Annotated in this window: 51 protein-coding genes (2 of these 51 running past the window's edge); 19 read left to right on the top strand and 32 right to left on the bottom strand. The window is 62.0% G+C overall.

The features are described 5' to 3' along the window. The 5 genes from M5B44_RS15610 to M5B44_RS15590 form a co-directional block, all read right to left on the bottom strand. Nucleotides 1–185 carry the beginning of a membrane integrity-associated transporter subunit PqiC gene (locus tag M5B44_RS15610; RefSeq protein WP_248739781.1) on the bottom strand. 364 nt of this gene lie to the left of the window's left edge, so only the first 185 of its 549 coding nucleotides appear in the window; its start codon is at nucleotides 183–185; the stop codon falls past the left edge of the window. 16 nt (nucleotides 186–201) lie between these two features. Next, nucleotides 202–1,857 carry an intermembrane transport protein PqiB gene (locus M5B44_RS15605; protein ID WP_248739780.1) on the bottom strand — a complete coding sequence of 552 codons (1,656 nt, stop codon included), beginning with the start codon at nucleotides 1,855–1,857 and terminating at the stop codon, nucleotides 202–204. 96 nt (nucleotides 1,858–1,953) lie between these two features. Next, nucleotides 1,954–3,255, bottom strand: a complete 1,302-nt coding sequence (locus M5B44_RS15600; RefSeq protein ID WP_248739779.1) for an NAD(P)/FAD-dependent oxidoreductase — start codon at nucleotides 3,253–3,255, stop codon at nucleotides 1,954–1,956. Then, nucleotides 3,252–4,340, bottom strand: a complete 1,089-nt coding sequence (locus M5B44_RS15595; RefSeq protein WP_248739778.1) for a polyamine ABC transporter substrate-binding protein — start codon at nucleotides 4,338–4,340, stop codon at nucleotides 3,252–3,254. Before M5B44_RS15595 ends, M5B44_RS15600 begins: the two co-directional genes overlap by 4 nt. Before the next feature lie 154 nt (nucleotides 4,341–4,494). Continuing rightward, entirely contained in the window at nucleotides 4,495–5,853 is a 1,359-nt protein-coding gene (locus tag M5B44_RS15590) for a glutamine synthetase family protein (RefSeq protein WP_248739777.1), read from the bottom strand. A 162-nt stretch (nucleotides 5,854–6,015) separates the two neighbouring features. Between M5B44_RS15590 and M5B44_RS15585 the strand changes: the two genes are divergently transcribed. Then, on the top strand, nucleotides 6,016–6,921 hold the full coding sequence (locus tag M5B44_RS15585) for a helix-turn-helix domain-containing protein (RefSeq protein WP_248739776.1): 906 nt from the start codon (nucleotides 6,016–6,018) through the stop codon (nucleotides 6,919–6,921). 82 nt (nucleotides 6,922–7,003) lie between these two features. Further along, the gene (locus M5B44_RS15580) at nucleotides 7,004–8,188 is read left to right on the top strand and encodes a DUF2252 family protein (RefSeq protein ID WP_248739775.1); all 1,185 of its coding nucleotides are present in this window, start codon (nucleotides 7,004–7,006) and stop codon (nucleotides 8,186–8,188) included. A gap of 7 nt (nucleotides 8,189–8,195) precedes the next feature. Here the strand turns inward: M5B44_RS15580 and M5B44_RS15575 are convergent, their stop codons facing one another. Together M5B44_RS15575 and M5B44_RS15570 are read right to left on the bottom strand one after the other, a co-directional pair. Next, complete coding sequence (locus M5B44_RS15575) at nucleotides 8,196–8,942, bottom strand: anti-sigma factor family protein (RefSeq protein ID WP_248739774.1); 747 nt, start codon at nucleotides 8,940–8,942, stop codon at nucleotides 8,196–8,198. After that, the gene (locus M5B44_RS15570; RefSeq protein WP_248739773.1) at nucleotides 8,935–9,447 is read right to left on the bottom strand and encodes a sigma-70 family RNA polymerase sigma factor; all 513 of its coding nucleotides are present in this window, start codon (nucleotides 9,445–9,447) and stop codon (nucleotides 8,935–8,937) included. Before M5B44_RS15570 ends, M5B44_RS15575 begins: the two co-directional genes overlap by 8 nt. A gap of 154 nt (nucleotides 9,448–9,601) precedes the next feature. Between M5B44_RS15570 and M5B44_RS15565 the strand changes: the two genes are divergently transcribed. Both M5B44_RS15565 and M5B44_RS15560 read left to right on the top strand, forming a co-directional pair. Continuing rightward, nucleotides 9,602–10,573 carry a metallophosphoesterase family protein gene (locus M5B44_RS15565; RefSeq protein ID WP_248739772.1) on the top strand — a complete coding sequence of 324 codons (972 nt, stop codon included), beginning with the start codon at nucleotides 9,602–9,604 and terminating at the stop codon, nucleotides 10,571–10,573. 14 nt (nucleotides 10,574–10,587) lie between these two features. Beyond that, nucleotides 10,588–10,896: a cupredoxin family copper-binding protein gene (locus M5B44_RS15560; protein WP_248739771.1), complete on the top strand. Its 309-nt coding sequence runs from the start codon at nucleotides 10,588–10,590 to the stop codon at nucleotides 10,894–10,896. Between the two features lie 44 nt (nucleotides 10,897–10,940). Here M5B44_RS15560 and M5B44_RS15555 read toward each other — a convergent pair whose 3' ends face one another. The 12 genes from M5B44_RS15555 to M5B44_RS15500 form a co-directional block, all read right to left on the bottom strand. Then, complete coding sequence (locus M5B44_RS15555; protein ID WP_248739770.1) at nucleotides 10,941–11,990, bottom strand: hypothetical protein; 1,050 nt, start codon at nucleotides 11,988–11,990, stop codon at nucleotides 10,941–10,943. 30 nt (nucleotides 11,991–12,020) lie between these two features. After that, complete coding sequence (locus tag M5B44_RS15550) at nucleotides 12,021–13,838, bottom strand: hypothetical protein (protein WP_248739769.1); 1,818 nt, start codon at nucleotides 13,836–13,838, stop codon at nucleotides 12,021–12,023. Between the two features lie 3 nt (nucleotides 13,839–13,841). After that, on the bottom strand, nucleotides 13,842–15,134 hold the full coding sequence (locus M5B44_RS15545; protein ID WP_248739768.1) for a hypothetical protein: 1,293 nt from the start codon (nucleotides 15,132–15,134) through the stop codon (nucleotides 13,842–13,844). A 19-nt stretch (nucleotides 15,135–15,153) separates the two neighbouring features. Then, the gene (locus M5B44_RS15540; RefSeq protein WP_114883187.1) at nucleotides 15,154–16,074 is read right to left on the bottom strand and encodes a hypothetical protein; all 921 of its coding nucleotides are present in this window, start codon (nucleotides 16,072–16,074) and stop codon (nucleotides 15,154–15,156) included. A gap of 66 nt (nucleotides 16,075–16,140) precedes the next feature. After that, nucleotides 16,141–18,510: a hypothetical protein gene (locus M5B44_RS15535; protein ID WP_248739767.1), complete on the bottom strand. Its 2,370-nt coding sequence runs from the start codon at nucleotides 18,508–18,510 to the stop codon at nucleotides 16,141–16,143. Nucleotides 18,511–18,520: 10 nt separating this feature from the next. Further along, nucleotides 18,521–19,660: a hypothetical protein gene (locus tag M5B44_RS15530; protein WP_248739766.1), complete on the bottom strand. Its 1,140-nt coding sequence runs from the start codon at nucleotides 19,658–19,660 to the stop codon at nucleotides 18,521–18,523. Next, the gene (locus M5B44_RS15525) at nucleotides 19,639–21,084 is read right to left on the bottom strand and encodes an alkaline phosphatase family protein (RefSeq protein ID WP_248739765.1); all 1,446 of its coding nucleotides are present in this window, start codon (nucleotides 21,082–21,084) and stop codon (nucleotides 19,639–19,641) included. The genes M5B44_RS15530 and M5B44_RS15525 overlap by 22 nt, the downstream gene beginning before the upstream one ends. Next, nucleotides 21,074–22,306, bottom strand: a complete 1,233-nt coding sequence (gene eboE / locus M5B44_RS15520; protein ID WP_248739764.1) for a metabolite traffic protein EboE — start codon at nucleotides 22,304–22,306, stop codon at nucleotides 21,074–21,076. The genes M5B44_RS15525 and eboE overlap by 11 nt, the downstream gene beginning before the upstream one ends. Further along, complete coding sequence (locus tag M5B44_RS15515; protein ID WP_134826994.1) at nucleotides 22,303–23,187, bottom strand: TatD family hydrolase; 885 nt, start codon at nucleotides 23,185–23,187, stop codon at nucleotides 22,303–22,305. The genes eboE and M5B44_RS15515 overlap by 4 nt, the downstream gene beginning before the upstream one ends. A gap of 36 nt (nucleotides 23,188–23,223) precedes the next feature. Beyond that, nucleotides 23,224–23,979: an EboA domain-containing protein gene (locus M5B44_RS15510; protein WP_248739763.1), complete on the bottom strand. Its 756-nt coding sequence runs from the start codon at nucleotides 23,977–23,979 to the stop codon at nucleotides 23,224–23,226. Continuing rightward, a complete protein-coding gene (locus tag M5B44_RS15505; protein ID WP_134826992.1) occupies nucleotides 23,976–24,866 on the bottom strand; it encodes a UbiA family prenyltransferase in 891 nt (296 codons plus the stop codon). The genes M5B44_RS15510 and M5B44_RS15505 overlap by 4 nt, the downstream gene beginning before the upstream one ends. Beyond that, nucleotides 24,863–26,737 carry a 3-dehydroquinate synthase gene (locus tag M5B44_RS15500; protein ID WP_248739762.1) on the bottom strand — a complete coding sequence of 625 codons (1,875 nt, stop codon included), beginning with the start codon at nucleotides 26,735–26,737 and terminating at the stop codon, nucleotides 24,863–24,865. The genes M5B44_RS15505 and M5B44_RS15500 overlap by 4 nt, the downstream gene beginning before the upstream one ends. Nucleotides 26,738–27,373: 636 nt before the next feature. On the opposite strand from M5B44_RS15500, the gene M5B44_RS15495 reads away from it, so the two are divergent. From M5B44_RS15495 to M5B44_RS15470, 6 genes are read left to right on the top strand one after another with little or no spacing between them, the layout of a single operon-like run. Beyond that, entirely contained in the window at nucleotides 27,374–28,546 is a 1,173-nt protein-coding gene (locus M5B44_RS15495; protein ID WP_248739761.1) for an acyl-CoA dehydrogenase family protein, read from the top strand. Continuing rightward, entirely contained in the window at nucleotides 28,543–29,736 is a 1,194-nt protein-coding gene (locus M5B44_RS15490; RefSeq protein ID WP_248739760.1) for an acyl-CoA dehydrogenase family protein, read from the top strand. Before M5B44_RS15495 ends, M5B44_RS15490 begins: the two co-directional genes overlap by 4 nt. A 14-nt stretch (nucleotides 29,737–29,750) precedes the next feature. Continuing rightward, nucleotides 29,751–30,533 carry an SDR family oxidoreductase gene (locus M5B44_RS15485; protein WP_248739759.1) on the top strand — a complete coding sequence of 261 codons (783 nt, stop codon included), beginning with the start codon at nucleotides 29,751–29,753 and terminating at the stop codon, nucleotides 30,531–30,533. Between the two features lies 1 nt (nucleotide 30,534). Beyond that, complete coding sequence (locus M5B44_RS15480) at nucleotides 30,535–31,023, top strand: MaoC family dehydratase (RefSeq protein WP_248739758.1); 489 nt, start codon at nucleotides 30,535–30,537, stop codon at nucleotides 31,021–31,023. Continuing rightward, on the top strand, nucleotides 31,020–32,222 hold the full coding sequence (locus M5B44_RS15475) for an acetyl-CoA C-acyltransferase (RefSeq protein WP_134826986.1): 1,203 nt from the start codon (nucleotides 31,020–31,022) through the stop codon (nucleotides 32,220–32,222). The genes M5B44_RS15480 and M5B44_RS15475 overlap by 4 nt, the downstream gene beginning before the upstream one ends. Beyond that, the gene (locus M5B44_RS15470) at nucleotides 32,223–32,606 is read left to right on the top strand and encodes a steroid Delta-isomerase (RefSeq protein ID WP_248739757.1); all 384 of its coding nucleotides are present in this window, start codon (nucleotides 32,223–32,225) and stop codon (nucleotides 32,604–32,606) included. 42 nt (nucleotides 32,607–32,648) lie between these two features. On the opposite strand, the gene M5B44_RS15465 is transcribed toward M5B44_RS15470, so the two are convergent. Both M5B44_RS15465 and M5B44_RS15460 read right to left on the bottom strand, forming a co-directional pair. Beyond that, a complete protein-coding gene (locus tag M5B44_RS15465) occupies nucleotides 32,649–33,104 on the bottom strand; it encodes an SRPBCC family protein (protein WP_248739756.1) in 456 nt (151 codons plus the stop codon). Nucleotides 33,105–33,127: 23 nt separating this feature from the next. After that, entirely contained in the window at nucleotides 33,128–33,901 is a 774-nt protein-coding gene (locus M5B44_RS15460) for an SDR family oxidoreductase (protein ID WP_248739755.1), read from the bottom strand. A 162-nt stretch (nucleotides 33,902–34,063) separates the two neighbouring features. Here M5B44_RS15460 and M5B44_RS15455 point away from each other — a divergent pair, with 162 nt between their 5' ends. The 4 genes from M5B44_RS15455 to dmpG are packed head-to-tail and all read left to right on the top strand — an operon-like array spanning nucleotide 34,064 to nucleotide 37,669. Further along, nucleotides 34,064–34,906 (top strand): alpha/beta fold hydrolase, encoded by an 843-nt coding sequence (locus M5B44_RS15455; RefSeq protein ID WP_248739754.1) that lies wholly within the window; start codon nucleotides 34,064–34,066, stop codon nucleotides 34,904–34,906. After that, nucleotides 34,903–35,694 carry a fumarylacetoacetate hydrolase family protein gene (locus M5B44_RS15450; protein WP_248739753.1) on the top strand — a complete coding sequence of 264 codons (792 nt, stop codon included), beginning with the start codon at nucleotides 34,903–34,905 and terminating at the stop codon, nucleotides 35,692–35,694. Before M5B44_RS15455 ends, M5B44_RS15450 begins: the two co-directional genes overlap by 4 nt. 18 nt (nucleotides 35,695–35,712) lie before the next feature. Next, a complete protein-coding gene (locus tag M5B44_RS15445) occupies nucleotides 35,713–36,621 on the top strand; it encodes an acetaldehyde dehydrogenase (acetylating) (RefSeq protein WP_248739752.1) in 909 nt (302 codons plus the stop codon). Nucleotides 36,622–36,634: 13 nt separating this feature from the next. Next, nucleotides 36,635–37,669, top strand: coding sequence for a 4-hydroxy-2-oxovalerate aldolase (gene dmpG / locus M5B44_RS15440; protein WP_248739751.1), 1,035 nt, complete (start codon nucleotides 36,635–36,637; stop codon nucleotides 37,667–37,669). Nucleotides 37,670–37,735: 66 nt separating this feature from the next. Here the strand turns inward: dmpG and M5B44_RS15435 are convergent, their stop codons facing one another. The 3 genes from M5B44_RS15435 to M5B44_RS15425 all read right to left on the bottom strand — a co-directional run bounded on the left by M5B44_RS15435 (nucleotide 37,736) and on the right by M5B44_RS15425 (nucleotide 40,339). Further along, on the bottom strand, nucleotides 37,736–37,903 hold the full coding sequence (locus tag M5B44_RS15435; protein ID WP_248739750.1) for a hypothetical protein: 168 nt from the start codon (nucleotides 37,901–37,903) through the stop codon (nucleotides 37,736–37,738). Nucleotides 37,904–38,032: 129 nt separating this feature from the next. Then, nucleotides 38,033–39,163, bottom strand: coding sequence for a helix-turn-helix transcriptional regulator (locus M5B44_RS15430; protein ID WP_114883150.1), 1,131 nt, complete (start codon nucleotides 39,161–39,163; stop codon nucleotides 38,033–38,035). 132 nt (nucleotides 39,164–39,295) lie between these two features. Continuing rightward, nucleotides 39,296–40,339: a Rieske 2Fe-2S domain-containing protein gene (locus M5B44_RS15425; protein WP_248739749.1), complete on the bottom strand. Its 1,044-nt coding sequence runs from the start codon at nucleotides 40,337–40,339 to the stop codon at nucleotides 39,296–39,298. Between the two features lie 144 nt (nucleotides 40,340–40,483). Between M5B44_RS15425 and M5B44_RS15420 the strand changes: the two genes are divergently transcribed. From M5B44_RS15420 to M5B44_RS15410, 3 genes are read left to right on the top strand one after another with little or no spacing between them, the layout of a single operon-like run. Further along, a complete protein-coding gene (locus M5B44_RS15420) occupies nucleotides 40,484–41,323 on the top strand; it encodes an SDR family NAD(P)-dependent oxidoreductase (RefSeq protein WP_248739748.1) in 840 nt (279 codons plus the stop codon). Continuing rightward, nucleotides 41,310–42,236, top strand: coding sequence for an alpha/beta hydrolase (locus tag M5B44_RS15415; RefSeq protein ID WP_248739747.1), 927 nt, complete (start codon nucleotides 41,310–41,312; stop codon nucleotides 42,234–42,236). Before M5B44_RS15420 ends, M5B44_RS15415 begins: the two co-directional genes overlap by 14 nt. Further along, the gene (locus tag M5B44_RS15410) at nucleotides 42,233–43,345 is read left to right on the top strand and encodes a 3,4-dihydroxy-2-butanone-4-phosphate synthase (RefSeq protein WP_248739746.1); all 1,113 of its coding nucleotides are present in this window, start codon (nucleotides 42,233–42,235) and stop codon (nucleotides 43,343–43,345) included. Before M5B44_RS15415 ends, M5B44_RS15410 begins: the two co-directional genes overlap by 4 nt. 46 nt (nucleotides 43,346–43,391) lie before the next feature. Here M5B44_RS15410 and surE read toward each other — a convergent pair whose 3' ends face one another. The 3 genes from surE to M5B44_RS15395 form a co-directional block, all read right to left on the bottom strand. Further along, a complete protein-coding gene (gene surE, locus M5B44_RS15405; protein ID WP_248739745.1) occupies nucleotides 43,392–44,342 on the bottom strand; it encodes a 5'/3'-nucleotidase SurE in 951 nt (316 codons plus the stop codon). Between the two features lie 76 nt (nucleotides 44,343–44,418). Continuing rightward, nucleotides 44,419–45,798, bottom strand: coding sequence for a DUF1329 domain-containing protein (locus M5B44_RS15400; protein WP_085709917.1), 1,380 nt, complete (start codon nucleotides 45,796–45,798; stop codon nucleotides 44,419–44,421). A gap of 23 nt (nucleotides 45,799–45,821) precedes the next feature. Next, the gene (locus tag M5B44_RS15395; RefSeq protein WP_085709916.1) at nucleotides 45,822–47,399 is read right to left on the bottom strand and encodes a DUF1302 domain-containing protein; all 1,578 of its coding nucleotides are present in this window, start codon (nucleotides 47,397–47,399) and stop codon (nucleotides 45,822–45,824) included. 274 nt (nucleotides 47,400–47,673) lie between these two features. Here M5B44_RS15395 and M5B44_RS15390 point away from each other — a divergent pair, with 274 nt between their 5' ends. Both M5B44_RS15390 and M5B44_RS15385 read left to right on the top strand, forming a co-directional pair. Beyond that, nucleotides 47,674–49,419 (top strand): FAD-dependent oxidoreductase, encoded by a 1,746-nt coding sequence (locus tag M5B44_RS15390; protein WP_248739744.1) that lies wholly within the window; start codon nucleotides 47,674–47,676, stop codon nucleotides 49,417–49,419. Continuing rightward, the gene (locus M5B44_RS15385) at nucleotides 49,416–50,285 is read left to right on the top strand and encodes an SDR family NAD(P)-dependent oxidoreductase (protein ID WP_248739743.1); all 870 of its coding nucleotides are present in this window, start codon (nucleotides 49,416–49,418) and stop codon (nucleotides 50,283–50,285) included. The genes M5B44_RS15390 and M5B44_RS15385 overlap by 4 nt, the downstream gene beginning before the upstream one ends. 39 nt (nucleotides 50,286–50,324) lie before the next feature. On the opposite strand, the gene M5B44_RS15380 is transcribed toward M5B44_RS15385, so the two are convergent. From M5B44_RS15380 to M5B44_RS15360, 5 genes are all read right to left on the bottom strand, one after another. Beyond that, nucleotides 50,325–51,881, bottom strand: a complete 1,557-nt coding sequence (locus M5B44_RS15380; RefSeq protein ID WP_248739742.1) for a FadD3 family acyl-CoA ligase — start codon at nucleotides 51,879–51,881, stop codon at nucleotides 50,325–50,327. A gap of 69 nt (nucleotides 51,882–51,950) precedes the next feature. After that, nucleotides 51,951–52,697: an SDR family NAD(P)-dependent oxidoreductase gene (locus M5B44_RS15375; protein ID WP_085709913.1), complete on the bottom strand. Its 747-nt coding sequence runs from the start codon at nucleotides 52,695–52,697 to the stop codon at nucleotides 51,951–51,953. Between the two features lie 100 nt (nucleotides 52,698–52,797). Further along, on the bottom strand, nucleotides 52,798–53,883 hold the full coding sequence (locus tag M5B44_RS15370; RefSeq protein WP_248739741.1) for a ferredoxin--NADP reductase: 1,086 nt from the start codon (nucleotides 53,881–53,883) through the stop codon (nucleotides 52,798–52,800). A 13-nt stretch (nucleotides 53,884–53,896) separates the two neighbouring features. Beyond that, on the bottom strand, nucleotides 53,897–54,652 hold the full coding sequence (locus tag M5B44_RS15365; RefSeq protein ID WP_248739740.1) for a glucose 1-dehydrogenase: 756 nt from the start codon (nucleotides 54,650–54,652) through the stop codon (nucleotides 53,897–53,899). Continuing rightward, nucleotides 54,640–55,861 carry the 3' portion of an FAD-binding protein gene (locus M5B44_RS15360; protein WP_248739739.1) on the bottom strand. The gene runs 458 nt beyond the window's last position, so the window shows 1,222 of its 1,680 coding nt (coding positions 459–1,680); its start codon lies beyond the right edge, outside the window; the stop codon is at nucleotides 54,640–54,642. Before M5B44_RS15360 ends, M5B44_RS15365 begins: the two co-directional genes overlap by 13 nt.

The raw sequence follows: 55,861 nt of genomic DNA, 5'->3' as shown, positions 1-55,861 counted from the left end.
CGAATGACGATTTGCGGGCGGTCGACCTGGGGCGGCACGCTGATGCTTTCAATTGCGATGTCCTGCCCTGATCGGCCAGGCATCGGCTGTGCCGGGGTCAGGGTGTGGAAGCTGATCGGGTCGCTGCGACAGGCACCCAGCAGCAGGCACGCGGCGAGCACGGTGAACTTCAGCGGTAAAGCCATGGCAAGGCTCCTGTGCTCAATTGCGCGGCGGTCCCTTGAGATCCAGTGGCGCAGCGTTGTCGGGGCGCCCGCGAATCAGCGATTCCGGATGGCGACCGAGGTAATCCGACAGTTCACGCAGCGAACGCGACATGCGCCCGAGTTCGTCGAGGGTCTGGGTGAGTTTTTCGCGTTGCGGCGAATCTTCGGCCAGCGTCGAATTGGCCGATTGCAGGGTCTTGCTCACGTCCGCCAAAGTGTTCTGGACACCGGGCAAAGTCTTCGCGTTGAACTGGGTCAGGCTTTTGCGCAGTTCGACGAGGTTGCCGTCGAGATTGCCGGCAATGCGTTCCACCGGCAGTTTGTTGAGCTTGTCGACCATCGCCTCGAGTTTTTCCTGCAGTTGTTCGAGGCTGCCGGGAATGGTTGGAATGACGATGGGACGCGCCGTCGCGTCAAACGCGACTTTTTCGGCTTTCGGGAAGAAGTCCAGAGCGATGTACAGCTGACCGGTCAGCAGGTTGCCGCTGCGGGCCTGGGCGCGCAGTCCGTTGTCGACAAAGGTGCCGATCAGGCGCACGGCGGCGGCTTCGTCTTCCGGGTTGTGGTTGAGCACCTTGAGCATTTTTTCGTGGGCCCGTCCGAGGCGTTGCGGGTAGATCACGATGCCGACGTTGACCGGGAAGCTGCGTTTCTTCTCGTCGTAGTCCAGGTTGATGCTCACCACACGACCGATTTCCATGCCGAGGAATTCGACCGGCGCATCGACCTTGAGGCCACGCATGGCCTGATCGAAACGCAGGCTCAGGTACTGCGGTTTGCCGGCGGGCGGGGCGAGGGCGGTCTGCTGGTCTTCGAACAGGTCGAAGGATTTTTCATCCGCTGCCGCCACATCGTTGGGGCTGTAATCCGGCGCGCGGAAGGCAATGCCACCGACCAGCAGGGTCGAGAGCGATTCGGTCTTCACCGCAAAACCATTGGCGCCGACGTTCACGTCGATACCGCTGGCGTTCCAGAACCGGGTGTTCTCGGTGACGAAGGCATCGTTCGGCGCGTGGATGAACACTTCGATATTCACCCCTTTGCCATCGGGATCGAGTGCGTAGGCCACGACCTGGCCAACCGGAATCTTGCGGTAATAGACCGGGGAGCCGATGTCCAGCGAGCCCAGATCCGAGGAGTGCAGGTTGAAGCGTCTGCCCGGTTCGCCATAGGTGATCGGCGGCGGGTTTTCCAGGCCCTTGAAGTATTTGCCGCGGGAGTCGGACTGGCCGATATCGGCCCCGATGTAGTCGCCGGACAGCAGGGTATCGATGCCCGACACGCCGCCAGCACCGATACGGGGGCGTACCACCCAGAATTTGGAGTCTTCGCGGGTAAAGGTTTCGGCCTGCTTGGCCAGTTTGATCGTGGCGTTGACGCTCTTCTGGTCATCGGCCAGCTCGACGTCCGAGACCTGACCGACCACCACGTTGCGGTATTTGACTTCGGTCTTGTTGGCGGTCAGACCGCTGCCGGTCTTGAAGGTGACGACGATGGTCGGGCCTTCCTGCATCAGGTTGTGCACCACCAGCGAAATGCCCACCAGCACCGCGACGATCGGCACGATCCACACCAGCGAAATGCTGAAGCGCCGGGTCTTGACCGGTGCCTGGCCGGGTGCTCGCGGTTGATCGGCGGCTGACGACTCCATCCATGACCTCCAGAGTGTGTTGGGCACTGAGCGTCAGGAACGCAAAAGCACTTCATCAATATAGAAGTGCTTTGCGATAGAGCAAATCGGCGAGCCTCAGCCCAGCATTTCCCGCAGGCGATACCAGAACATGCCCAGTGCCAGCAGCGGCGAACGCAATGCCGGGCCGCCGGGGAAGGTCATGTGCGGTACGCCGCTGAACACGTCCATGCCCTGACTGTGGCCGGCATGAATCGCTTCGCCCAACAGTTTGGCGCACCAATGGGTGACGTTCAGGCCATGGCCGGAATAGCCCTGAGCGTAGAACACGTTCGGGTGCTGCTTGAGCCGCCCGACCTGCGGGAAGCGATTGGCGGTGATGCCGATCTTGCCGCCCCACTGAAACTCGATGCCCACGTCCGCCAGTTGCGGGAACACCTTGAGCATCTTCGGTCGCATGTAGGCAGCGATGTCCGCCGGATCCCGCCCGGAATAGTGGCAGGCACCACCGAACAGCAAGCGCCGGTCCGCCGAGAGCCGGTAATAGTCGAGGCCGACTTTCTGGTCGCAGAGCGCCAGGTTCTGCGGGATCAGTTCGGCGGCGCGTTCCTTGGACAAGGGTTCGGTGGCGATGATGTAGCTGCCGGCGGGGAGGACTTTACCGCTGAGCTGTTGCTCGAGTTCATCCAGATGCGCGTTGCAACCGAGCACCAGACTGCCGGCGCGCACCGTGCCTGAAGCGCAGCGCACTTGCACCGTCGCGCCATGGACGATTTCCAGCACCGGGCTCTGCTCGAAGATCCGCACCCCGAGCGACGCCGCCAGACGTGCTTCGCCCTGCACCAGATCGAGCGGGTGCAGATGGCCCGAACCCATGTCGATCAGGCCTCCTTTATAGGCATCCGAATTGACGACTTGCCGGCGCATGCCCTCAGGGCTGACCAGTCGCGTTTCATGGGCATAACCCGAGGCCGCGAGACTGTCCTGTTCAGCCTTGAACGCCTCGAACTGCGCCGGGGTATTGGCCAGTTCGCAGAAGCCCCAGCGCAGGTCGCACTCGATCGTGTTGTCTTCGATGCGTCGGCGCACCAGCTCCACCGAATCGACGCCGGCCTGTTGCAGGTAGCGCACGCCTTCGGCGCCGACATGACGGGCGAAGCCCTCGACTTCATGGCCGATGCCACGGATCAACTGGCCGCCGTTGCGCCCGCTGGCGCCCCAACCGATGCGCCGGCCTTCGAGCAGCACCACCGAGAGACCGCGTTGGGCCAGCTCGATGGCAGTGTTGACGCCGGTGAAGCCGCCGCCGATCACGCAGACATCGGCGATCAGGTCGGCTTCAAGTGCAGGGTATCGCGTGCTCGCCCGGGCCGATGCGGCGTAGTAGGAGCGGGCGTGTTCCTGGGTGTACTGATTCATTTGTTCGACTTCACTTTGCTCCAGGAGCGGGTCATCAGACGCATGATCGACTGGGGCGGGGTGGTGGAAATGTAGAGTTTGTCGAGCACTTCCTGAGGCGGATACACCTCGGGGTTGCTGACCAGTGCCACGTCCATGTATTGCTTGGCCGCCGGGTTCGGGTTGGCGTAGCCGACCGAGGCGCTGACCTTGGCGATCACTTGCGGGTCGAGCAGGTAATTGATGAAGGCGTGGGCCTCTTTGGTGTTGCCGGCATCAGCGGGGATCGCCAGCAGGTCGAACCACAGGTTGGCGCCTTCCTTGGGAATCGCGTAGGCGATGTTCACGCCGTTCTTCGCTTCCTTGGCACGGTTGGCTGCCTGGAACACGTCGCCGGAGTAACCGAAGGCCACGCAGATATCGCCGTTGGCCAGGTCCGACACGTATTTCGACGAGTGGAAGTAGGTGATGTACGGGCGGATGCTCAGCAGTTTGGCTTCGGCTTTCTTGAAGTCTTCAGGGTTCTCACTGCGCGGGTCCATGCCCATGTAGTTGAGGACCGCCGGGAACACTTCGTCCGCCGAGTCCATCATCGACACGCCGCACTGGGTGAGTTTTTTCAGGTTCTCTGGTTCGAACAGCACGGCCCAGGAATCGATGTGATCGACGCCCAGCACCTGCTTGACCTTGTCGACGTTGTAGCCGATGCCATTGGTGCCCCACAGGTACGGCACCGAGTGTTCGTTGCCCGGATCGTTCTTCTCGAGCAGGGCCAGCAGTTTCGGGTCGAGGTTCTTCCAGTTCGGCAGTTGCGAGCGGTCCAGTTTGAGGAACGCACCGGCCTTCACCTGACGGGCGAGAAAGTGGTTGGAAGGCACGACTACGTCGTAACCGGTGCGACCGGCGAGGAGTTTGCCTTCCAGGGTTTCGTTGGAGTCGAAGACGTCGTAGATCACCTTGATGCCACTGCCGGCCTGAAAGTCGGCGAGGGTGGTCGGGCCGATGTAATCGGTCCAGTTATAGATGCTGACCTGGGGTTCGGCCTGGGCAACTGCACTGCAAGCCAGGGTCAGAGCGGCGGGGATCAGGGATTTCAACAGACGCATATCGACACCTCTTCGAATTATTGGATTTTTCAGGTGGGCACGGCCCTTGTGGGAGCTGGCTTGCCAGCGATAGCGGTGGGTCAGTAGACAGAGAGGCTGACCGTGCCGACGCCATCGCTGGCAAGCCAGCTCCCACAGGGTTCGTGTGTGTTGGTTAAACGCTCAGCAACAGGAACTCACGCTCCCAGGAGCTGATCACGCGCTTGAAGTTTTCATGCTCGGCACGTTTCACCGCCACGTAGCCACGCACGAACTTGCTGCCCAGGTACTCGGCGACGGTGTCGCACTCTTCCATCTGGGTCAGGGCTTCTTCGATGGTGATCGGCAGGCGCAGGTTGCGGCGCTCATAGGCGCGGCCTTCAACGGCAGCGCTTGGCTCGATGCCGTCGACCATGCCGATGTAGCCGCACAGCAGGCTCGCGGCAATGGCCAGGTACGGGTTGGCGTCGGCGCCGGGCAAACGGTTTTCCACGCGCATCGCCTCAGGCCCGGAGGTCGGAACCCGCAAGCCGACAGTGCGGTTTTCTTCGCCCCACTCGACGTTGACCGGCGCCGAAGTGTCCGGCAGGAAGCGGCGGAACGAGTTCACGTTCGGCGCAAACATCGGCAGCACTTTTGGGATGAGTTTCTGCAGACCACCGATGTGATGGCGGAACAGGTCGCTCATGCTGCCGTCGGAATTGGCGAAAATCGGCTTGCCGGTGGCGATTTCCACCACGCTCTGGTGCAGGTGCATGGCGCTGCCGGGTTCATCGCCAATCGGCTTGGCCATGAAGGTTGCGGTGACGTTGTGCTTGAGTGCGGCTTCACGCAGGGTGCGCTTGAACACAGTGATCTGGTCGGCCAGATCCAGCGCGTCGCCGTGGCGGAAGTTGATCTCCATCTGCGCCGGGCCGTCTTCGTGAATCAGCGTGTCCAGGTCCAGGCCTTGCAGTTCGCACCAATCGTAGACGTCTTCGAACAGCGGATCGAATTCGTTGGCGGCATCGATGGAGAACGACTGACGACCGCTTTCGGCGCGACCGGAACGGCCCAGCGGTGCCTTCAAAGGCAAGTCCGGATCTTCGCAGCGCTGGGTCAGGTAGAACTCCATTTCCGGCGCAACGATCGGCTTCCAGCCCTTGTCGGTGTACAGCTGCAGGACTTTCTTCAGCACATTGCGCGGCGACAGTTCGATCGGGTTGCCGAACTTGTCGAAGGTGTCGTGGATCACGATGGCCGTCGGCTCGATGGCCCATGGCACCACATACACCGCGTCGCTCACCGGTTTGCAGACCATGTCGATGTCGGCCGGGTCGAGCAGGTCGTAGTAGATGTCGTCGTCGACAAAATCCCCGGTTACCGTTTGCAGCAGCACACTTTCCGGCAGGCGCATGCCTCGCTCATGCAGGAACTTGTTGGTCGGTGCAATTTTGCCGCGGGCGATGCCGGTCAGGTCGCTGACCACGCATTCCACTTCGGTAATCTTGTGATCTTTCAGCCATGTGAACAGCTGATCGAAAGGGGCATTCATAAAGACCTCGTCGTTGGTTTTATTGACGCGGGGGAAGTGCGATTTCATCTTTCGCAGGCTTCCCCTGTGGCGCGTTGACGACTATCTTGGGCGGGCCTTGCCGTTCCATCTATCCACTTTCAGCAGCACCAAAGCGCACCAAAAGAGTGCGCAAGGTCTCCCATGACAACGTGTAATCCGCTACAGGTTCAAGCTTTCAACACCGCCGATGTCGCCGAGCAGATCCGCGCGACACCGGGCTGGGTCCAGCATTACCAGCAGATGTCGCCGGGGCATTTCGCCGGGCGAATCCGCTATCTGGACCTGGAAGGCGTGGAGGTCTACGAAGAACAGATGAACACCCGGGTGGAGCAGAATTTCAGTGCGCCCTCGGGGGCTCTGGCGTTCTGTTTCGATCGCAGTGACAACGCGCTCTATCTGCTGAACGAAGAGAGCCGCAACATCTGGATCACCCCGGAGAACTACCAGGAAATCGCCGTGGTGTTCGGTCCGGAATTCGTCCGCCGCAATGGCCTGGACGTGGCCCGGCTGGAAGGCCTGTTCATGGCGCCACTCAACGGCGCGCAGAACGCGCTGTTCAGCCGCTGGTTGAGCTCGACTCTCACGAAGTTGTCGCAAACCCTTGATCAGCCAAGCAAAGAAGCACTGACCCAGCAGTTGCTGGAGGACTGCCTGTTCATCCTCGACAACGCCCGGGTGTGCCTGGACAGCGGTGGTTTACAGCGTCGCACCGAAGAGCGGCAAACCATGAAGCGCGTGGGTGAATGGGCGGCGGACTCGCCGGAGGAAACCCTCAATCTGCTGGAGCTGGCCCAGGTGGCCGGGGTGTCGTTGCGACAATTGCAACAGACGTTCAAGGCCTATACCGGGATGTCACCGACTCAATGGTTGCGTTTGCGCCGGCTCAACAGTGCCCGCCGGGAACTGCTCAAGGGTGCCGCTTCGGGCACCACGGTGGCCGAAGTGGCGATGAACTGGTCGTTCTGGCATCTGGGGCGGTTTTCCAACAGCTATCGGGCGCTGTTCAATGAGTTACCGAGTGAAACCTTGAAGCGAACAAGTCGCTGAAGAGACAGTTATTGCTCTGAAACAAATTGAAACATTCGCGCACGCGAAGGGTCGATGGAATACACCCACTCAAGTATTTTCCATGAAGACCCCTCGACCCTCCCAGCGTCTGGAAACACTCAGCGAACTCAGAAATCTCAAGATGGCCAGGTCTGCCCATGCTTATGTTCGGGGCAGTACCGTTCAGTTCTACGAATGGCTGCACAGCCAGCCCGGCAGACGTCTGCCACGGGGGCCTGCGGTGTGGATCTGTGGCGATTGCCATGCAGGGAATCTGGGCCCGACGGGGGATTCGAAGGGCCGGATCGATATCCATATTCGCGATCTCGACCAGACCGTCATCGGCAACCCGGCGCATGACCTCGTGCGGCTCGCGTTATCCCTGGCGACGGCTGCCAGAGGCTCGGATCTGCCAGGTGTAACCACCGCCAGAATGCTCGAAGGCATGATGCGTGGTTACGAAAGCGCCTTTGAAGGCAACGTCGATGAAGACCCGACGCGCCCGCCTCAGGTCAAGGCCAGCATGCGCAGCGCCGTGCGGCGCACCTGGAAACACCTGGCCTATGAGCGTATCGAAAACACCAAGCCTTCCATTCCTCTGGGCAAGCACTTCTGGGCACTTTCGCGAGCGGAACGCGCCGCGCTGAAAACGCTGTGCGCGACCGATGATGTCCATACGCTGGTGACGTCGCTCAAAGGCAGATCGAAGGACGACAAAGTCCAATTGCTCGACTCCGCCTACTGGGTCAAAGGTTGCAGTTCATTGGGGCTGAAACGCTATGCGCTGTTGCTGGGTGTGGGGGCCGGAGACGATCAGGAGTTTTGCCTGCTCGATCTCAAGCAAGCCGTCGCCGCTGCAGCGCCACGTGTGCCGAAAGCCTCCATGCCGCGTGACAATGGCCGGCGGGTGGTGGAAGGGGCCCGACATCTGTCACCCGGTCTGGGCAATCGAATGATTGCAACACGCGTACTGGACGAGGGTTTTTTCCTGCGCGAACTGTTGCCGCAAGACATGAAACTGGAACTGAATCAGTTGAGCCAGTCCGAAGCGTTGCTCGCCGCCGCTTATCTGGCCAACGTCGTCGGCCTTGCTCATGCGCGGCAAATGGACCTTGCGACGCGAGCGGCCTGGATCCGCGACCTGAACAGTTGCCACACCAAGACGCTGGATGCACCGTCGTGGCTTTGGTCCAGTGTCGTGCAATTGGTGGGGCAGCATGAGCGCGGTTATCTGGAGCATTGTCGTCTGTACGCGCTGCACCATTGAGGGACTCTCAAACACCATCCCTGAGTAACTTGCCGAACGTTTCCAGTTCGCCTTTTTCAACATCGGAAACCAGCACAAAACGCATATGGCCTGCCTGCCAGGAAACCACGTTGAAACCACGAATCGATTGACTCTGCGTCGGCTTGTCGGCGTCCGTCGTCGGCAGGATAAACACATTGATGATGTGTTTGGCCCGGCCGTAACTCAGTGCTGCGGTGGTCTGGTGTTGCAGGTAATCCAGCCGCCCGCCGAGCAGTGGAAAACCCTGTGCCGAGTAGTCGACGACGGGCGGCGAAAAGTCGAGTTTGCCGGTGAACCAGGGTTTTACGGTGTGCCGGTCGGACGACACCACATCGTTAAGGTGCTGGCCCATTAACGAGCGCACGTGGCTGGAGACGGCTTCATCCATCAACGGCTGTTCGCTGCCCGGTGTTGCCACGTAAAGCACCATCGCCAGAGCCAGGGCCGCTGCGGAGAATGCCGGGGCGAACCATTTTCGCCAGCGTTCGAGCGGGCTCGGCGAAGCCGGCGCAACGGCGGCAAACACGCTGGCCGTCAGTGATGCCGGCGCGGAGTAATACTGCGCATGGCGCTTCACGCTGACCTTCAGCCGTTTCGCCTCATCATGCAGCCGCGCGCAGTCAGCGCATCTGGCCAGATGCGCAGCGACATCCTCCGCCATCGCCGGATCGAGTTCCTGATCCAGATAGCCATGCAGTTGTGTCTGGCAAACCGTGCAGTGGAGTTCATTCATGATCGTGCGACTTCAGTAATTCGAGCTTGAGCATGGCGCGGGCCCGGGCCAGTCTCGACATGACGGTGCCGATGGGAATATCGACCACCAGGGCGATGTCCTTGTAGGGCATGTCTTCGAGTTCCTTGAGCACAATGACCTCGCGAAACGCTGGCGGCAAGGCACTCAGGGCTTGCTGGAGCAACGCCGCGTTTTCCGTGTGAATGGCCAACAGTTCCGGGCTCTGGCCGTGGCTCAGTGCGCCGTCGATATCACCCGTCTCGTCATCAATGGCGACCCAGTGGCGCCCGGCCGTAGCCTTGAGCCAGGTGTAGCTTTCGTTGCGCACGATGGTCAGAAACCAGGCCTTGGCGTTGCCATCGGCAAAACGCTGCAAAAACCTGAAGGCGCGCAAGGCGCTTTCCTGCACGACATCCCGTGCCGCGCTGTCGTTGCCCGTGATCCAGCGCGCGAGGTTGTAAGCCGCGTCCAGGTGCGGCGCAATCAGTTCCTCGAATCGATTCATAGTGGCTTCCGCACCGTCACACCCCTATAACTGTGATGCGTCGTGTTTTATTCCCTGAAAAGAATTTGTTTTGCGGCGTGGAATAAACGTTCGTCCCGCAAGGTTCTTGCTGGTGTCAGCAACATCACTGTAGTCCGCCAGCGAGGACATACCGATGGACAATCAAACAAAACATCCACTGCGCACCGACGGCTTGCTGAGCAACCCGGACCGGCGAACGCTGCTCAAATGCTCGGCGTGGGCCGGGGCCGGGGTCCTCTGGGCCCTGAGCGGCGGCATTCCGAGAGCCTTTGCGATGGATGAGGCGGGCAACGTCAGCGATCCCAAGGCGTTGGCCAGCACTTTCCATTTCGTGCAGATCAGCGACTCGCACATCGGCTTCAACAAGGAAGCCAATCCGGAGCCGGTGAAAACCCTGCAAGTGGCGATCGACAAGGTCATTGCGCTGCCGAAACGGCCGTCGCTGATCCTGCACACCGGCGACATCACCCACCTGTCCAAGGCCGAGGAATTCGACACGGCGGCGCAAGTGCTCAAAGGCTTGCCGTCCACGGTGCATTACATCCCCGGTGAACACGACACCCTCGACGAGGGCGGCGGCAAGCTCTATCTGGAGCGTTACGGCAAGGGCACCAAAGGCAATGGCTGGTACAGCTTCGATGACCATGGCGTGCATTTCATCGCGCTGGTCAATGTCTTCAACTTCCAGGCCGGCCATGAAGCCACCCTCGGCGCCGATCAACTGGCGTGGCTGGCCGATGATCTGCGCGCGGTGACTACCAGCACGCCCATCGTCGTGTTCACCCACATTCCGCTGTGGACGATCTATCAGCCCTGGGGCTGGGGCACCGAGGATGGCGATCAGGCGATTGCGATGTTGCGCAAGTACGGCTCGGTGACGGTATTGAACGGGCATATCCATCAGGTCATCCAGAAGGTCGAAGGCAACATCACCTTCCACACCGCACGTGGCACAGCGTATCCGCAACCGGCACCGGGCGCGGCGCCGTCGCCGGGACCGATGACCGTGGCGGCCGATCAATTGCGCAATTATCTGGGGATCACCGATGTGCGTGCGACACAGGGCGATCATCCGCTGGCGCTGATCGATTCGACACTGGTCTAGGGGAGGGCAGCCAGATGAAATCGCGACTGTTGGTTGTGCTGTGCCTGATGCTGTCGATGCCGGCGTGGGCGCAGGAGGTGAAGGTCGATATCAAGGAGTTCATGTTCGGCCCCAAGGACCTGACCGTGGCCGTGGGCACCAAGGTGACATGGGTGAACGACGATCAGATCCCGCACACGGTGGCCGAGACCCACAAGGTGTTCCGCTCGGGGGCGCTGGACACCAATGACAGTTTTTCCTGGGTGTTCAACACGCCGGGCGAGTTCGAGTATTTCTGCGTGCTGCATCCGCAGATGATCGGGAAGATTGTGGTGACTCAGTAAACAGAGGGCGCGGCTTCAATGAGGCAGCGCCCTTTTTTCTGTTTTCAGAGCTGCACCCGACGCAGCCTGCCGCTCAACGCAACCACCTTGTTATCCGGCGTGGGCAAGGGGCGCCCGGTCAAACCCATGCCTTCGCTCACCAGCACTGCATCCTGTACCAGACACAGGTTGGACGGGGTATCCAGGTCACGGGCGAGCACGGTCACTTCTCCGGTTTGCAGATTGCAGCTCAACAGTCGCCCGCTGAACCGGGTGAAGCCGCCATGCAGGGTTTCGCCATTCCAGTCAGGCGGCAGCGGTTGTTGCAGACGGCTGCAGAGCTCCAGCACCAACACATTTCCTTGCGGACACAGCGCGAGCCCGGTGGGCAATTGCAGGCCGCGAATCAGCACTTCGATCCGGCCGGTGTCGGGCCAGACCCGGATCACCTGGCCGGCCTGATCGTCAAAGTCGATACCTTTGCGGGCCGGGTCGCTTTGCAGCTCCCCGGAGAACAGGCTGATCAGCACCGCGTCTGTCGTCGGTTCGTACACTAGCGTGACGGGCACGGCTTCCTGGCCCATGTCCAGATCCGGCAACTGCACCAATACCTGTTCATCCTCGCCAGTGCTGAACTCCACCAGTTGATTGGTATCGGGTTTGACCGCCAGCCAGCTGCGGCGGGTCGGGTGATAACACAGCGCATTCAGATTGCCCCGGCTGTGAAACACAGGCTCCGGCGGGGTGTATTGCAGGTCCAGCAGTTTCGAGCCCGCGACGTAGTCGGTCTGGCTGACCAGACAGCGCCCGTCACCGCAGGCGATGTCCGACAGCCCCATGATTTCATCGCGCAGCATGCGGGCCTGCATGTTCATCGAGCGAAAGCCCTGCGCCAGGGTTTCCCGGGCGAGCCAGGCGCCGGGGTGCAGTGGGTCGGGTTGCAGGCGGCTGATGCAGCCGCTGAATGTCTGGTCCGGCAGGCCTGAACCGGCTTCGACCATCAGCAGGCTGCCATCGGCTTGCAGGCAGGCGCCACGCGGGTTCAGCAGGCCTTCGGCGATGAGGGTGCTGGGGCGCAGCGTCTCGCGGGGGCGCGCAGGAATATGAACAGTCATAGGTTTTTCTCCATGGGCTGAGGGGCGCGATTACTGCGGTGGTTGCCACGGCTCGCCCGTGAGATAGGCCCGCAACAGTGCCCGCTGACAGGGCGACATCGATCTCACCACAGGCATGAACAGCGTGGTGCCTTTGTAGGCATCCGAGGTTCGGGCGAGGATCGGGTTCTTCGCGCCCATGATCGCGTCCGGCTGGTTCAGCGGGATGTAGCGGGACATGGCCGGGAAGGCCAGATAGTGAAAACGCAGGACGTTCGGGTACATCTGTTCCCAGGTGATGGTGGTGCCTCTGGGGATGCCGAAGTCGGTCTCGGCGTATTTGCGGAAGTTGGTGAAATACGTGCCGCTGTCCTGACCGTTGACGGTGTAGGTCAGGGCAACGAAACCGGCGAGGGGAGCCGCTGCGGGTTTTACGTTGACGGAGAAGGTGACGGACAACTGACCGGGGCTCAGCGTCAACGCAGGGGGAAAATAAAGGAAGTCGCAGTAGCGCTGTTGCGTGTAATACGGTCCCGAAGGCGCGGCAGTGAGATCGATTTCGGTTGTGCTGGGCACCGCAGCCCCCAGATACCGGACCTGCAGCGTAATCGACAGGCCCTGCGGGTAGTCCTCGGTATAGACACTGCGTTGATCGGCGTAGATCCGGTAGACGGACTCCGAGGCCTGCAACGTAGTCTCTGCGACCTTGCCGGGGGCGCTGATGGCCAGCGCCGAGGATCTGACCGCTGACTGTTGGGCTGTATTGAGCGGCAGATCGACAATGCCGCCATACACGTAATAGTCGAACAGGGGACTGCTGGTCGGATCGAGTGTGCCCAGGGTGGTCTCGCCGGCTGCCACGGTGACAGTGCCGTAATTGCCGTTAGGTCCGATAGGGCTGGTGATGTCATCCCGGACGGCCCTGAACGTCTGTTTCGGAATGATATTGACCATGTCGACGCTCAGCATGGCCGGGTTGCTCAGGTCTGCGTAGCCGGTGCCGCCCGTGCCCTGATTGACGATCTGACGGCCCGCCTGACAGTCCCGCGGCTCATTGGCGAACGCCGGCGCCAATGTACCGATGACCCGGCCGATGCTCGGGTTCGGGGTGTCTCTGCCGGCGGCATAATCGGCTTGCAACTGGGGCGTGGTCATCGTCGGGCACATTTCGAACATCACGAAGCGCAGGACGATCCCGGTGGCGCCCGGTGCCTGGATGATCGATCGCAAGCCGGCGCTGTTCTGGTTCCAGCTGACAATGCTGCGCAGCGGGAAGGTCAACTGGAAGGTGCCACTGATACGGCAGGAACCGGGTGCATCCAGCTCCTTCGGCGTTGGCTGCAGCACCCGCTTGCCGAGATCCAGGCTGCTGCAGACTGCATTGTCGTGAATCAGCAACTGGATGTTGCTGCTGCCACCGATTTGCAGGCCACCGACAAATATCTGGGTGGTGGTGGTCGAGGTGGGGTCGAGGTCCACCATCATCGGGCCCGATACCGGCCCTTGTCCGGTTACCGGGTCCACAGAACCCAGCAGATAGACCGGCTGGCCCACCATATCCCCAGTGGTACTGACGCTGCCCGGGCTGCCCTGAGAACTGATCAGCGCATTCTGCATGTCGACGACATGTTGCCCGTAATGATTCCAGCCACCGGCGGTGTAGTAGTCGCCCGTAGGCGCATTGATCATGCTGTTCAACTGATCGTCGGTATAAGACCGGGCCCCCGATGCCAGGGTCGAAGTGGTCAGGTCAAAGATCGGCCAGTTGTCATCGCCGTCATAAGGAATGGTCGGTGAATTGTTCGGCAGGCTGACATCCGTGCGGATGCCTCCCCAGAAATTCAGTCGCGGGCCGTTGAGGATGCTCATGATTTATTTCCCGTCCTTGATGGTTTTGCCGAGCGGCGAATTGGCGAATTTGAACAGGTAGGAGTAATCGGACTTGTACGGGCTCTTGACCGGCGTTGCCATGGAATGGCAGTTCATGCAGCTGCTGTTGGGCTGGATGTAGCTTTCCATGGTCACGTTGGCCGAGAGTGCCGGCGTCGGCTGGCCAAGCGGGTTGCCGGGGTTGTCCGGCATCAGCGGGCGCTGGGTGGTGATGAGCTGGTAGTACTTCAACACGCTGTTTTGCAGGCCCGGGTCGGCCTGGTAACTGGCGTTGATCTGGTTGGTGATGTCGGCGATCGGCGTGACCCGGTTCAGCGGGTTCGGGGTCTGGAACGTGGTGCCGGGTTTGGGCACGCAGACCTGATGCGGGCCCTGGGTCTGCCAGTCGCACGGCGACTGGTTGAGGGACGCGGCGGGCGCGGCGGCGTTGAAGTAGGAATAGGCCGTGCCCGCGACCGGCTGATCGACCCATTGGCCGTTCACCAGTGCCTTGGGCGGAACGTTGTCGACCTGTTCGAACGTCGACCAGATCCACTGCGGATAGCCGTTGGCCTTGGTGATGATGTGCAGGCCGACCAGCCCCAGAAACGCTTCGGTGACACCGTTCTTCCGGCCCTGCTCATCGAAGGTCGCCACCCGGGCAAGCATGGTCAGATAACGGCTGGCGTTGTCATGGGCGGTGAGGATGCGCCAGCTCGACTTGATCTCGATAACACCCCACGGGAACGTGATGTTGTTGGCTTTGGAGACGACATCGGCGTTGTAGAAGTTATTGTTGACGATGTAGTTGTATGAAGTCTCGTTGGCCGAAATGTCGTAGTAGGTCGGGTTTTTCGCCTGATCGATCAACCAGCCGCCAACCGCTTGATCGACGGCGTTCACCTGCGCGCTGTTTTTCAAAGAGGCGATGTTGATGATGTTGAAGCTTTTTGCGATCTGCGGGGAATTCCACGGCCCCGGATTGGCGGCGTTCGGCAGAAAGATTTCCCCCACGGTCTTGTAGGTCTGCCAGACGGTGTAGCCGGCCGCACCGGGCTGTTTGGTGCAGTCGGGATTGCCGCGCTGCCCGCTTTTTGCCGGCCAGCTCAAGGCAATGAACATCTGCCAGCTGTATTGATCGAACTGATCCTGACCGGCCGTGGCGGCCGGTGCGGTGCTCGGCGGCTGGCAGTTCAACTGGCTGGCCTGCATCGACGGCATGGCTTGTTCCCTGGCCAGCACCGGGAGGCTGGCCAGACCCAGCAACATCACGGAAAAACAGAGTGTGGTTTTCATGGCGATCCTTCGTCGTTGATCACGGTTTACGCTGCATGAGCTTGTTCCACTGCGCCTTCTGGCCGTTGCTCTGCGAAGCAGGCGGCTCGAACAACTGGCAGGGCGGCGGGTTCGACGGGCACATGGCGGCAACTTGCGCCCAGGTCTGTTTCGGGTCCGGTTTGGCGATGCGGAAGTCGGTGTAGTTCTGGCTCACGATCGGTGCGTTGGCGACACTGGTATCGCCGGAAAAGAAGAATGACTGCGGCGGCCGGTAGGGTGGTTGCCCCGACATCTTTTTGTAGAAGGCGTAGCCGAACAGGATCGGGCCTTGTGGCGAGTCGAGATCCAGGGCGTAGGCCTGCACGCTGCCATCGAGATTCTTGCTGCGCTCGGCGCTGTAGGGCAGGTGTTCGATGAAGTCCTGCCGTGGCGGATGATTCATCGGCGAAAACATGCAGCAGGCCGGCATGTCTTTCGGACGATCCTGCGGGTAGGTCAGGAAGTACGCCTTGTTGCCCAGGGACACGAACGAGCAGGTGTAGTTGTTGTTCTTGATCGGGAAGATCGGCAGGCAGTATTTCTCGTAGTGCTCCATCATCGCGCCGAAACCGTCGCCGTCCGGCGGGATGTACGTCGTGTCGTAGTAGCTGGTGCCGCGAGAGACGGTGTAGTCCGCAGGTTTCAGGGTCGTTGGCGGGTTGCTGTAGGGCGGCGGGTTGTTTTCGTAGTTGTGCATCACCCGGTACATGGTCCAGTTACTGATCCAGAACGCCGGAAAAAACGGGTCGGAAGGCTCACCCGGATTGCGTTTGGCGATGCAGTTGCCGTTCTGTTCATTGCACCCCAGCGTGTTGTGTACGCCATTGGTGAAGTAGACGGCGCCGCTGTCCTGGGCGAATGCAGACGGGCAAAACAGCAGGATCAACAGCAACAGACGGTTCAAGAGGCTGACGTTCATGGGTCACTCCCTGGCAAGGCGCACTGCGGGCCTGAGCGCCCGCAGCGGCTCATCTTTCCTGATGGATCAGAGGTCGTCGTAATCGCTCATCTTGAGTTGCATGGGCGGGAAGTTGCGCTTGACCAGTTTCTGCGCCCACAACTCCAGCACCGCGCGCCGGCTTTGCGACAGGTCACGGGTGATGGGCATCGCGAGGGTGCTTTCTTCCTGGTACTCCTTGCTGATCAGCCGGATCAACTGATCGACAGCGCCTTCCACCCGCGTGCGGGAGTTGAGCGGCATGAACTTGTTCATGATCGGGTACAGGTAGTAGAAGGTCTTGAGAACTCGTGGGTAGATGAAGTCATCCCAGATCGCCTCGGGCGCATTCTTGTTCTTGTAGATCTCGTTCCAGTAGTTGACGAAGTCCTGTTGCAACGGCATGTCCAGAGGCAGGACGCGTAGCGGGGCGAGGAAGTCGATCTGGGCCTGGTTGAACGCGAAGCTGAATGGGATGGCCGGGTCGCTGGTGCCTTCCTTGACGATGAAGCGCAGCGTAGGGAAACCCGGGGCCACAGCCTTGAAACTCACCTGGGCGATGCCTTCGGCGTTGGTGGTGGTGGCGACGTAGGAATAATCCACCGTCTGATCGTTATCCAGCGTTCCATGGGTGTAGACGCCGGCGTCGAATTCCAGGCAAGGGGTCAGGGGGACCGTGATCGGTTTGCTTGAGCCATTCATGAATGACTGATAACTGACCTCAACGCCCACCGGTTTGTCTTTGGTTTCCAGATTGACCAGTCGACGACCGCTGCCGGTGGCCAGGTAGTTCGCTACAGGTGCCGTGCCCTTGAACTGTGGCAGGTTGGCGGTGTTTTTGTTGCGGTCTGCGTTGTCGTAGAACAGCGTGAAGTCGGGATTATTCGAGAACGTCAGGTAGTAGTCGCTGGTGGTCACGTTGTAAGGGTTGCCGTATTCCACCACCCAGAGTGTGGTGTTGGCGGCTGGTTGACCATCTTTCTGCACCATGATGTTCAGCGTCTTGCGATCGTTCACGTCGACGAAGGTGCCGCTTTCTACCACCTCGGCGGTCCAGACTTGCTGAGTGGCGGCTTTCACTGGGCCTGATGAAGTCTGTTGCTGCAGTTCCAGCGTGCCGGATTGCAAGGTGGTCGCTTGCGTGGCGCTGAGGGGGATATCCAGCAGGCCCGAACGTTTGTCGAAAGCCGACTGTCGATACTGCTCGAAACCGATGTCGACCACGGGCACGAAATTCCCGTTCTGCAATACGCCCAGCTTGAAGTCGCCGGCCTGGAACTTCTCGGCCGTCAGGACATCGGCGTTCTTGTCCAGCGGATAGAACGGGAACGTGTTGGCCAGATCCAGCGACAGCGTGTTGTTGGTGATCTGCGCCGAGGTCACACCCAGATTGGTGCTGGTCGGCTTAGGCATGTCGGGGCGAGTGACCATGATCTTCTGGTCGGTGACCAGGCGCGGGCCGGCGGGCGCCGTGGGGTATTCGTGGTCGAGCCACAGACCCAGGGTCGCGACGGTACGGTTGTAGGCGGGGTTGAAAAAAATATCGGAAACGTTGTCCAGTCCCTTTTGATACATCGCTGTCATGCGGGCCAGCGCCGATGGGTCATTGTTGCGGGTGTTGATGTACGGGAAGTCGTTGAACACACCGTTCCTGTCGTAACAGGTGAGGTACGTGGCGAACCTGAACATCAGGCCCTGAGCGTTTTGCGCCTCCATCTGTTGCTGAAGATTGCTCAGCAGGACGGAATCGCCAATGACCCATTCCAGATTGTCCCGGGGAAAGCAGGTCTGCCAGGTGGTGGTGACATACGCCAGACCACCGAAGTCACCGGCCCAATTGAACGTCAGGAAGCGGTCGAGCATCCGGTATTGACGGTTCAACGTCAGGCCACAGGTGGCATCTCCCAGCTGCAACTTGTCGAAGTACAGCGCCGTGAAGGTGTTCTGCCACGGGCTGATATCCACGAAGCGCGCGGCCGTCGGGCTCTGACTGCCAAAGGGATTGCCGAGCAGCTGGAAGTCCCTGCCGACCAGTGCGTCCTGAGCAATGTAGGTGTTGGCCTGCAACTCGCCGCCAATAATGGTCGAGCGGGTGCTCTGGTAACTCACCGTCCCGCAGGCGTTGTCGCCAAACAGGTCCCATTCGGCGGGTATGAACGGGAAGGTGTTCGGGCCTCCGTTGGTCGGCACCTGCTGCACATAGGGCGGCAGATCATTCTGCTGCACGGGTGAAATGATCCAGGGCATCAGGGTGGTGGGAGCGTTCTCCTGGGTGATGTCGTAGTAGCGGGTGAACGGCCAGTTGATGTCCATCTTCACCGCGTCATACAGCGGCAGCACATCGTTGTTGTTGGCCGTTGGCGGGTTCCAGAACATATGGCCGTTGAGGTAGATCCGGGGGAAATTCAATACGCTCATGTCGTGCTCCTTAGCGTTGCCACTGGGCGCGCTTCAGCGACCAGACAAAGTCCAGTTTTTTGTAGCCTTCGAAGTCGGAGGCCGGCAGCGGAGTGGTCGGGTAGACGATGCCGCCATCCTGTTTCATGGCGAAGTTGTAGTAGCCCTTGTCGTTCGAGTAGGCCGCAGTGCCGTGGCAGGCCAGACAGGACGAGGTGTTCTGGAACGCCGACTCCAGTTGCGAGTTGGCCAGCACCTGGGTGACGGGCTGGAACTCGACCCCGATCAGCTCGTACTTCGACAGCGTCGGGTTGCTCGCCTGGAAGCTGACGTTCACCGGTTTGGCGGCCGGGGTCGGCCCGGTGGTGTTGGTCATCGGCGTCGGTGTGGGGGCGTTGGTCACCGTGTATTTGCTGTTGTTGACGTTTTCGAAGGTGGTCCAGACCCAGTTGGCGTCCAGCTTGTTGACCACGTGCAATCCGCTCAACGCCGCATACCCGACCTGGTAGGTGCCGTCCTGCTCGTAATAAGCCTGGCCAATGTAGTAACCGTCGTTGGCCAGGGTTTGCCGGTAGGTGGTGTCCGAGCCGATCCACAGCCACGCGGCCTTCAACTCCCACGCGGTGGCGGGGAAGTCCAGGTTGCCCGGCAGCGCGGCCTGACCGTTCATGTTGTAGACCTGACGCTGCACGATGTAATCGAAGGTGTCCTGACCCATCAGCAGTTGAAAACGCACCGGGTTGCCTTTCTGAGAAGCAGGCACGGCGCCGCCCATGTGCAGCGCCAGGCCGTCGACCTGCTGCGTGGCATTGAGGTTGTGGAAGGTCCGGTTCAGGTCCATCCCCAGCGTTCGGGCCTGTGTCAGCACCTCGGTCGGAGGCGGCACGGGACTGGCATAGGCGCCGGGCGCCGCGCCATCGGGCAGGTAAACCTGGTCCGAAGGCTTCATGGTTTCCCACACCCGGTTGCTGGCCTGGGTGGGGCTGAACTGGTTCAGGCAGACAAACCAGTTCCAGGCCATGGTTTCGGGGCTCTGCTCGAACGCCGCCCGGGTCTTGGCAATGTCGGTTCCAAACTTGAGGAATTGGTTGCAATCGAAATTGTTGGTGTCCTGTGCCTGAGCCAAACCGGCCAGTGCACTGAGAACGGTTAAAGAAATGGCTCGCCGCATGGAAGCTCCTTGGCATTGGCCGAGTGGTGGTAGAGGTGCCCCAGAAAATGCTGAAGGAGCAGTTGTTTCACCGCCGTAGCCGCCAGGGTTTGCGGCAGCGGCAGATCGCAATTGGTGATGAGCAGCGGGCCGGTTTCCTCGCGCTCGGGCAGGCGGCCGTGACTGCCACGGACCAGTCCGGTGTCCAGTGGAATCAGGTCCATGTAGTAGCGGAAACCGAGTTTTTTCTGCAGCAGTCGGCGCACGACTCTCAATTTGGGAAAGCGAATGGCCGGGTCGATGAACAGCTCCAGCGGGTCGTAACCCGGCTTGCGGTGGATGTCCACGGTGCGGGCAAAATCCGGGGCCTTGTGATCGTCGAACCAGTAGTAGTAATCGAACCAGTAACCTGCTGCGGCCACGGCCACCAGCTCGCCGCTGCGCGGGTGGTCCAGCGCAAAGGGCCGTTGCTCGGCCTTGTCCAGCACCTGCTCGATGCCGGGCTGGCGCTGCAGCAACGCTTTGACGCGGGGAATGTCCCGGGCGTTTTTCACGTAGACATGGGCGATCTGATGATCGGCCACGGCAAAGGCTGCACTGGCGCCGGGGTCGAGCAGTTCCCAGGTCAGCGACTGGCGTACTTCCAGCAAGCCTTCCGAGCGCAGCACGCGGTTGATGGACACCGATTGACTGACCGCTTCAATGCCGTATTCGGACAACAGCATCACCGCTGCGCCTTGCGCCTCGGCGAAGGCCAGCAGACGCCCGACCTCATGGTCGATAGCCCGCACTTCATCGGCAATCGACGGATGATCGGGCCCCACCCGCTGCAGGCTGTAGTCGAGGTGCGGCAGGTAGATCAGTTGCAGGTCGGGCCGATTGAGCTGGAACTCGGCGATGGCGCAATCGACGATCCAGCGGCTCGACGCAATGCCCGCCGCCGGCCCCCAGAACCCGGGAAAGGGAAACTCGCCGATCTGCCGTTCGATGGTTTCGTGCAACGAAGCCGGTGACGAATACAGGCCGAACAACTTGCGGCCATCGGCGGGGTAGTGTGGACGCGGGGTGATGGCGGCGTCCACGTCGGCGTACATGTTGTACCACCAGAACAACTGGCTGCAGCGAAACCCGGGGATCTCGCGCTTGAGTGTTTCCCAGACCTTTTCCCCCTGGATCAACGCATTGGGCTGTAGCCAGAACTTCACTTCGGCCTGATCACGAAAGTACCAGCCGTTGCCGACGATGCCGTGTTCCGACGGCGGCCGCCCGGTGAGAATCGAGGCCTGCACCGACGAGGTGACCGCCGGGAACACCGGTTGCAGGCTGGCCATTTTGGCGGTTTTGAGCAGGGCATTGATGTTCGGGGTCGCGTCACCCAGCAACGCCGGCGTCAGCCCGACCACGTTGATCAGCAGCAGCGGTTGGCGTGGTTGTTCAGAGGGCATCGGCGTAGGTCTCCTGCGCTTGTGGCTGCAACAGTTGCCGTTGGCGCAACTGCTCCTCGACCCATTTCAGTTCCGCCGCGATGCCCTGCAGCTGGGCGTGCTCGGTGGTCGGGCGCAACTGGGCGGGGAGGACGCCCCAGCTGTAGGTTTCCACCTCCAGCACGGGGCGAAACTCCCGATGGTCGGCGAGATAGTCGAAGGTCTGCGCCAGAGCGATCTGACTGCCGCTCAGCTCGGGCAACACCAGTTGTTCGCTGAACAGCGGGATATGGAAATGAATACGCAACTCGGCATAGCGATCCGGATGCTTTGCGCAATCGTCGAGGGCAGCTGGCAGATCGGCCCAGGCCACCAAGCGTCCCGGTGCGTCCAGCGCCTTCACCTGATGCAGGTAGGTGGTTTCGCAAAAGTCGCGCAGGGTCTTGAGGACCAGTTCGCGGCGGCTGTCGTCCGCAGAGGGCAGGCGACAGACCAGAGCATTCGACAGCTGGATCTTGCCGATCGGCACCCGCGCCTGACGCAGCCTCACCAGCGAGCGATAACAGTCTTCGAACATCACGGCCTGGTGGCAGACGTCAAAACACAGCGCCAGATACTCATGGTGCGGATCGGTGGTTTGCCAGCGGCGGAAGAAGGCGATGGCCTGATCGGTGTTTTCCAGCACGCAGTCCGGTTCCATCTCCAGACAGAACACGATTTTCTTGCCGGTCTCCCGATGCAGCCTCGCCAGTGAGGTCGTGAGCTCGCGCAGTTGAAACTCGGCGCGTTGTTGCAGCGTCGGGTTCCAGGTGGCGGCGTATCCCAGCGGCACGGTGGAAATCACCCCTTGATGACAATCCGCCGGCAACGCCTGCGCGAGGATCTGCGCCAGTTCGAGGCTGTACGCCAGGCGCTTCGGCTCGGCCCAGCTCGGCAGGTACACGGCGGCTTTCACCGCCCCCTCATGAAACTGCCCGTAGGGGAAACCGTTGAGCGAGGTCAGTCGCAATCCACTGCGTTGCAGCAGTTCGAGGAACTCCGCCCGCGCGGTTTTCTGCTGTAACCCGGTGGCGGCGAGGGCGCTGATCCACAGTCCACTGTCCTGTTGTTTCAGCCCGCGTTGTGCGCGCACGCCCTGAAAGTGCTGTTCGATGGAGGCCTTCAGCCTGGCCAGGTCATGGGTCGGGTGCACGTTGCTGCAATACCCGACCTGCGCGGCAGCCCAACCCATGCCGGCACTCATTTGATCACCGGCTCCTGCCCGCGCAGGGCAGAGTTGTCCTGCCATTGCCGGCGCTGATCGATGGGCAGCGGGGTGCTGATCAGGGTTTTGTCCAGTTGCCCGCTCTGGGCGAAAAAATCCACCGGGTTGTGGAACAGCACTTGCTCGACCTGAGCCTCGCTGAAGCCCGCCGCCAACATCGCCTGACCGGTTTTCGGCACCTTGAGCGGATCACTGATGCCCCAGTCGGCGGCGCTGTTGACCACCATTTTCTCGGTGCCGTACTGCTGGAGCAGGGCGACCATGCGCTGTTCCGACATTTTGGTGTTCGGGTAGATCGAGTGACCGCGCCAGCAGTCGCTGTCCAGTACCAGCGGCAACGTCAGTTCGTTGAGGTGGTCGATGATCACCAGATTCTCATTGATCCCCACCTCGCGAATCACCGCCAGCGTACGCTTGGTGCCGCCGATCTTGTCGCGGTGCGGGGTGTGCACCAGCACCGGCAGATTGAACTGTCTGGCCAGTTCCAGCTGTGCGGCGAGAAAGCGATCTTCCTCGGGCGTGATGTCGTCGTAGCCGATTTCACCGACCGCCACCACGCCGTCCTTCACCAGATAGCGCGGCAGGATTTCCAGCACTTCATTGGCCACCGACAAATCATTGGCCTCCTTGGGATTGAGGCCGATGGTGCAGAAGTGATGGATGCCGAACATGCTGGCGCGAAAGCGCTCCCAGCCCAGCAAGGTGTCGAAATAATCAATGAAGCTGCCGACGCTGGTCCGGGCCTGACCCTGCCAGAAGGCCGGTTCGATCACCCCGGTAATGCCGGCGGCGGCCATGTTCTGGTAGTCGTCGGTGGTGCGGCTGACCATGTGAATGTGCGGATCGAAATACTTGGGCATGGTGAATCCTCGTCAAGGGAAAGGAGACGTTGGGTATCAGTTCAGGTGGGCGTGCCATTCCGGCGGCAAACGTTGCTGCTGGTCCAGCTCGACCAGTCGCTGACGCTGCGCCGGGGTGAGCCGGTCGAAGGCGATCGCCAGGGGCAAGCCGACGGACACCGCCCGGTCAGCCGCGAGTTGCTCTTCCAGCAGATCGAGGGCCAGTTGATTGAGGGTGAGGTTGTGCCGCTGGCTCAGGCCGGTCAGACGTCGCACATCGAGCCCCATGCCCAGCGCTTTCAACACCAGTTGGTGGAAGGCCCGTTCCGGGTAGTGACGGGACGGGTAGGGCGTATCGAGGGCGAGGGCGGCAAACACCTGGCTGTTGCTGGTGCGCCCGGCCTGCAACGCCAGTTCCACGCATTGCCCATGGCTGTCGAGCCAGTCGAAGGCTTTGAGGACGGCGATCTTTTCCTGATCGTCGCCCCATAGAAAAAGCTGGCGCAGCAAGGACAATTGTCCGCCCTCGGAGGACTGTTCAAGGACCTGTGCCAGCAATAAGGCGCGCGCCAGCTGGATCAGATTCCAGTGGCTGTCGGGCAGCGCCCGGTCACGCAAATGACGTTTGCACTGGCCGCTCAGGAGCGACGCGGTATTGGCGTTCGGTTGTCGGGCCAGTTGTTCCTGTGCCTGACGCCACCAGTGCAATTCGCTGTCATCGAGTTGCCGGCTCAGGGCCTGATGGTGTTCGGCAAGGCAATCGCGGCGCATGCCGAGGGCCGCCGTCGGCGGCGCGGTGACGTCCATGTTCATGTCGGTTTGATCCAGCGTTGGAAGTGTGGGAGCAGGAAAAACACCAGAACACACAGCAGGCTGCCCAATGGTTGATTGGCCACGGCCATCACCAGCGCATCGAACAGTGGCAGCGCCGCGAGGCCGGCCCCGATAAAGGCACGGACTTTGCGTTGCTGCGGGTTGGCAAGGTGCTGGCGGTAATGCCAGCCCAGCCAGCCGAGCCAGAGCAGCAGCACCGGCCAGAACCACAGATTGTCGGCGTAGATCGCCAGGGCCAGCGGGCTCAGCATCAAGAGCAAGGGCAGGCGACTGAGCAACTGGTTGTTGTGCTCATTGCGCGCCAGGTAAGTCAGCCCGCTGATGTAGACGCCCAGCAAAATCGCGCAGAGCCAGATCGGTTCCGGCGGTACCGCCAGACTGGCGGCCGCCGTGAGGTACAGCGCCGAGCGACAGGCACCCATCAACCACACGCTGTGGGCGTATTTTTTGTGCAGCACGTTGTAGCCGATGATGCAGCCCACCAGCAGGGTGACGCTGGCCAGCAGCCAATGCGGCTGGTCGATCAACTGGCTCAGCCCCAACACCGACGCTGCCGCCAGTGTCAGCAACAACACCGTGGCGAGGCGCACTTGCTGGCGACTGACCAGCCCCAGCGTGATGGGCCGAGGATTGTGGTGTTGCTGGTCCCAGTCGGCATCCAGCAGATCGTTCAGCAACATGCCGGCCAGATACAGCAGCGACAGGGTGAACAGCAGCAGAATCCACACCAGCCACGAGGGCGGCGCCAGTGCACCGGCGCTGCTGGCCAGCAGGGCGGCGGCCAGGGTGTTGGTCCACACCGTGGGCAGGTTGGAAACCCGGCCGAGGGTCAGCCAGGTCTTGAGGCTTTGCGGGGTCTGGCTCATTTCGCGAAGCCCTCGCTCAGGTCGAGCACCGGGACGCTGCGGGCGGACAGCTTCTGCAGCGCCCGTTCCATCCGCGCGTCGTCGATCTCATGCAGGTCCACCGACTGGCCGATTCCGCTGAGCATCGGGATCGAGAGTTGTCCGCCCAAGTGCTGGCGGAATTCTTCCAGCCCGAGCAACACCGGTGAGCGACCTTGCGCATCCTTGAGGGTCAGTTCCGGCGGGCACAGGTTGAAACCGAGCCGGGTCAACAGGTTCATCACCCGTTCACTGTCGGTATCGCTCAGCAGCCCGTGGGCATTGGCGTAGAGCCCGTCGAGGGCCATGCCCACCGCCACGGCTTCACCGTGGCGCAAGCGGTGGCGACTGAGGTTTTCCAGTTTGTGTGCGGCCCAGTGCCCGTAATCAAGTGGCCGTCCGTTACCGCGTTCGAAAGGATCACCGGCGCCGGTGATGTGCGCCAGGTGCAGTTCGGCACAGCGACGAATCGCGTAACGACTGGCCGGGTGATCGAAGCGGGCGAGGGCGTCGGCCTGTTGCTCCATCCATTCGAAGAATTCCCGGTCCTTGATCAGCGCGACTTTCACCGCTTCGGCCAGCCCGGCGATCTGGTCGCGGCGGGTGAGGCTGGTCAGCAACTGGAAGTCATTGATCACGGCGGTGGCGGGGTAGAAGGCGCCGAGCAGGTTTTTCTGGCCGAAGGCATTGATGCCGTTTTTCACGCCGATGCCGGCATCGTTCTGCGCCAGTACGGTACTCGGCACGCGTATCAGGCGTATGCCGCGATGGAAGGTGGCGCAGGCGTAGCCCACGGAATCCAATACCGCGCCGCCGCCCAGAGCCAACACATAACAATGCCGGTCCAGCCCGTGTTTCAGCATGTCGGCGTAGAGCTGCTCCAACACCTGTGAATCCTTGCTCAGTTCACCGGCCGGAACGGCAATCGGCGGCGCCTGCAAATGCAGGTCCGCTGCATGGGCGGCAAAGTAGCCATCGATCTGATCCAGCAAATGCGGTGCGCTTTTCAGCAGTTGTTCATCGGCGAACACCATCACCGTCACCCGGCCGTTTTGCCGGGCGGTGAGTTGTTGATGCAGGCAGGGGTTGGAAGCGTCGAAGAGGTGATCGGTGAACACCACCGGATAGTCGTAACTGACCTCGAATCGCCCGCGTAGCACTTGCCCGGCGGCGTGTTTGCGTAAGGCCTTGAACAGGCTATAGCCGGCGATGAACAGCCCCGGCAACACCATGCTGGCGAGAATCGTCACCAGTAACGCGTTCTCCTCGACGAGGAATGTGCCGATGGCGCTGTAGGCCAGCGCCAGCCCGGCGTTGGCCAGGGTAGTCACCAGCAGGAATGAGCGCAGCGGATAACGCTGCATGCCCGCCGCCACCACCGAGGTTTCCGCCAGTACCGGTACGCCGCGCAGGCAAATCAACGACAGCGTGCCCAGTCGGTAGGCCATTTGCCCGGGCTTGCGTTGATGCAGACCGAGACGACTGGACAGCATCCGGAAATAGCCGGCGCCCAATGCGTAACCCAACCCGGCGCCCAGGCACAGGCCAATGAAAATCACCAGATAACCGCCGACGCTGCCGAGCATGGCCACAGCCAGCAGCGCGACCACACTGGAAGGCACGGGCAACACAACGTCCAGCGCCAACAGGGCGATCAGCAAAAGCGCCAGGTTGAGTTGCTGGGTGGAGGAGCTCGGCAGGTACAGGTCGAGATGATTGAGGAAGTCCTGGATCTGCTGTTCGAACAACAGGAAGCTGGCAATCACCAGTACTGCAAAGCAAAACAGTGACAGCCAGAAATGTCCGGCCGACGCATTTTTCGAGAGCGCACGATACCAACGGCTGTGCTTCATCAAGCATCCCTCTTGATTGTGATGACTGAGTTCCGTTCAGCAACTAAAGCAGCGTCTTGTTTGTTTCAGAAGAATGAACGCTCCCGCCGGGAGGGCTGTTTTTATTATTCGATTGATAGCGCTTGCGAAGATATTCATGAACCTAGACGGTTGTTGTGGTTTTGCAAGTCGATTGGAGGATGGCGTTTTTCAGAGAGCATTTAGTGGGTGAGAGAGTGTCGCAAGGTGTCGGAACTTGTCTGTAGGTATTTTCAGATTATTCAACAAGATGAGAGCTTTTGTTGAAGTGATTTAATTACTGTTTAAAGCGCAAGATGAGAAACAATTTCAACTGAGTTTATTAGCAAGCTACTTAGATGGTGGCTATGTGGCATTATTTTTTGTTATTTGAGTTATTGCGGCTGGCTATAAGTGTTCTTGATAGTTGAGTGAATTACTCGGTTAGTTGGCCTTTGAACTTGCAAGTTAACCTTGAAAGAAAGATCCGGATGAAAGCCGATTCGTTCAAAACTTTCGACAACCTCCATTCGGACTAGGCAAGCCTGACGATTCTGCCGTTTACCGCCCGGACCAGACTCGCTGTTCAAAGGAGCACCACTTCACGGGTGCTCCGCCAGACGAGTAGAAGGCGCCGCGATGGAGTTTGCATTCAGCGACGAACAGGAAATGATCCGCGAATCCGCCGAAGGCTTTCTGGCGGATGTCTCGGATTCTGCCGCCGTGCGGGCGGCGATGGTCAGTGAGCGGGGTTTCGACGAGGCGTTGTGGCAGCGCCTGTGCAGCGAAATGTACTGGCCGGCGATTCACATTCCCGAAGCCTATGGCGGGCTGGGGCTCGGGTTTGTCGAATTGGGAATCCTGCTGGAACAGATGGGCCGGCGTCTGCTGTGTTCTCCCTTTTTCGCCACAGCCTGCATGGCCACGCCGGCGCTGTTGCTGGCCGCTGACGATCAACAAAAGCAGTGCTGGCTGCCTTTGATTGCCGACGGCAGCGTCACCGCAACATTGGCATTCAGCAGCGCCAATGGCCGCGCCGCCGAAGACGTGCAGGCCACGGTGGTCAAGGAGGGCGACGGTTTTGTGCTCAACGGCACCCTCAATCATGTGCTCGACGGGCACGGCGCTGACCTGCTGATCATCGCTGCGCGGCTGCCCGGATCCGCTGGCGAGGCAGGTATCAGCCTGTTCGCCGTGGATGCCGATCACCCCGGAATCGAGCGGCAGATGCTGCCGACGATGGACCAGACCCGTCGTCAGGCACGCATCCGGCTCAACGGCGCGTACCTCGACGGGCAATGCCTGCTCGGCGAATTCGGCGCAGGCTGGCCGCACCTTGAACGGGTGCTGCAACTGGCCTGCATCGCCCTGGCTTGCGAGCAGACCGGAGGCGCGCAACAGGTGCTGGACCTGAGCGTCGCCTACATGCAGGAACGCCAGCAGTTCGGCCGGCCGATCGCCAGTTTCCAGGCCCTCAAACACCGCGCCGCCGACATGATGCTGCAAGTGGAATGCGCCCGCTCGGCCAGCTATTACGCGGCCTGCGTTGCCCAGGAAGTGCTCGATCCCGAAGGTAATCCGCAGGTGGCCGGCGAATTGTCGACGGCATCCGCGCTGGCCAAGGCCCAGTGTTCGGACACCTTCTTTCACTGCGCCTCGGAGGCCATTCAGTTGCACGGCGGGGTCGGCTTTACCTGGGAATACGACGTGCACCTGTATTTCAAACGCGCCCGCGCCAGCGAGAGTTTTCTCGGGCTGCCGGCCTGGCATCTGGAGCGTATCGCCGAGGCGATTCTGGGGGAGCAGCCATGAAGATCAGTTTCAGCGAACACGATGAACGCTTCCGTCAGGAAGTGGCCGACTGGTTGCGCGTCAACCTCAGCGGTGAGTTCGAAGCCCTGCGTTTTCGCGGCGGCCCGGGTGACGAGCACATGTTCCCCGAAGAACGCAAAGCCTGGGAGCGCAAGCTTGCCGAGGGTGGCTGGACCTGCGTGGGATGGGCCCCGGAGCACGGCGGTCGTGGCCTGTCGATCAGTCAGCAAGTGATCTTCCACGAGGAATACGCCCGCGCCGGCGGTCCCGGACGCATGGGGCATATCGGCGAAGGCCTGGCCGGCCCGACCATCGCCGCTTTCGGCAGCGCCGAACAACAGCAGCGATTCTTGCCGGGCATCGTCAACGGCACGGCATTCTGGTGCCAGGGTTATTCGGAACCGGGCGCCGGTTCGGACCTGGCCAACGTCAAAACCCGGGCCGTGCTCGATCAGGACAACGGCACTTGGGTCATCAACGGGCAGAAGGTCTGGACCTCGCTCGCCCATGAATCGGACTGGTGTTTTGTGCTAGCCCGCACCGAGCCCGGCAGTGTCGGCCATCGCGGTCTGTCGTTCCTGTTGGTGCCGATGGCTCAGGCCGACATCACGGTACGGCCGATCGAACAACTGACCGGCACCTCGGAATTCAATGAAGTGTTCTTCGACGACGCCCGTACCGATGCCGCCAATATCGTCGGCTTGCCCGGCGAAGGATGGAAGATCGCCATGGCGCTGCTCGGTTTCGAGCGCGGGGTCTCGACGCTCGGCCAGCAGATGCAATTTCACAATGAACTGAACGAGATCATTGGCATCGCCCGGGCCAATGGTGCCGCGCGCGATCCGGCCTTGCGTCAGCGTCTGGCCCAGGCCTGGAGCGGTCTGCGGATCATGCGTTACAACTCGCTGCGCATGTTGTCGGGTGCCCAGGACGGTTCGCTGCGCAAGGAAGCGACCATCTACAAGCTGTTCTGGTCAACCTGGCACGCCAATCTCGGAAAGTTGGCGATGGATGTGCTTGGCGCCGATGCCGAACTGCTTGAAGCCGCGCCGTATCAACTCACGCGTCTGCAATCGCTCTACCTGTTCAGCCGTGCCGACACCCTTTACGGCGGCAGCAACGAGATCCAGCGCAACATCATCGCCGAGCGCGCTTTGGGCATGCCCAAAGAGCCGCGCCTTCCTGTGTGATCAAGGAGTTTTCCATGTCTGTTCCTCACTATGTCGCCGGTCACGGTCTGTTGCGTGGCAAGTCGGTGCTGATCACGGCGGCGGCCGGCGCCGGTATCGGTTTTTCCGCCGCGCTGCGAGCCGCCGAGGAAGGCTGTCGCGCCCTGATGATCAGCGACATCCATGAAGGCCGGCTGGCCGAAGCGGTGCTGAAAATCCGCGAAGCCACCGGCCTGCAGCAGATTTTCGGGCAAGTCTGCAACGTCGCCGACGAAGCCCAGGTGCAGCGTTTGATTGCCTGCGCCGAGCGTGACCTTGAAGGCGTCGACGTGTTGATCAATAACGCTGGCCTTGGCGGCTCGGCGTTACTGGTGGAGATGACCGATGAGCAATGGAACCGGGTCCTCGATGTGACGCTGACCGGCACCATGCGCATGACCCGCGCCATGTTGCCGAAGATGATGGAGCGCCGCGCCGGGGTCATCGTCAATAACGCTTCGGTACTCGGCTGGCGGGCGCAAAAAGAGCAGGCGCATTACGCAGCGGCCAAGGCCGGGGTCATGGCATTGACTCGCTGCGCAGCGGTCGAGGCCGCCGATTACGGAATCCGTATCAACGCGGTGAGCCCGAGCATTGCCTTGCACGATTTCCTGCGCAAATCCGCGCCCCAGGCGGTACTCGAGCAACTGGCGGCCAACGAAGCCTTTGGCCGCGCCGCCGAGGTCTGGGAAGTGGCCAATGTGATGATGTTCCTGGCCAGCGACTACAGCTCCTACATGACCGGCGAAGTGTTGTCGGTCTCCAGCCAGAGGGCGTGACATGCCGCGTATTTTCGACACGCCTTTCGCCCTGCGCGATGCGGTGGGAGAAGAGCTGGGCGTCAGCGACTGGCTGTTGCTGGCGCAAGACCGCATCAATCTGTTTGCCGAAGCCACTGGCGATCATCAGTGGATTCACGTCGATCAGGTCAAAGCCGCCAGCGGACCCTTTGGCGGCTGTATTGCCCACGGCTATTTGAGCCTGTCACTGGTCAACCTGTTTCTGCCGCAGATCGTCGAGGTTCGCGGCATCGCCATGGGCGTCAACTATGGCTGCGAGCGTGTGCGTTTCCCCACGGTGGTACCGGTGGGGTCCCGTGTGCGAGGGCGTGCGCAGTTGATGGCCGTCGACGAGGTCAAGGGCGGTGTCCAGGCGACCATCCGCGTCAGCGTCGAGATCGACGGCGAAGAACGCCCTGGCTGTGTGGTCGACACCATCAGCCGCTACTACCCGCAAGATCCAGCAGCACCTTCGAGGAATCCCGCATGAAAGAAGCCGTCATTGTTTCGACCGCCCGCACCCCGATCGGCAAAGCCTTTCGCGGTGCATTCAACGACACCGAAGCGCCGCTGCTCGGTGGCCATGTGGTGCGCGAAGCCGTGCGCCGGGCCGGGATCGAGCCCGGTGAAGTGGACGACGTGATCATCGGCGCGGCGGCGCAGCAAGGCACGCAGTCCTACAACCTCGGTCGCCAGTGTGCGATTGCCGCCGGTTTGCCGTTTTCCGTGTCGGGTATGGCCGTCGAACGCCAGTGTTCGTCGGGATTGATGAGCATCGCCATGGCCGCCAAAAGCATCATGTGCGACGAAATCGACATCGCGGTGGCCGGTGGCCTGGAATCGATTTCGCTGGTGCAGAACAAGCACAAGAACCTCTATCGCAACCAGTCCGGGGCGGTGCTCGAGCGCGATCCGCATGCCTACATTCCGATGATCGAAACCGCCGAGATCGTCGCCGCCCGCTACGGCATCAGCCGCGAAGAACAGGACGAATACAGCTACCACAGCCAGGTACGTACCGCCCTGGCCCAGAGTGCCGGGCTGTTCGACCGGGAACTGGCGCCGATGACCAGCCGCAAGGCGATCTTCGACAAGGCCACCGGCGAAACCCGCTTCGAAACCCTCAGCCTGCAACGCGACGAGTGCAACCGCGTCGACACCACCCGCGAAAATCTCGCCGCACTGGAACCGGTCTGGGCCGGCGGCGAATGGACCGAAAAGGGCCGCTTCATCACCGCCGGCAATGCTTCGCAGCTGTCCGACGGCGCGTCGGCCTCGGTGTTGATGAGCGCCAAACTGGCCGAGAAACGCGGGCTGGAGCCCTTGGGGATTTATCGCGGCATGGCCGTCGCGGGCTGCAATTCTGACGAAATGGGCATCGGCCCGATCTACGCGATTCCCAAGCTGCTCAAGCGTCAGGGCCTGACCATGGACCACATCGGCCTGTGGGAGCTGAACGAAGCGTTTGCCTGTCAGGTGCTGTATTGCCGCGACACGCTGGGCATTCCTCAGGAGCGGTTGAACGTCAACGGCGGGGCGATTGCGCTGGGGCATCCGTTCGGCATGTCCGGGGCGCGGATGGTCGGCCACGCCTTGATCGAAGGCCAGCGCCGTGGCTTGCGCTACGTCGTGGTGAGCATGTGCATCGGCGGCGGCATGGGCGCTGCGGCCCTGTTCGAGGTGGTCTGAATGATCAGCGCACAGCAGATTCAAACCACCATGGCCCGTTATGTGGAGTTGGTGGATGCCGGTGACATTGACGGGATTCTTGCACTGTACAGCGAGGGTGCGACGGTCGAAGATCCGGTCGGGCAGCCACCGATTCAGGGCCTCGCGGACATCGAGCGTTTCTACCGTCAGGGCCTGGGCGCGAGCCAGGTGTCGGCCACGTTGACCGGCCCGGTTCGCGCGACGTTGAACGGGTGTGGGGCGATGCCGTTTCGCGTGGATATGCACTGGGCGGGGCAACCATGCTCGCTGCATGTAATCGACGTGATGGAATTCGATGACGACGGCAAGATCCGCTCGATGAAAGCCTATTGGAGCGAAGCCAACATCGGACCGCAGCCCTGATTTCAGTTGCAGGCTGCGCCATATCGCAGCCTGCAACCCGATTCATTGCGCGATGCCACTTTCGTAGTAAACCTTCAAATTCTCGGCAATCTGCCGCACGACCTTGTTAAAGGCCTTGCCCAGCAGTTTTTCCATCAGCCTGCCGCCGCGCAGGCTGTAGTGCATCTGGGTAGTCATGCGGCTGAACTCACCCTCACGCTGCAAGGCATAACTGAAACTGGCTTCGCGAAACGGGAAGGGCGCGCCGGCGCTGGCCTTGTGCAGCACCAGGACAAAACCGACGCCGTCCTGCCATTGCACCACGCTTTCATCCAGCCACTGGCCACCCTTGCGAAACACCCGGCGACTGGCGCCGAGCCCTTCGATGGGCCCGGGATGCAGCTGGCAGCCGGTGAGTCCCGGCACATAGTGGGGCGCCAGGCGCAGATCCCGCAGTTTAGCCCAGGCGGCGGGCGGAGACAGTTCGAGCAGAACGCTGTGGCAGGCAGTTGCCGGCATGCTGGATTTCCTTTTTGTTGAGCTCAATGAGATTGGGCAGCGTCGAGAAACGCCGGGCGTTCGCCACCACCATGCACGGTGATGTCCGCGCCGCTGACATAACGTGCCAGAGGGGAGGCGAGGTACAGACAGGTGTCACCGATGTCTTCCGGCGCCGCCAGGCGTTGCAGCGGAATGGTTGCCGCCACGCGGGCAATACCGGCCTGATCGCCGTAATGCAGCGCGGCCTGTTCAGTAAGGATCAGCCCGGCGGTGACCGCGTTGACCCGCACTTTCGGCGCCCATTCCACGGCCAGCGAGCGGGTCAGGTTGAGCAATCCGGCCTTGGCCGCGCCATAAGCCGCCGTGCCCGGTGAAGGACGAACCGCACTGACGCTACAGATATTGATGATCGCACCGCCGTCGACTTGCGCCTGCATCACCCGATTGGCCTGCTGACAGAGATTCAGCGGCGCCAGCAGGTTCAGGCGAATGATCGCTTCGCTGAAACGCGGCGAGGCGCTGGCAGCGTCGGCATTCGGTGAGCCGCCGGCATTGTTGACCAGCACGTCGAGCTGGCCAAAACGCTCGACGATGGTGTCGATCAACTGCCCGGACTGCTCGACATCGCGCAGATCGCACGGCAGGAACACTGCCTCGCGTCCAGCGCCAAAAGGCAATGACTCCGGCGCCTCGCGACCGCAGATCACCACCTCGGCACCGCCGTCGAGAAACCGCTGACTGATGCCCCGGCCGGCGCCTTTGCCGCCTCCGGTGACCAGCACCACTTTGCCGCGAAAATCCAGCGCATCCAGCATGCAAAAGCCTCGTTCTGTCAAAGATCAATGCCTTCGATGCTAGGGGCGCGGGGCCCGGTGGCCAACGTCCGAAAAGACTAGGACGGCTAGTCCTGTCGGACGATGTTGGGGGGCTGTCCAGCAGAAATAATCCGGCCACAACAATAGCCGGGAGCACACCTTATGAGCGCAATGGCGCAAGGGCACTTCGTTACGCTGCCGCAGGGGTTGCGGCTGCATTATCTGGATATCGGCGGGGAGGGCACCGCCGCCGCCGAGACGGTGGTGTTCATCCACGGCAGCGGGCCGGGTGCCAGCGGCCACAGCAACTTCAAGCAGAACTACCCGCTGTTCGTCACCGCCGGTTATCGCGTGGTCGTGCCGGACCTGCCGGGTTATGGCGCGTCCGACAAACCGGACACCCTCTACACCCTGGACTTTTTCGTCACCGCCCTGAGCGGGCTGCTCGATGCTCTGGATATTCAGCGCTGCATCCTGGTGGGCAACTCCCTGGGCGGCGCCATCGCCATCAAACTGGCCCTGGACCAGCCGCAGCGGGTCAGCCGACTGGTGCTGATGGCGCCGGGCGGGTTGATGGACAAGGAACAGTATTACCTGCAGATGGAAGGCATCCAGAAAATGGGCGCGGCCTTTGCCCGAGGTGAACTGCACGACGCCGACGGCATGCGCCGTTTGCTGACCCTGCAATTGTTCGACGAATCGTTGATCAGCGCCGAGACCGTCAACGAACGGGTCGCCGTGGTGCGCGAGCAACCGGTCTGCGTACTGTCGACCATGCAAGTGCCAAACATGACCGAGCGCCTGAAGGAGTTGCAGTGCCCGATCCTCGGGTTCTGGGGCATGGACGACAAGTTCTGTCCGGTCTCGGGTGCGCAAACGATGATGCAGCTCTGCCGGAACATCCGGTTTGTGCTGCTCAGCGAATGCGGGCATTGGGTGATGGTCGAGTACCGCGAGCTGTTCAATCGCGAGTGTCTGTTCTTCTTTCAGGAAGGCCAGCGATGAGCGCGCAATTGCGTCGCCAGTTCGGCGAAGAGTTGTATCAGGCGTTGCTTACGGGCAACACCGTGGCCCCGCTGACCGAGCGCTGGCCGTCGATCAGCATCGAAGACGCCTATCACGTTTCGCTCTTTTGCATCGAACGTCGGGTCGCGGCCGGTGACCGGATCGTCGGCAAAAAGATCGGCGTGACCTCGGCGGCGGTTCAGCGAATGCTCAACGTGCATCAGCCGGATTTTGGTTTCATCACCCGGCAGATGTCGTTCGGCAATGACGCGAACATTTCCCTGTCGGCCAACCGTCTGATCCAGCCCCGTGCCGAGGGCGAAATCGCGTTCCGGCTCAAGCATGACCTGATCGGCCCCGGCGTGACCGAAGCCGATGTACTGGCGGCGACCGAATACGTGACGCCATGCTTCGAAATCGTCGACTCGCGGATCCACGACTGGCGCATCCGCATCCAGGACACCGTCGCCGACAATGCCTCCTGCGGTGTGTTTGTGCTCGGCGATGTGCAAGCCGATCCGCGAGCGCTGGACCTGCCGAACCTGCACATGCGCGTATTCAAGAACGATGAACCGCTGAGCGAAGGACTGGGCTCGGCGGTGCAGGGCAACCCGTTGACGGCGGTCGCCTGGCTGGCCAACACCCTGGGTGCCTTCGGCATTCCGTTCAGGGCCGGAGAAATGATTCTCTCCGGCTCTCTGGTTCCGCTTGAGCCTGCCCGTGCGGGCGACCGCTTTTCTCTGACCATCGATGGCCTGGGCGCTGCCCGGGTGTCTTTCTGCGCCTGACCCGTGGGGTTTAACCGGATGAACAAGAAACTCAGAGCGGCCATTATCGGCCCGGGAAACATTGGCACTGACTTGCTGATGAAAATGTGTCGGTCCGAATGGATCGAGCCGGTGTGGATGGTCGGCGTCGACCCCGAGTCCGAGGGACTCAAGCGTGCCCGCGAACTGGGGGTGAAAACCACCGCCGAAGGTGTCGACGGATTGCTGCCCCATGTGCTCGACGATGACATTCGCATCGCCTTCGACGCGACCTCGGCCTACGTCCACGAGCAGAACAGCCGCAAGCTCAACGAACTGGGGGTGATCATGATCGACCTCACGCCGGCGGCCATCGGCCCATTCTGCGTGCCGCCGATCAACCTCAAAGAACACGCGGCGTCGCTGGCGATGAACGTCAACATGGTCACCTGCGGCGGCCAGGCGACGATCCCGATGGTTGCGGCGGTGTCGCGGGTGCAATCGGTGAGTTACGGCGAAATTGTCGCTACGGTTTCGTCCGGCTCGGTCGGCCCGGGCACCCGGCAGAACATCGACGAGTTCACCCGCACCACGGCCGGTGCGGTGGAGAAGATCGGCGGCGCCCGTCGCGGCAAGGCGATCATCGTCATCAACCCGGCCGAACCGCCGCTGATGATGCGCGACACCATCCATTGCCTGACGGACGACGAGCCGGATCAGCAGCGGATTCGCGCCTCGGTGCTGCAGATGGTCGAGGAAGTGCAGCGCTATGTGCCGGGTTACAAGCTGATCAACGGCCCGGTGTTCGATGGCCGCAAGGTCTCGATTTTCATTGAGGTGGAAGGCCTCGGGGATTTCCTGCCCAAGTCCGCCGGCAACCTCGACATCATGACCGCCGCCGGACTGCGCACCGCCGAAATGTTCGCCGAAGAAGCCCACAAGGGCGCCCTGCAATTGCCCGCCCGTTAAGTGGAGAATGACCATGAATCTGCAAGGTAAACGCGTTCGTCTGCACGACATGAGCCTGCGCGACGGCATGCACGCAAAACAGCATCAGATCAGCCTGGACCAGATGATCGCCGTGGCCACCGGCCTCGATGCCGCCGGCGTGCCGCTGATCGAAATCACCCATGGCGACGGCCTCGGCGGCGCATCGCTGAACTACGGCATGCCGGCCCACAGCGACGAGGAATATTTTTCGGCGGTGATTCCACGGCTGCGTCAGGCGAAAGTCTCGGCGCTGCTGCTGCCCGGCATCGGCACCCTCGATCACCTGCGCATGGCCCATGAGCACGGCGTGTCGACCATCCGCGTCGCCACCCATTGCACCGAGGCCGACGTCTCCGGCCAGCACATCGGCATGTCGGCAAAAATGGGCCTCGACACGGTCGGTTTCCTGATGATGGCCCACATGGTCAGCGCAGAAAAACTGCTGGAACAGGCGCGGCTGATGGAGAGTTACGGCGCCAACTGCATTTACTGCACCGACTCGGCGGGCTACATGCTCCCGGACGAGGTCAGCGAGAAAATCGGCGTACTGCGCGCCGGTCTGAACGCCGGCACCGAAGTGGGCTTTCACGGCCACCACAACCTGGGCATGTCGATTGCCAACTCCCTGGCCGCGATCGAGGCGGGCGCCGCGCGTATCGACGGCTCGGCGGCGGGGCTGGGCGCCGGTGCGGGCAACACACCACTGGAAGTTTTCGTTGCCGTGCTGGAGCGAATGGGCGTGGAAAGCGGCGTCAACCTGTACGGGATCATGGACGTGGCCGAAGACCTGATTGTGCCGATGATGGATCAGCCGATCCGCCTCGACCGCGATGCCCTGACGCTGGGCTATGCCGGGGTCTACAGCTCGTTCCTGCTGTTTGCCAAACGCGCCGAGAAGAAGTACCTGGTGGCCGCCCGCGAACTGCTGGTGGAGCTGGGGCGGCGCGGCACCGTTGGCGGTCAGGAAGACATGATCGAAGACCTGGCGCTGACCTTGTCCCGGGCGCGGGGCTTCCTGCCGAGCTGATCCTCGGCAGACAACAAAAAGCACCGGTGCTGCTTGCAGGCCGGTGCTTTTTTATTGGGAGCTGGTTTACGGGAGCAGATTGCGTACCAGCGGCGGGTAGCAGTTCACCGCCGTGCTCGAACAACCCAGAAGCGCGCCGCTCGGTCGATAGGCTTCGTTTCTGAACAACTGACACAGGCTGACGGAACTGCCGACGCAGACGATCAGCAGCAGGGCGCAGGTGGAATTTCGCATGGCGGGCCTCATACGGATTTTTATTGTTGTAGAGGCAAGGTAAGGCGGCGGGGGATATTCGGCTTCGTCTGAATGGACTAGTTGTGAACAGAAGCCATCGCCCGGGCGGGCGATGGCGCGGGAGGCTTGTCAGCCCAGTGTCGCCACGCTGCGCAGGATCAGGCGTACCAGCATGGTCTGACGGGTCACGCCGGTCTTGGAGAAGGTCGAACGCAGATGGGCTCGCGCGGTGTTGCGGCTGATGCCCAGTTCTTCCGAGGCTTCATCGAGGGTCAGACCGTTGGCCAGCAACATGGCGAGCTGAGTTTCGGCGGGAGTGAAGTCGAACAGGGCGCGGACGATCTCCTGGGGCGCGGTGGACTGTTGCTCCGGGTCGCTGATGAAGATCACCACCGTCGGGCACTGTTTGCCTTCGCTCCACTCCGACAGCGGCACCGAACGCACGATGATGCCCAGGTCCGCGCGCCCGGACGGTCGCTGCACGCGCAGCGCCTCGACCATCGACGGGTTGCTGCTTTTCTGCGAGAGCAGCGACTGCTTTACCAAACGGCGAAATTCCTGGGTGTCGCGGTCGGTGCCGACCTGCAAACCGTCGTTGACCAGTTTGATGCCGTCCTTTTCCTGGATCAGCCGGTCTGCGACCTGGTTGGTCTGCAGCACTTTGCCGGCTTCGTCGAGGATGATCGTGCCGACCGCCATCTGATTCACCGCGCCGGCGTAGAGGTTGCGTTCGACCTCGATGCGGTTGAGCTGCATGTGAACCTTGATCGAGCGCTCGAGGTGCGGAATGAAGTGCGCGAGCAGGGTTTTCTCTTCATCGCCAAACGGCTTGTCATCCCGCCCGCGACTGATGCGGATCCGGCACTGGGCGCCGTCGCAGGTGTTGATATCGGCGCCGAGGATATGGAACACGTCCACCGCTTCGAGGAAGTTCTTGTAGAACTCGGATTTCTGCCAGTCATCGCTGGAGACGAATTCGGCGAGGGTCACCACCTGACGGTTGGGCAGGCCGACGAAGGGGTCGAGAGTAAAAAAGTGCGTGTTGTACGAAGCGACTGCCTCGGTGGAGGTGCCGGTGGTGTTGACCATCAGTCCGTCCACGTGGGTGCTGGGCGGCCGCAGGATGAAGGTCACGTATTTGCTTTCAAGATGAACGTTGAGCTGGTTGAGAAAGGTCGCCCAGGGAATGGTTTCCAGCGGCCCCTGATACAGGTTGCCGATGAGATCGCTGAACGTGTCGAGGCTGAGGCTCTGCTGCATGGGGAACCCGTTCTTATTATTAGTGGTTTGCGGTGCCCGAGAATAAGCGCCTGTATCGACCACTTGCAACGCCCGGGCACGAGGCCTGACCGGCGGCGACCGGTCAGGCGCAGGATCGCGAAAAGCCGCTGATCAGGCGTGTTCGCGGGCCCGCACGATGAACTCTTTGTGCTCCTTCACCTCAGCCGAAAGCAGCGCGACGTCGGTGTAGAACTGCTCGTACCAGCGGCGCAATTGATAGACCGGGCCGTCGCCATCGCACAGCAGCGGGTTGTCGACGCGGGTCTTGCTGTGCCAGATCGACACGTCTTCGTAAAAGGCTGCCTGGGCCTGTTGCACATAGGCCTTGGCCATCGCCTGATTCTGTTCTTCGCTCAAGCCCGGGATCTTTTTCACCAACACGCCGTAGCGCAGGGTGAAGCTGTCGAGGTCGATCGGCACATGGCAGTTGAGCAGGATCGAATGGATCGGCTGGCCGTTCATGGCACCGGTCATTTCGGTGATCTGGTAGGCCGGCCCGTAATAGGTGGCCACGGTGCTCAGCGCGCTGTCGCCGGACAGCCGCTCGCTGCGGGCGCTCATGATCTGCGTGGCGAGGTGGCCTTCGAACACGTTGCTGAAGGCCTCGACCGGGGCGCCATGCACCGTGCCGAAGTGCGCCATGTCGGCGACGTTGTCGATCAGTTCACGGCAGTTGGTGTCGATCTGCAATTCGGCGACTTCCCATTCGGCCCATTCGTTGCTGAAGCAGGCGTCAATGCGCGGGATGCGTTGCTCGGGCAGCGGCGGGTTGCCTTCAGGGTCATTCCACACAAACAGCAGATGGTTTTCTTCCATCAGCGGCCAGCTTTTGAGCCTGGCCCGAGGCGGAATGCGCTTGGCGTAAGGAATGTCATCGCACACGCCATCGGCGCCCCAGCGCCAGGCGTGGAAAGGGCAGCGAATCGAATTGCCTTCGACACAACCGGTACTGAGGTCGGCGCCCATGTGCGGGCAATAACCGTCGAGGATATGCAACTCGCCGTCCTCGCCCTGAAACGCCACCAGACGGGTGCCGAATACGTCCAGTCGGTGGGCCTTGCCATCGCGGTAGCGGGCGGCCAGGCCCAGGCAGTGCCAGCCGCGTGCGTAGCGGTCTTCCAGCAGTTTGGCTTCGATACGGTGCAGGGTACTCATCTTGTTATTCTCCCAGGTTCACGGGTTTGAGCTTGCTGGAGATTCTGCCGCCCCTGTAGAAGCGGGCATCGTCTGAATGGACGATGGCCGGCCGAGCGGCGCCCGCTCTACTGACACCATTGGACTTAATGTCGGGAGCAGGCAATGAATCAGCAATCAGGGCCGGTCGCGGTCATTACCGGTGCCGCCAGTGGCATAGGACGAGGGCTGGCCGAACATGCGGCCAGGCTGGGGATGCGTTTGGTATTGGCCGACCTCGATGGGTTGCGGCTGGAAAAGCTATGCGAAGAACTGCGAAGCGGCGGGACGCAGGTGGTCGCCTGCGTCACCAACGTCGGCGATCTGCAACAGGTGGAGCACTTGCGCGATGTTGCCCTCGACCAATTTGGCGGGGTCGATCTGCTGTTCAACAATGCCGGCGTGATGCAGACCGGCTACAGCTGGGAAATCACCGCGCAGCAGTGGCAACGGATGCTCGACGTCAACCTCTGCGGGGTCATCAATGGCATTCGCTGTTTTGTGCCGTTGTTCCTGCGTCAGGGCCGTGCGGCCCATGTGATCAACACCGCGTCCCTGGCCGGTCTGCTCAGCAGCCCGTTGATGGCGCCTTACAACGTGACCAAGCAGGCGGTGGTCGCACTGTCGGAAACCCTGCATTACGAACTGAGCATGCTAGGTGCACCCGTGTCGGTTTCGGTGGTGTGCCCGGGGCCGGTGGCCAGTGAAATCATGGCTTCCAATCAGGTGGTCGACGGTGCCGGTTCGTCATTCAGTCAATTGCTCGACAACAGCATTCGCCAAGGCATGACGCCTGCCGAACTCGCAGAGCAGGTGTTCGCCGCCATCGCCGAAAAGCGCTTCTGGGTCTTTCCCCACAAAGGCTTCAAAGTGACGCTGCAGCAACGGGTGCAGAGCATCCTCGAAGAGTCCAACCCACAATTCAACATGTCCGATGTAGAGGAAGATGCCCATGCCGCTCGATAAACAGATCGCGCTGATACTCCAGCAATTCAGCGACCTGCCGGCACCCGATTACAGCCAGCTCGATGCGGCGCACTACCGGCAGTTCTGCGACAACATGCAGCCGGCGATTCCCGGCGTGCCGATGGCCGAGGTGCGCAATTTGCGAGTCGAGGGTGCGATTGGCGAACTGGATGCGCGTCTGTATCGGCCGTCGGAAGAGGGCAATCTGCCGTTGCTGGTGTATTTCCATGGCGGCGGTTTCGTCGTCGGCAACCTCGACACCCACGACAACCTGTGCCGCTCGCTGGCTCACCTGACCGACGCCATAGTGGTGTCGGTGGCCTATCGCCTGGCGCCGGAGCACCCGTTCCCGGCGGCGCCGCTGGATTGTTACCGGGCAACCTGCTGGCTGGTGGAGCACGCGGCGCAACTGGGCGTCGATGGCAGCCGGCTCGCAGTGGCCGGCGATAGCGCCGGGGGCAATCTGGCATTGGCGGTCAGTCAGTTGGCGGTGCAGCGGCAGGGGCCGAAGATCCGCTATCAATGCCTGTTCTATCCGGTGACCGACGCCGGTTGCGACAGCCATTCCTACCGGGAATTTGCCGATGGCTTCTTCCTCACCGGCGCCATGATGAACTGGTTCTGGCAGCAGTATTTGCAGGAAGACGGGCAGGGTGATGATCCACTGGCTTCGCCATTGCGCGCCGGGAGCGTGGCGCATTTGCCGCCGACGACGTTGATCACCGCCGAATTCGATCCGCTGCGTGACGAAGGCGAGGCATTTGCCGAGCGCCTGCGTGCAGCCGAAGTACCGGTGCGGGTGCAGCGCTGCGAAGGGATGATTCACGGTTTCATCAGCATGGCGCCGTTTGTCGAAGGTGCGGCCCAGGTTTTGTCTGAAGCCGCCGCCGATCTGCGTGAGGCGCTGCAATGAGTCTGGCGTTCGACAGCGTGCCGCAACTGCTCGAAGCCATCGCGGCGGGGCAGATGGTGGTCATCACCGATGACGAGAACAATGCCGAAGGTTCACTGCTGATGGCCGCCGAACGGGCCGGGGCCGAAGCAGTGACGTTCATGGCGGTGCAGGCGCGCGGTTTGATCTGCCTGGCACTGACCGAGCAGCGCTGCCGCGAGCTGGGGCTGGACCTGATGGTGCCCCATTCGCGGGCGCAGCACGGCGTGGGCTTTACCCGCTCGATCGAGGCCGCCACTGGCGTGTCCACGGGGATCAGCGCTGCCGACCGGGCGCGCTCGATCCAGGTAGCGGTGGACCCGACAAGCGGCCCGGCGGATCTGGTGCAACCGGGGCATATCTTTCCGGTGCAGGCCTTGCCCGGTGGCGTCATGCAGCGGGCCGGGCATGTCGAGGCCGCGTGTGACCTTACCCGTCTCGCAGGCCTGCAACCGGCGGCGACGCTGGTGGGGATTCTCGACGAGGACGGTGAACTGGCCCGAGGCGAGCAGTTGCACGAATTCGCCCGCCGCCATGGCCTGCGCATCGGCAGCATTGCCGAGCTGATTCACTACCGCATCCTTCACGAAGGCACGATCGAACGCGGCGAGGCCTATCCCTTGCTGACCCGCCATGGCGAATTCCAGGTGACGGCCTATCAGGACACTTATCAGGGCGCGCTGCATCTGGCGCTGGTCAAGGGCCGGATCGACAGCGCTCAACCGATACTGGTGCGGGTGCAAAGCATCGAAACCCTGCGCGATGCCCTGGGCTGCGAAAGCGAAAACGGACCGCAGCAATGGACCCTTGAGCGTTCGCTGGCAAGTATCGCGGCGGCCGGCAACGGCGTGCTGGTGTTACTGGCGCAGAAAGAAACCGCTGACGGCGTGCTCGAGCAATTGCGTCAGCGCAGCGGCGGAAAATCCCGCCCGCCGTATTTTCCGCACCGTACATTGGGCATCGGCGCGCAGATCCTGCGGGATCAGAACGTGCGCAAGATGCGTTTGATGAGTTCGCCGGTGCCTTACAAAGCGGTGTCGGGGTTTGATCTCGAAGTCACCGAGTTCGTCCCGTTTCAGCCCACCGTCTGAAACCGTTCAACCCCTGCGGGTGATCACCTGCAGGGGTTGTGTCGTTTCAAGGCTGGATGCTTTTGAGCATTTTCTTCGCCTGCTCCTGAACCGCCTGCGGCGCGCTCATATTGCCGGCGATCACCGTAATCACTGCATGCCCTTGCCACAGCTGATACGCATCGGCCTGCTGCTGGGTGACCGTAGGTTTTGGCGGTGCGACCAGGTTGACGTGAACCGTACCGTCGGCGCCGCGCTGTGAGGTGAAATTCACCCGGTCCCAATTGCCGATCGGCGCAAAACTCACGCCTTTGACTTGATTGGCAGGCAACGCGGGGTAGTTGAGGTTCAGCCCGTTGACGCCCGGCAGTCCGAGCACATTCAGTTTGCAGCTGTGTTTAGCGCAGTTCTGATGCGCTTGCTCAATGACCTTCACCGCAAATTTCGCGGTGTCGTCCATGGCGCCCAGGGTCTTGCGGTAGCCGGCCTGCTGGTCGCGCATGATCAGGTCCATGTCGATGGCCGTCGACACCGCCACCGCCGGAACGCCTTTGAACATGGCCCGGACAGCGGCGTTGAGGGTGCCGGACATCTGCGTCAGCGGGCCGACGTTCTCACCGAAGTTGATGCCGGACACCACCAGATCCGGCGGGGTGTCCTTGAGCAACACGTCCAGCCCGACGTTGACCGCATCCACCGGTGTGCCGATGGCCGAAGTCTTGCCGGCCGGCGGCGTGTAGCTCTCGGGCGGGCCGACGCAGAATCTGCCGGGCGCAAGCTCAGTCACCGCCAACGCCTGACCGGGCACCACGACGCTGGCAGCGCTGATGCCGCTGCTGTCGTTCAACGGGCCGACCAGGGTGACGGTGTGCCCGGCGGCAGTCAGTGCGCGGTACATCGCGTCGATGCCGGGGGCGCGGCAGCCGTCGTCGTTGGTCAGCAAAATGTTCAGGGCATTGGCCTGCATCGACAAACCGAGGCCGGCCACGGCAAGGGCCGCAGTGAGTAATCTGTTCATGGGCAGTTTCCATCAAGGTGCAAATTGAGAAAAAAACAACGCCCCGACCGAATGAATCGGTCAGGGCGTCATGGGTTCAGCGGGTGCCGAGTTTGCGCAGGTTGCCGGGGGTGAATTCGTCTTCGGAGAAGGCGGTGGCATTGAGCTTCGCTGGCTTTTGATCGACCAGCAGGCGGTCAACCAGATAGGAGCCGGCAATCAGGTCATGGTAGATGCCCAGACGCGCGTGGTAGCGCTGAATGTCGTAGGCGTAGACCGAGGTCTGCATGTTGGTGCGCCACAACTGGCCACGGGCGTCGTAGTTGTCGGCCATGGTTGCGGACCAGGTGTCCTCGTCGAGGTACAGCACGCGTTTGGCGTAGACGTGACGAGCGCCTTCCTTGAGCGTTGCCTGCAACACCCAGACCCGGTGTTTTTCGTAGCGCATGTATTGTGGATCGACGTGGCCGGTGGTCGACAGGATCTGATCGGCCGTCACGCTCGGGTCGTCGATCTTGTAGTTGTGGTACGGAATGTAGAGTTCCTTTTTGCCGACGATGGTCCAGTTGTAGCGGTCCGGCGCACCGTTGAACAAACGGTCTTCGTCGTACACCCGGAAGCCGCCGGCACCGGTCGGCGAGTCATACCCGACGGTAGGCGCACGGCGTACCCGACGTTGGCCGGGGCTGTACTGCCAGGCCTGACGCGGCGAAGCCGTCGGGTTGATGAACTCGTGACCGACCACGATTTCGCCTTTCTTGCGCACCGGCTCCAGGGTGGTGATCAGGAAGTTGGTCAGGATGCCGTTGGCGCTGTCCAGATTCTTGTCCGGGCTGGACCAGATCGAGAAGATCTTGTAGTTGACCTCTTCGAGGACTTTTTCCTTGTTGGCGTAGACCACCGCCTGGCCATAGTTGGCCTCTTCGGTGTTGGCGCGGCCTTGCAGGGTGTGGTTGAACATCAACTCGCTGCCGTTTTTCGGAATCGGAAACGGCGAGGCGCCCCAGGCGTTCTTGGTGTCGTTGTTGTCGTTGTCGAGTTCGGCGGTCACCGCGTTTTTCTTGATCAGGTCTTCCAGACGCTGATCGGCGCGGAAGTCGCGATGGCTCGGGTACACCGGGATCTTGAAAGTGTCCGGGTAGCGCTTGAGCAAGGCTTTCTCGCCGTCGGACAGGTTCTCGGCGTACTTGTCCATGTTCTTCGAATCGATGATGAACAGCGGTTTTTCCGCCGCGTACGGGTCCGGGTACGGCGTGCCGGGGCCGGCAAATTTCAGACCCGGCGGCAGACCACGCCATTTGCCGCTCCAGGCCGGGATGCTGCCGTCGGCGTTGCCGGCCTTTTCGGCGCCCATCGGGGTCAGGTCCTGGCCCAGTCGGGCGGCCTCTTCGGGGCTGACCTTGGCGTAGGCCAGGCCGCTGCCGAGCAGGCCGACGGTCAGCGCCGTACTCAATAACGTTTGGGTGAATCGAGACATGCTGTGCTCCTCCGACAGGGGAATCAGAACCGGTATTTGAAGTTGAGGGCGACGTTGTCGCGGTCGGCCAACGGGCTGTTGTTGGCGTTGCCCAGGTAGGCGTTGTAACGGGCTTCGACGGTGAAGTTGCCGAGGTAGCGCCACGAGCTGCCGATGCTGGCGCGGTCGTCGCCTTCGCCCTGGTTGATCGAGCCGACAATCGAGCTGTCGCCGTGGGCCGCAGTGCTGTAGGTGATCGGCACGGACATGTCCCAGCCGCTGAACACATCGTTGTAATCGAAGCTGACCTGCGCGGTGTAACCCCAGGCTTCCCGGTCGTAGACCAGGCTGTCGGTGCCAGGCAACGTGAAGCCCGGCGCCAGGGTCACGGGCTGCGACTTGTCGTTGCTGATGACGGTGTTGTAGACGACCTCGCCGGTCAGCGTGGTGTTGTCGGCGAAGGAGGTCGGGCCGAGCACGTAGATCATCGACGACTGCGCTTGCATGGTCTTGCCGCGTACCGCGCTGGAGAAGCCGTTGTTGACCATCACCGGCGCGCCGTCGCGGTAGCTGACTTCACCGGCCCAGCTGACATCGCCGATCACCGTGGAGAAACTGGCGCCGAACAGGTCGATGTTGTCGAAGTACACCGCGCGATAGCGACCTAGCTCGGACTGGAAGTCCAGCGACGGCGTCTTGTCGTGATAGCGCGAGTAGTAAATGCCGAACTCGGTGTTGTTAAGCGACTCGGCGGCGTAGGTGAAAGCCACGCCGTACTGGCCCTGATTGCTCGGCTTGTCGTTGGCCAGACGTGTGACAAAACCGCTGGCGTCGTTGTAGCCGCCCTCGTCGATGTAGTCGGTGGTGGAGAAGTAGCTGCCGACCCCGAACAACTGGGTCTTTTCCCATTTGTATTGGTAGTAGGCCTGGATATCGAGGCTGTCGGTGAGGCTGAACTGGGTGAACAGTTGCCCGACCGGCAGGAGGATTTCCTTGACCTCGACCCCGGGTGTGGTCGACTTGGTCGCGTCCACCGGGCTCTGCGCCGCCGAGATGCCGGGGTAGAACAGGCTTTCACCCCAGCTCACCACCTGATTACCCAACCGCGCATTGAGGTTGTGTCCGCCCAGATCCCAGGTGCCGTAGGCGTAGTAATCGAGCATGCGCAGTTCGTTGCGGTGCTGGTCGATGGTGTCCTGGGAGAAACGGTCCGGCCGGCTGCAATGGCCGCCGGCAAAGCAGTTCGAGGTGCCGGTGTTGTTGTCGTTGTCCTGGTCGTAGACGTTGTCGTAGAAGCCCGTGGCCCGCACGAACACGCCGTAATCGTCCTGCCATTTGATGTTGGCTTCGGTGAGGAAACCGGCGCGGTTGTTGATCAGGCTGCCTTTGGCAAACGCATTGTCGCCGTCGTTGGCATCGGCGTTGGCCGTCAGTTTGTGATCACGACCCTCGGTCCGCCAGGCGAGGCTGTAGGTCAGTGTGGTGTCCCAGTCGACGCTCAGATCTTCGCTCGGCTGGAAGGTCATCGCGCTGGCCTGGCTGCCCAGTCCACCGGCCAGCAGCAACACGGCCAGTTGTACGCGAGGGTGTAGCGATTGTGGGGCGATTATTGTTTTTATCATGTCGTCCTCATGCCCAGGTCAGGCCTGCCCGACCTGCATTTCAGGGGGGAGTGGTGCCGTGGGCGACTATGCGGTCACCGATCTGACGCAACATCGTCCAAGCGGACTAAGCGATTTGCACGGGGCGATTTGCACAGGGGCAGGACGAACATTCCTTAGTCCCATCGGACGATGACCACCCGGCACACGCCCCCAACAATCCCGAGACCGACCGCGCCGGACGAAGATCCGGCCGGCGGTTTTTGCCTTGAAGGCGCTGAGCAAGGGTGATCGCATGAAAGCTGCCGAGATCAAATGGGATGAGTGCTGCGATGTGCTGGTGGTGGGTTCCGGAGCGGGCGGGATGACCGCGGCGCTGCGCGCTCACGACCTGGGACTGAACGTGTTGCTGATCGAAAAGAGCAACGAGTACGGCGGCACCTCGGCGGTGTCCGGCGGCGGGATCTGGATCCCCGGCAACCACCGGATCGCGGCCCTGGGCGGCAGCGACAGCGCCGCCGAAGCGATTGCCTATATCCGCGCGGTGACCCACGGCGAGATCGACGACGGGCGCATCGAAGCCTATGTCGAGCACGGCAAGGCAATGGTCGAATACCTCGAACAGAAGACCCGCGTGCGCTTCGAGGCCCAGGCGAGCTACGCCGATTACTACCCGGAAGTCGAAGGCGGCAAACCCGGTTATCGCTCCATGGACCCGCAACCGTTCGACGCCGCCGAGCTGGGTGAAGAATTCCTGCGCATGCGTGCGCCATCCCCCGGCACATTGATGATGGGGCGCATGGCGATGACCATGAAAGAGGCGCAGGTCCTGCTGTGCCGTGGCCCCGGCTGGTTGCGCCTGACGCTGAAGGTGATGTGGCGTTACTGGCGCGACCGCGAAGGCCGGCGGCTGTCAAAGCGTGATCGCTACCTGACCCTGGGCAATGCCCTGATCGGCGCCTTGCGCTGTTCGTTGCAGGATCGCGGTAAATCGCTGTGGCTCAACTGCGGGCTGGAAGAACTGCTGATTGTCGGCGACCGGGTCGGCGGTGCGCGGGTCAGCCGCGAAGGGCAGCGCCTCAACGTCAAGGCGCGCTACGGCGTGATCATTGCCGCTGGCGGATTTGAGCGGAATCAGGCGATGCGCACCCAGTATCTCCCGCAGCCGTCAAAGACCGACTGGAGCGCCACGCCGCCGCACAATATCGGCGACGGCATTCGCGCAGGCCAAGCCATTGGCGCGCGCACGGCGCTGATGGAACACAGTTGGTGGGCGCCGACCACCCACGTTCGCGGCGAGGAAAAACAACGGGCGATGTTCGTCGAGCGGACGTTGCCCGGTTGCGTATTGGTCAACTCGGCGGGCGAGCGCTTCGTCAACGAGGCCGCGCCCTACACCGATATCGTCGAGGCGATGTACGCCAGCAACCGCGAAGGCGCCGAGAGCGTGCCGTGCTGGATGGTGTTCGACGCCGAGTTCCGCCGCAAATACCCCTGCGGCGCGCTGTTGCCGGGGTATGCCCAGCGCGACTGGCAACTGCCCGAACATCTGCGTGATTACTTTTTCAAGGCGCCGGATCTGCAGACCCTGGCGAACAAAATCGGTATCGATGCGGCCGGGCTGCTGCGCACGGTGCAGCGTTTCAACGGCATGGCGGTGCGCGGCTATGACGAAGACTTCCACAAGGGTGAGTCGCTGTTCGACCGCTATTACGGCGATCCCCATGTAACGCCCAATCCGTGCCTGGCGCCGTTGTTCAAAGGGCCGTTCTACGCCGTGCGCATCGATGCCGGCGACATCGGCACCAAGGGCGGTTTGCTCACTGACGTTCACGCCCGGGTCTTGCACGAGGACGGCCAGCCGATCAAAGGCCTGTACGCCATCGGCAACAGCGCCGCGTCGATGATGGGCCGTACCTATCCGGGGGCCGGTTCCACCATCGGCCCGGCGATGACCTTCGGTTACCTGGCGGCCAATCACATCAAGCGCCAGAGCCAGAAGAGCGGGGCAGTGATCAGTCAGTTCGGGAGCGTCAAATGAATCGACAAGTGGCAGTGGTGACCGGCGCCAGTCGCGGCGTCGGTCAGGGTATCGCCCTGGCGCTGGGTGCGGCGGGCATGCGGGTTTACGTCACCGGGCGTGCGCCGGAAGCTGCAGGTGCGCATCTGTATGGACAGGCATTGCCCAGTTCGCTGAACGACACGGCCGCCGCGATTACAGCGGCGGGCGGAGAGGGCGTCGCAGTGGTCTGTGATCATGCCGACGACAGGCAAGTGGCCGCGCTGTTCGCCCAGGTCGAACGTGAGTGCGGGCGGCTGGACCTGCTGGTGAACAATGCCGCGTTCATCCACGACCAGTTGATCGAACCAGGGCCGTTCTGGGAGAAACCGCTGGACCTGGTGCGCATCCTCGACGTCGGCCTGCGCTCGGCGTACATCGCCAGTTACCACGCCGCGCCACTGTTGTTGAACAGCGCACAAGGGCTGATCTGCTTCACTTCGTCCTTTGGCGGCGGCTGCTACATGCACGGCCCGGCGTACGGTGCGCAGAAGGCCGGTTGCGACAAACTGGCGGCGGACATGGCCATCGATTTCGAGGGCCGTGGCGTGGCGGCGTTATCGCTGTGGCTGGGGCCGCAACTGACCGAGCGCACGCGGATTGCCGGTGAACAGCATGGCGAGCAGTACAAGGCTTTTCTGGCGCACGCCGAAACCCCGCAATTCAACGGCCGGGTGATTCACGCCTTGCTCAATGATCCGCAGTTGATGGCGCTCTCGGGGCAGACGCTGATCACCGCCGAAATCGCTGCCGGTTACGGCATCAGCGAAGACGGCGGCCGCCAGCCGCCATCCCATCGCGCCCTGCTGGGCGATCCGCGTCAGCAGCATCCCGCCCGGGTAATCTGAAGGTCACTCCCCCAGTGGGTGTCCACTGGGGGACAGCAGTCAGCTCAACGCCCACTCCCGCAACACATTCTTGGTCACTTTGCCCGCCGCGTTCAGCGGCATGCTTTCCAGCACCTGCACCCGGCGCGGCACTTTGTAGTTGGCCATCTGCTCACGGCACCAGGCGAGGAACCGGGCCTGCTCGATCTCGACACCCGGCGCCGGCAGCAGGAAGGCCATGGCCACTTCGCCCAGGCGCTCATCCGGAATGCCGATCACCGCCACCTGCGCCACGCCGGGATAACCCAGCAGACAGTGTTCGATTTCCGCCGGGTAAACGTTGAAACCGCCGGTGATGAACATGTCCTTGAGGCGGTCGGTGATGCGCAGATAACCCTGTTCGTCGAGCACGCCGATGTCGCCGGTGTGCAGCCAGCCGTCAGCATCGAGGACTTCCTGACTGGCCTGCGGATCATTGAAATAACCCTGCATCAGGTTGTAGCCGCGCACCTGGATTTCGCCGGGAACGTTCACCGGCTGGCTGCGACCGTTGGCGCCGATGCAACGCACCTCCACCCCCGGCATGGCCCGGCCGCTGGTGGACGCCAGCAATTCCAGCGAGTCCCCTGGCCGGCAGATCGTGGCAAAACCGCAGGTTTCGGTGAGGCCATATGCAGTGACTATGGTGGCGAAACCCAGCTCATCGCGCATGCGGCGGATCATTTCCACCGGAATCGTTGCAGCGCCGGTGACCGCAATGCGCAAGGACGTCAGGTCGAATGCATTGCGCTGCGGGTGGGCGAGCAAGGATTGATAGAGGGTCGGCGGGCCGGGCAGCACGGTGATTCGCTCGCGCTGCACGCATTCGAGCACGGCCTGCACATCGAAGACCTGCTGCGGCACGATGGTGCAGCCGCGCATCAGCGCCGCCAGCCAGCCGGCCTTGTACCCGAAGGAATGGAAGAACGGATTGACGATCAGGTAACGATCGCCTTCACGCAGACCGACCACTTCACTCCAGTCCCGCACCACTCGCATGGTCTGCCCGTGATTGCTCATCACGCCTTTGGGCTTGCCGGTGGTGCCTGAAGTGAACAGCAGGTCGGACAGGTCTTGCGGGCCGAGCGCGTGCTCGCGTGTTTGCAAGGTTTCGGGCGAGACGTCGCCAGCCAGCGCCAGGAACGCGTCCCAGCCATCGCTGCGCAAGCTGATGATATGGCGCAGCGCCGGCAGCTCTTCGGCGGCAAGCATGCGCGGATAGTCGGCGCCGAGGAATTCGCCAATGGCAAACAGCACGCAGGCGCCGCTCTGACGCAGGATAAAACCGGCCTCGCTGCCCTTCATGCGCGTATTGAGCGGCACCAGCGCGGCGCCGACGCTTTGCAGCGCAGCGGCGGCGACAATCCATTCCCAGATATTCGGTGCCCAGATCGCCACACGGTCGCCGGGTTGAACGTTCAACGCCAGTAACGCCCGGGCTGCCTGGCTGCGCAGTTGATCGAGTTGCCGGTAGCTGATCGAGCGCCCGTCATCCTCGATGGCCGGGCGGTCGCCATAGTTGCGGGCAGCGTTGGCGAACAGTTGGACGATGGTCAGTGCGTTTTCGACAGGCAGCATGGGGCCTCCTCGGCCAGAGGACAGGTGCGGAAGAAAGGGGTGTGCCGGGCAGGCGCCCGGCAAGGCAAATCAGGCGGCGGGCGGGGCGAAGCGGCGACCTGCGGAGAAACCGCCGTCCACGGCGATCATCTGGCCGCTGACAAAGGACGCTTCGTCCGAGGCCAGGAACAGCGCGACGTTGGCCACTTCTTCCGGCTGCCCGGAGCGGTTGAGCATGTGTTGCGAGGCGAAGAACGCGTGGAAGGCTTCGTGCTCGCGGACCATGCTGGTCATCGGGGTTTCGATCAGGCCGGGGCACAGGCCGTTGACGCGAATATTGGCGTAACCGAAGTCGATCGCCATCGAACGCGTCAGCTGGTTGATGCCGCCCTTGGACACGTTGTACGCAACGTTGCCGTCGCAACCCTGCAGGCCGAAGATCGAGCCGATGTTGATGATCGAGCCGCTGCGCCGGGGTTCCATCGATGCCAGCGCATACTTGCTGGTGAGCATGGTGCCCGTCAGGTTGATGTCCAGCACCCGCTGCCAGTTGGCGGTGCTGGTCTGGGTGACGCTGCCCTGGTCGGCGACGCCGGCCGCGTTGACCAACACGTCGATGTGCCCGAAATGGTTCACGACTTCCTGCATGACCTGTTGCACTTGCGCTTCATCGCGCACATCCAGTGTCATGAACAGGCCGGGAAAATCCGCCGGTGCGTTGCCGATGTCCAGGCCGACAACCTGCGCGCCTTCGGCGGCAAAGCGCCGCACGCACGCCAGGCCGATCCCCGATGCGCCGCCGGTAACCACCGCGACCTTGTTTTGCAAACGAGCCATAACTGCACCTCTTTTATTGTTTTTGGGCCAATGGGCTGGCCGAGTCTAACTGCAGATCGCATCCGGGAGATCGTCCGTTGAGACTATTGTCGACGGGCGCTCAATCCGGGAACTTCAAGCGCACCCGCGCACCGCCCGGGCGGCTTTGACAGGCCAGGGTCCAGCCTTCGGCCAGTTCTCGGGGGCTGAGCACGTCGTTGCGGGCCATTCGGGTTTCGCCTTCCTCGACCACGCACATGCAGGCGCCGCAAAAACCTTCTTCACAGGAAGAGGGCACATCGAGGCCGGCGGCCTTGCAGCTTTGCAGCAGGGTATCGCCGGGCTGACAGGCAATTTCGTGTTGCTGACCGTCGAGTACGATCACCAGCGATTCGCAGCGCGAGGCGAGGGAGGCTTGCCGGGCGGCGGCTTCTTCCGCCAGCAATTCGTCGGGATCGGGCGGCGAGACGAAGCGCTCGACATGGATGCGTTCAGCGGCTTCGCCCAGCTCCAGCAACGTCCGTTCGACGGTGTCCATGAACGGACCCGGGCCGCAGATAAAGTATTCGCCGCCGGCAGACCCTTTCAGCAAATGGCGCACCTGGTCGGCGGTCAGGAAGCCTTGCACCGAATCCAGCGCGTGCACCACTTGCAGTTGTTCCGGATGGGCCTGGGCCAGTTGCCGCAGCTCATCCTTGAAAATCACCGACGCTACATCGCGATTGGCGTAGATCAACTTGATCGGCCGCCGGCTGCGCTGCAGCGTCGATTTGAGAATGGAAAACACCGGGGTGATGCCCGATCCGCCACCGAACAGCACCAAAGGTCTGTCGTCATCAGGCTGATGCTCATCGAGGCAGAAATGCCCGGCCGGCGGCAAGACTTCCAGCCAGTCACCGACCTTCACCTCGTTCATCCAGTTTGACACCCGACCGCCCTCGACCCGTTTCACCGTGACTTTGGGTCGCTCGTCGGTCAGCGGCGAACTGGCCATGGAATAGCAGCGGGTCAGCAGCTTGCCGGCACAGGGCACGCGAAACGTCAGGAACTGCCCCGGTTTGTAGGCAAAGCGCTCACGCAGGTCTGGCGGGATGTCCAGCACCAGCGAGCGGGCATCGGCGGTTTCGTCGATCACCGCGCACACTTGCAAGGAATGGCTGGCTGCCATGGCCTGGGCCGGTGTCAGGTTCTGTTGTTGCGTGCCCATGTTCACCTCTGCCTCAGAGCCCGCTGATCAGTTGGGCGTTGTCGACGCGGATCTCGGCACCGTTGACGAAACGCGACTCGTCGGTGGCGAGAAACAGCACCACATTGGCAATGTCGGCCGGCGCGCACATGCGGTTCATCGGGTCCTGATCGAGGTCTTGCTGGTTGATCGCCACGCCACCGGTGAGGGCCTGGGTCATCGGCGTGTTGACGCCGTCCGGGTGCACGCTGTTGCAGCGAATGCGGTAACCCTGTTGCTTGCAGTGCAGGGCAATCGAGCGGGTCATCGCCGCCACTGCGCCCTTGGACGCCGAATAGGCGCAGAACATCGGCATCGCGCCCAGCGCGGCCACCGACGACATGTTGATGATCGAACCACCACCGGTTTCCTTCATCGCCTGAATCGCGTACTTGCAGCCGAGGAAGTAGCCGTCACCGTTGATTTTCTGCACCTTCTGCCACAGCTCCAGCGTGGTGTCTTCGATGCTGCCCAGTGCCAGGATCGCGGCGTTGTTGACCAGCACGTCGAGGCGGCCGAAGTGTTCCAGGGTGGTTTTGATCACGTGCTGCCAGTCGCTTTCGCTGGCGATGTCGTGACGGATGAACAGCGCATTGCTGCCGATTTGCGCGGCCACTTCGCGGCCGGCGCTTTCGTTGAGATCGGTCAGCACCACCTTGGCACCTTCGCGGGCCAGCAGCAGGGCGTCTTCGCGACCGATGCCGCTGGCGGCGCCGGTGATGATGCAGACTTTGCCTTCTACACGTTGCATTGTTGTTCTCCTGAGCGTGTGGTTTGAGCAGCAAGTTGTTCGGCCACGTGGGCGGCGGCGCGCCGGCCGGAATAAATGCAATCGGCCAGGGACAGGCCCGAGACATACAGATTGGAAGCGACCCCGACCGCGTTGCGCCCGGCGCTGTACAGGCCGGCAATCGGCTGGTCGGCGTGGTTCAGTACCTGGCCGCTGGTTTCGCAGACCTTCAGCCCGCCGAGGGTGATGACGGGGCAGGGGAAGAGGCGGCTGGCAAAGGACAGATCGAGGGCGTACCACGGGCCCTGATCCATGTCGGCGAGCATCGCTTGGGATTTTCCGAACGGATCGACGATGTCCCCCCGTGCGGCGCGGTAGTAGGTATTCACGGTGCGTTGCAGGTTGTCGGGCGGTAAGCCGCAACGCTTGGCCAGATCCGCAAGGCTTCGGCTGCGTCTGGCGTTGAACAGCAGATTGAGCAGCACCGGCAAACGCTGGAAGGCCCAGACTTTGCCCGGGCCGACCTGACGCAGCGCTTCACGTACCAATGCCCGGTCGAGAATCAGGATGGCGCGGCCGTCCTGCTCTTCCACCATCGAATGGCCCAGGGTCGCGCCGTAGATTTCTTCGTTGGCGTAACGCTCGCCGCGCGCATTGACGATCAGGCCCCGGGCCCAGGCCAGCGGCGGGTTGATGAAACGCCAGGCGCTGACTTTATCCATCCGCGCCACGCGGCCGCCGGCGCTCTGGCCCAGAGCGATGCCGCTGCCGTTGCACCCGGTAGTGCCCAGCGGCAGACCGGGCAGATAGCGCGGCGCATGCTGACGCACCCATTCACGGTTGAAGATGAAGCCGCCGCTGCTCAGCAGCACGGCGTGGTCGGCGCGAATCAACTGGCGCTCGGCACTGGCGAGCTCAATGCGCCGCAAGCGTGCGCGTAACTGATCAGCCAATGCCGGAGCGTACATGTGAATCACGGTGGCCCAATGTGACAACCGGGCATGTCGTCGGGCGGCGCGACTGCCGCTCGGCAGGTGCCACGCTTCGACACCCACCACCCGGTCATTGGCATCGATCACCAGACGCCGGACTTCGCACTGGCTGCGCAGGCGTGCGCCGAGGCGCAAGGCGCTGGCTTTCAACGGGGCGAAAAGGCTCGCGCCCGACAGGCCGGGGCCTTTGGTGCGATGGCCGCGGGGTGCCGCTTTGGCGATCGCGGCGTAGGCCGGG

The sequence above is a fragment of the Pseudomonas sp. MWU12-2029 genome (genome assembly GCF_023242425.1).
GTDB classification, from domain to species: Bacteria; Pseudomonadota; Gammaproteobacteria; order Pseudomonadales; family Pseudomonadaceae; genus Aquipseudomonas; species Aquipseudomonas kribbensis.
This window is presented reverse-complemented; position numbering and strand designations above follow the sequence as displayed.

Excerpts from the sequence above, each read along its gene's own strand:
- M5B44_RS15605 (WP_248739780.1), bottom strand. The coding sequence starts at position 1,857 with ATGGAGTCGTCAGCCGCCGATCAACCGCGAGCACCCGGCCAGGCACCG.
- M5B44_RS15600 (WP_248739779.1), bottom strand. The coding sequence starts at position 3,255 with ATGAATCAGTACACCCAGGAACACGCCCGCTCCTACTACGCCGCATCG.
- M5B44_RS15595 (WP_248739778.1), bottom strand. The coding sequence starts at position 4,340 with ATGCGTCTGTTGAAATCCCTGATCCCCGCCGCTCTGACCCTGGCTTGC.
- M5B44_RS15590 (WP_248739777.1), bottom strand. The coding sequence starts at position 5,853 with ATGAATGCCCCTTTCGATCAGCTGTTCACATGGCTGAAAGATCACAAG.
- M5B44_RS15585 (WP_248739776.1), top strand. The coding sequence starts at position 6,016 with ATGACAACGTGTAATCCGCTACAGGTTCAAGCTTTCAACACCGCCGAT.
- M5B44_RS15580 (WP_248739775.1), top strand. The coding sequence starts at position 7,004 with ATGAAGACCCCTCGACCCTCCCAGCGTCTGGAAACACTCAGCGAACTC.
- M5B44_RS15575 (WP_248739774.1), bottom strand. The coding sequence starts at position 8,942 with ATGAATGAACTCCACTGCACGGTTTGCCAGACACAACTGCATGGCTAT.
- M5B44_RS15570 (WP_248739773.1), bottom strand. The coding sequence starts at position 9,447 with ATGAATCGATTCGAGGAACTGATTGCGCCGCACCTGGACGCGGCTTAC.
- M5B44_RS15565 (WP_248739772.1), top strand. The coding sequence starts at position 9,602 with ATGGACAATCAAACAAAACATCCACTGCGCACCGACGGCTTGCTGAGC.
- M5B44_RS15560 (WP_248739771.1), top strand. The coding sequence starts at position 10,588 with ATGAAATCGCGACTGTTGGTTGTGCTGTGCCTGATGCTGTCGATGCCG.
- M5B44_RS15555 (WP_248739770.1), bottom strand. The coding sequence starts at position 11,990 with ATGACTGTTCATATTCCTGCGCGCCCCCGCGAGACGCTGCGCCCCAGC.
- M5B44_RS15550 (WP_248739769.1), bottom strand. The coding sequence starts at position 13,838 with ATGAGCATCCTCAACGGCCCGCGACTGAATTTCTGGGGAGGCATCCGC.
- M5B44_RS15545 (WP_248739768.1), bottom strand. The coding sequence starts at position 15,134 with ATGAAAACCACACTCTGTTTTTCCGTGATGTTGCTGGGTCTGGCCAGC.
- M5B44_RS15540 (WP_114883187.1), bottom strand. The coding sequence starts at position 16,074 with ATGAACGTCAGCCTCTTGAACCGTCTGTTGCTGTTGATCCTGCTGTTT.
- M5B44_RS15535 (WP_248739767.1), bottom strand. The coding sequence starts at position 18,510 with ATGAGCGTATTGAATTTCCCCCGGATCTACCTCAACGGCCATATGTTC.
- M5B44_RS15530 (WP_248739766.1), bottom strand. The coding sequence starts at position 19,660 with ATGCGGCGAGCCATTTCTTTAACCGTTCTCAGTGCACTGGCCGGTTTG.
- M5B44_RS15525 (WP_248739765.1), bottom strand. The coding sequence starts at position 21,084 with ATGCCCTCTGAACAACCACGCCAACCGCTGCTGCTGATCAACGTGGTC.
- eboE (WP_248739764.1), bottom strand. The coding sequence starts at position 22,306 with ATGAGTGCCGGCATGGGTTGGGCTGCCGCGCAGGTCGGGTATTGCAGC.
- M5B44_RS15515 (WP_134826994.1), bottom strand. The coding sequence starts at position 23,187 with ATGCCCAAGTATTTCGATCCGCACATTCACATGGTCAGCCGCACCACC.
- M5B44_RS15510 (WP_248739763.1), bottom strand. The coding sequence starts at position 23,979 with ATGAACATGGACGTCACCGCGCCGCCGACGGCGGCCCTCGGCATGCGC.
- M5B44_RS15505 (WP_134826992.1), bottom strand. The coding sequence starts at position 24,866 with ATGAGCCAGACCCCGCAAAGCCTCAAGACCTGGCTGACCCTCGGCCGG.
- M5B44_RS15500 (WP_248739762.1), bottom strand. The coding sequence starts at position 26,737 with ATGAAGCACAGCCGTTGGTATCGTGCGCTCTCGAAAAATGCGTCGGCC.
- M5B44_RS15495 (WP_248739761.1), top strand. The coding sequence starts at position 27,374 with ATGGAGTTTGCATTCAGCGACGAACAGGAAATGATCCGCGAATCCGCC.
- M5B44_RS15490 (WP_248739760.1), top strand. The coding sequence starts at position 28,543 with ATGAAGATCAGTTTCAGCGAACACGATGAACGCTTCCGTCAGGAAGTG.
- M5B44_RS15485 (WP_248739759.1), top strand. The coding sequence starts at position 29,751 with ATGTCTGTTCCTCACTATGTCGCCGGTCACGGTCTGTTGCGTGGCAAG.
- M5B44_RS15480 (WP_248739758.1), top strand. The coding sequence starts at position 30,535 with ATGCCGCGTATTTTCGACACGCCTTTCGCCCTGCGCGATGCGGTGGGA.
- M5B44_RS15475 (WP_134826986.1), top strand. The coding sequence starts at position 31,020 with ATGAAAGAAGCCGTCATTGTTTCGACCGCCCGCACCCCGATCGGCAAA.
- M5B44_RS15470 (WP_248739757.1), top strand. The coding sequence starts at position 32,223 with ATGATCAGCGCACAGCAGATTCAAACCACCATGGCCCGTTATGTGGAG.
- M5B44_RS15465 (WP_248739756.1), bottom strand. The coding sequence starts at position 33,104 with ATGCCGGCAACTGCCTGCCACAGCGTTCTGCTCGAACTGTCTCCGCCC.
- M5B44_RS15460 (WP_248739755.1), bottom strand. The coding sequence starts at position 33,901 with ATGCTGGATGCGCTGGATTTTCGCGGCAAAGTGGTGCTGGTCACCGGA.
- M5B44_RS15455 (WP_248739754.1), top strand. The coding sequence starts at position 34,064 with ATGAGCGCAATGGCGCAAGGGCACTTCGTTACGCTGCCGCAGGGGTTG.
- M5B44_RS15450 (WP_248739753.1), top strand. The coding sequence starts at position 34,903 with ATGAGCGCGCAATTGCGTCGCCAGTTCGGCGAAGAGTTGTATCAGGCG.
- M5B44_RS15445 (WP_248739752.1), top strand. The coding sequence starts at position 35,713 with ATGAACAAGAAACTCAGAGCGGCCATTATCGGCCCGGGAAACATTGGC.
- dmpG (WP_248739751.1), top strand. The coding sequence starts at position 36,635 with ATGAATCTGCAAGGTAAACGCGTTCGTCTGCACGACATGAGCCTGCGC.
- M5B44_RS15435 (WP_248739750.1), bottom strand. The coding sequence starts at position 37,903 with ATGCGAAATTCCACCTGCGCCCTGCTGCTGATCGTCTGCGTCGGCAGT.
- M5B44_RS15430 (WP_114883150.1), bottom strand. The coding sequence starts at position 39,163 with ATGCAGCAGAGCCTCAGCCTCGACACGTTCAGCGATCTCATCGGCAAC.
- M5B44_RS15425 (WP_248739749.1), bottom strand. The coding sequence starts at position 40,339 with ATGAGTACCCTGCACCGTATCGAAGCCAAACTGCTGGAAGACCGCTAC.
- M5B44_RS15420 (WP_248739748.1), top strand. The coding sequence starts at position 40,484 with ATGAATCAGCAATCAGGGCCGGTCGCGGTCATTACCGGTGCCGCCAGT.
- M5B44_RS15415 (WP_248739747.1), top strand. The coding sequence starts at position 41,310 with ATGCCGCTCGATAAACAGATCGCGCTGATACTCCAGCAATTCAGCGAC.
- M5B44_RS15410 (WP_248739746.1), top strand. The coding sequence starts at position 42,233 with ATGAGTCTGGCGTTCGACAGCGTGCCGCAACTGCTCGAAGCCATCGCG.
- surE (WP_248739745.1), bottom strand. The coding sequence starts at position 44,342 with ATGAACAGATTACTCACTGCGGCCCTTGCCGTGGCCGGCCTCGGTTTG.
- M5B44_RS15400 (WP_085709917.1), bottom strand. The coding sequence starts at position 45,798 with ATGTCTCGATTCACCCAAACGTTATTGAGTACGGCGCTGACCGTCGGC.
- M5B44_RS15395 (WP_085709916.1), bottom strand. The coding sequence starts at position 47,399 with ATGATAAAAACAATAATCGCCCCACAATCGCTACACCCTCGCGTACAA.
- M5B44_RS15390 (WP_248739744.1), top strand. The coding sequence starts at position 47,674 with ATGAAAGCTGCCGAGATCAAATGGGATGAGTGCTGCGATGTGCTGGTG.
- M5B44_RS15385 (WP_248739743.1), top strand. The coding sequence starts at position 49,416 with ATGAATCGACAAGTGGCAGTGGTGACCGGCGCCAGTCGCGGCGTCGGT.
- M5B44_RS15380 (WP_248739742.1), bottom strand. The coding sequence starts at position 51,881 with ATGCTGCCTGTCGAAAACGCACTGACCATCGTCCAACTGTTCGCCAAC.
- M5B44_RS15375 (WP_085709913.1), bottom strand. The coding sequence starts at position 52,697 with ATGGCTCGTTTGCAAAACAAGGTCGCGGTGGTTACCGGCGGCGCATCG.
- M5B44_RS15370 (WP_248739741.1), bottom strand. The coding sequence starts at position 53,883 with ATGGGCACGCAACAACAGAACCTGACACCGGCCCAGGCCATGGCAGCC.
- M5B44_RS15365 (WP_248739740.1), bottom strand. The coding sequence starts at position 54,652 with ATGCAACGTGTAGAAGGCAAAGTCTGCATCATCACCGGCGCCGCCAGC.